Origin of the sequence: Cupriavidus sp. WKF15 (genome assembly GCF_029278605.1) — a bacterium.
Lineage (GTDB): Bacteria > Pseudomonadota > Gammaproteobacteria > Burkholderiales > Burkholderiaceae > Cupriavidus.
The window spans coordinates 3,212,015-3,269,685 of record NZ_CP119572.1 but is presented as its reverse complement, the minus strand read 5'-3'; the positions used below and the strand labels follow the sequence as shown (position 1 = coordinate 3,269,685).

41 protein-coding genes, 2 tRNA genes and 3 rRNA genes (2 of these 46 running past the window's edge) are annotated in these 57,671 nt (G+C 60.1%); 29 read left to right on the top strand and 17 right to left on the bottom strand.

All coding sequences use genetic code 11. The features are described from left to right. From CupriaWKF_RS15130 to CupriaWKF_RS15120, 3 genes are all read right to left on the bottom strand, one after another. Positions 1 to 987 carry the 5' portion of an LssY C-terminal domain-containing protein gene (locus CupriaWKF_RS15130; protein WP_276098652.1) on the bottom strand. It extends 321 nt beyond the left edge of the window, so 987 of the gene's 1,308 nt are visible here — the first part of the coding sequence; the start codon lies at positions 985 to 987; its stop codon lies beyond the left edge, outside the window. Positions 988 to 1,093: 106 nt separating this feature from the next. Then, on the bottom strand, positions 1,094 to 1,603 hold the full coding sequence (locus CupriaWKF_RS15125) for a hypothetical protein (protein ID WP_276098651.1): 510 nt from the start codon (positions 1,601 to 1,603) through the stop codon (positions 1,094 to 1,096). 12 nt (positions 1,604 to 1,615) lie between these two features. Further along, the gene (locus CupriaWKF_RS15120) at positions 1,616 to 2,392 is read right to left on the bottom strand and encodes a DUF2092 domain-containing protein (RefSeq protein ID WP_276098650.1); all 777 of its coding nucleotides are present in this window, start codon (positions 2,390 to 2,392) and stop codon (positions 1,616 to 1,618) included. Between the two features lie 254 nt (positions 2,393 to 2,646). Here CupriaWKF_RS15120 and CupriaWKF_RS15115 point away from each other — a divergent pair, with 254 nt between their 5' ends. Further along, entirely contained in the window at positions 2,647 to 3,207 is a 561-nt protein-coding gene (locus tag CupriaWKF_RS15115) for a YSC84-related protein (protein ID WP_276098649.1), read from the top strand. Positions 3,208 to 3,225: 18 nt separating this feature from the next. Here the strand turns inward: CupriaWKF_RS15115 and CupriaWKF_RS15110 are convergent, their stop codons facing one another. Next, positions 3,226 to 3,957, bottom strand: coding sequence for a DUF3047 domain-containing protein (locus tag CupriaWKF_RS15110; RefSeq protein WP_346348593.1), 732 nt, complete (start codon positions 3,955 to 3,957; stop codon positions 3,226 to 3,228). Between the two features lie 506 nt (positions 3,958 to 4,463). Between CupriaWKF_RS15110 and CupriaWKF_RS15105 the strand changes: the two genes are divergently transcribed. Further along, positions 4,464 to 5,612, top strand: coding sequence for an AI-2E family transporter (locus CupriaWKF_RS15105; protein ID WP_276098648.1), 1,149 nt, complete (start codon positions 4,464 to 4,466; stop codon positions 5,610 to 5,612). An 805-nt stretch (positions 5,613 to 6,417) separates the two neighbouring features. Here CupriaWKF_RS15105 and CupriaWKF_RS15100 read toward each other — a convergent pair. The 4 genes from CupriaWKF_RS15100 to CupriaWKF_RS15085 form a co-directional block, all read right to left on the bottom strand. Continuing rightward, positions 6,418 to 7,008: a hypothetical protein gene (locus CupriaWKF_RS15100; RefSeq protein ID WP_276098647.1), complete on the bottom strand. Its 591-nt coding sequence runs from the start codon at positions 7,006 to 7,008 to the stop codon at positions 6,418 to 6,420. 112 nt (positions 7,009 to 7,120) lie between these two features. Next, complete coding sequence (locus CupriaWKF_RS15095) at positions 7,121 to 7,480, bottom strand: hypothetical protein (RefSeq protein ID WP_276098646.1); 360 nt, start codon at positions 7,478 to 7,480, stop codon at positions 7,121 to 7,123. Positions 7,481 to 8,112: 632 nt separating this feature from the next. Next, positions 8,113 to 8,841 carry a hypothetical protein gene (locus tag CupriaWKF_RS15090; RefSeq protein ID WP_276098645.1) on the bottom strand — a complete coding sequence of 243 codons (729 nt, stop codon included), beginning with the start codon at positions 8,839 to 8,841 and terminating at the stop codon, positions 8,113 to 8,115. A 545-nt stretch (positions 8,842 to 9,386) separates the two neighbouring features. Continuing rightward, complete coding sequence (locus CupriaWKF_RS15085; RefSeq protein ID WP_276098644.1) at positions 9,387 to 9,731, bottom strand: hypothetical protein; 345 nt, start codon at positions 9,729 to 9,731, stop codon at positions 9,387 to 9,389. 345 nt (positions 9,732 to 10,076) lie between these two features. On the opposite strand from CupriaWKF_RS15085, the gene CupriaWKF_RS15080 reads away from it, so the two are divergent. From CupriaWKF_RS15080 to CupriaWKF_RS15045, 8 genes are all read left to right on the top strand, one after another. Further along, the gene (locus CupriaWKF_RS15080) at positions 10,077 to 10,595 is read left to right on the top strand and encodes a helix-turn-helix transcriptional regulator (RefSeq protein WP_276098643.1); all 519 of its coding nucleotides are present in this window, start codon (positions 10,077 to 10,079) and stop codon (positions 10,593 to 10,595) included. A gap of 196 nt (positions 10,596 to 10,791) precedes the next feature. Next, on the top strand, positions 10,792 to 11,682 hold the full coding sequence (locus tag CupriaWKF_RS15075; protein ID WP_276098642.1) for a TnsA endonuclease N-terminal domain-containing protein: 891 nt from the start codon (positions 10,792 to 10,794) through the stop codon (positions 11,680 to 11,682). A 108-nt stretch (positions 11,683 to 11,790) separates the two neighbouring features. Continuing rightward, positions 11,791 to 13,815 (top strand): hypothetical protein, encoded by a 2,025-nt coding sequence (locus CupriaWKF_RS15070; RefSeq protein WP_276098641.1) that lies wholly within the window; start codon positions 11,791 to 11,793, stop codon positions 13,813 to 13,815. Further along, on the top strand, positions 13,812 to 14,912 hold the full coding sequence (locus tag CupriaWKF_RS15065) for a TniB family NTP-binding protein (protein WP_276098640.1): 1,101 nt from the start codon (positions 13,812 to 13,814) through the stop codon (positions 14,910 to 14,912). The genes CupriaWKF_RS15070 and CupriaWKF_RS15065 overlap by 4 nt, the downstream gene beginning before the upstream one ends. Before the next feature lie 2,704 nt (positions 14,913 to 17,616). Continuing rightward, a complete protein-coding gene (locus CupriaWKF_RS15060; RefSeq protein ID WP_276098639.1) occupies positions 17,617 to 18,162 on the top strand; it encodes an HAD domain-containing protein in 546 nt (181 codons plus the stop codon). A gap of 18 nt (positions 18,163 to 18,180) precedes the next feature. Next, the gene (locus CupriaWKF_RS15055; RefSeq protein ID WP_276098638.1) at positions 18,181 to 18,684 is read left to right on the top strand and encodes a 3'-5' exoribonuclease; all 504 of its coding nucleotides are present in this window, start codon (positions 18,181 to 18,183) and stop codon (positions 18,682 to 18,684) included. Positions 18,685 to 18,787: 103 nt separating this feature from the next. Then, positions 18,788 to 19,291 carry a hypothetical protein gene (locus tag CupriaWKF_RS15050; protein ID WP_276098637.1) on the top strand — a complete coding sequence of 168 codons (504 nt, stop codon included), beginning with the start codon at positions 18,788 to 18,790 and terminating at the stop codon, positions 19,289 to 19,291. A 1,096-nt stretch (positions 19,292 to 20,387) separates the two neighbouring features. Then, positions 20,388 to 21,983: an anti-phage dCTP deaminase gene (locus CupriaWKF_RS15045; RefSeq protein WP_276098636.1), complete on the top strand. Its 1,596-nt coding sequence runs from the start codon at positions 20,388 to 20,390 to the stop codon at positions 21,981 to 21,983. A 161-nt stretch (positions 21,984 to 22,144) separates the two neighbouring features. Here CupriaWKF_RS15045 and CupriaWKF_RS15040 read toward each other — a convergent pair whose 3' ends face one another. Further along, positions 22,145 to 22,294, bottom strand: coding sequence for a hypothetical protein (locus CupriaWKF_RS15040; RefSeq protein ID WP_276100879.1), 150 nt, complete (start codon positions 22,292 to 22,294; stop codon positions 22,145 to 22,147). A gap of 168 nt (positions 22,295 to 22,462) precedes the next feature. Further along, positions 22,463 to 24,211, bottom strand: a complete 1,749-nt coding sequence (locus CupriaWKF_RS15035) for an AAA family ATPase (RefSeq protein WP_276098635.1) — start codon at positions 24,209 to 24,211, stop codon at positions 22,463 to 22,465. 1,120 nt (positions 24,212 to 25,331) lie between these two features. Between CupriaWKF_RS15035 and CupriaWKF_RS15030 the strand changes: the two genes are divergently transcribed. The 6 genes from CupriaWKF_RS15030 (at position 25,332) to CupriaWKF_RS15005 (ending at position 31,188) form a co-directional block, all read left to right on the top strand. Further along, positions 25,332 to 25,820, top strand: coding sequence for a hypothetical protein (locus tag CupriaWKF_RS15030; protein ID WP_276098634.1), 489 nt, complete (start codon positions 25,332 to 25,334; stop codon positions 25,818 to 25,820). A 723-nt stretch (positions 25,821 to 26,543) separates the two neighbouring features. Beyond that, entirely contained in the window at positions 26,544 to 27,341 is a 798-nt protein-coding gene (locus CupriaWKF_RS15025) for an amino acid ABC transporter substrate-binding protein (protein WP_276098633.1), read from the top strand. Positions 27,342 to 27,443: 102 nt separating this feature from the next. Then, complete coding sequence (locus tag CupriaWKF_RS15020; RefSeq protein ID WP_276098632.1) at positions 27,444 to 28,097, top strand: amino acid ABC transporter permease; 654 nt, start codon at positions 27,444 to 27,446, stop codon at positions 28,095 to 28,097. 37 nt (positions 28,098 to 28,134) lie between these two features. Further along, complete coding sequence (locus CupriaWKF_RS15015; RefSeq protein ID WP_276100823.1) at positions 28,135 to 28,887, top strand: amino acid ABC transporter ATP-binding protein; 753 nt, start codon at positions 28,135 to 28,137, stop codon at positions 28,885 to 28,887. A 412-nt stretch (positions 28,888 to 29,299) separates the two neighbouring features. Next, complete coding sequence (locus CupriaWKF_RS15010; RefSeq protein ID WP_276098631.1) at positions 29,300 to 30,469, top strand: glycosyltransferase family 9 protein; 1,170 nt, start codon at positions 29,300 to 29,302, stop codon at positions 30,467 to 30,469. Beyond that, the gene (locus CupriaWKF_RS15005; protein ID WP_276098630.1) at positions 30,412 to 31,188 is read left to right on the top strand and encodes an enoyl-CoA hydratase; all 777 of its coding nucleotides are present in this window, start codon (positions 30,412 to 30,414) and stop codon (positions 31,186 to 31,188) included. Before CupriaWKF_RS15010 ends, CupriaWKF_RS15005 begins: the two co-directional genes overlap by 58 nt. Before the next feature lie 40 nt (positions 31,189 to 31,228). Here CupriaWKF_RS15005 and CupriaWKF_RS15000 read toward each other — a convergent pair whose 3' ends face one another. Beyond that, on the bottom strand, positions 31,229 to 31,576 hold the full coding sequence (locus CupriaWKF_RS15000) for a hypothetical protein (protein ID WP_276098629.1): 348 nt from the start codon (positions 31,574 to 31,576) through the stop codon (positions 31,229 to 31,231). Between the two features lie 193 nt (positions 31,577 to 31,769). Between CupriaWKF_RS15000 and CupriaWKF_RS14995 the strand changes: the two genes are divergently transcribed. The 6 genes from CupriaWKF_RS14995 to CupriaWKF_RS14970 all read left to right on the top strand — a co-directional run bounded on the left by CupriaWKF_RS14995 (position 31,770) and on the right by CupriaWKF_RS14970 (position 38,142). Next, positions 31,770 to 33,301, top strand: a 16S ribosomal RNA gene (locus CupriaWKF_RS14995). A 64-nt stretch (positions 33,302 to 33,365) separates the two neighbouring features. Next, positions 33,366 to 33,442, top strand: a tRNA-Ile gene (locus CupriaWKF_RS14990). 10 nt (positions 33,443 to 33,452) lie between these two features. Then, positions 33,453 to 33,528 (top strand) — tRNA-Ala (locus tag CupriaWKF_RS14985). 291 nt (positions 33,529 to 33,819) lie between these two features. Then, positions 33,820 to 36,700: ribosomal RNA gene (locus CupriaWKF_RS14980) — 23S ribosomal RNA — on the top strand. Between the two features lie 129 nt (positions 36,701 to 36,829). Then, positions 36,830 to 36,943: ribosomal RNA gene (rrf, locus tag CupriaWKF_RS14975) — 5S ribosomal RNA — on the top strand. The 16S, 23S and 5S rRNA genes sit together here with 2 tRNA genes alongside, the layout of an rRNA operon. A 281-nt stretch (positions 36,944 to 37,224) precedes the next feature. Then, positions 37,225 to 38,142, top strand: a complete 918-nt coding sequence (locus CupriaWKF_RS14970) for a DUF3047 domain-containing protein (protein ID WP_276100822.1) — start codon at positions 37,225 to 37,227, stop codon at positions 38,140 to 38,142. 4 nt (positions 38,143 to 38,146) lie between these two features. Here the strand turns inward: CupriaWKF_RS14970 and CupriaWKF_RS14965 are convergent, their stop codons facing one another. Beyond that, positions 38,147 to 39,175, bottom strand: coding sequence for a DUF2891 domain-containing protein (locus CupriaWKF_RS14965; protein ID WP_276098628.1), 1,029 nt, complete (start codon positions 39,173 to 39,175; stop codon positions 38,147 to 38,149). A 15-nt stretch (positions 39,176 to 39,190) separates the two neighbouring features. Further along, positions 39,191 to 40,384 (bottom strand): M20 aminoacylase family protein, encoded by a 1,194-nt coding sequence (locus CupriaWKF_RS14960; protein ID WP_276098627.1) that lies wholly within the window; start codon positions 40,382 to 40,384, stop codon positions 39,191 to 39,193. Between the two features lie 319 nt (positions 40,385 to 40,703). Here CupriaWKF_RS14960 and CupriaWKF_RS14955 point away from each other — a divergent pair, with 319 nt between their 5' ends. From CupriaWKF_RS14955 to CupriaWKF_RS14935, 5 genes are all read left to right on the top strand, one after another. Further along, entirely contained in the window at positions 40,704 to 42,290 is a 1,587-nt protein-coding gene (locus CupriaWKF_RS14955) for an ABC transporter substrate-binding protein (protein WP_276098626.1), read from the top strand. A gap of 126 nt (positions 42,291 to 42,416) precedes the next feature. Then, positions 42,417 to 43,394, top strand: coding sequence for an ABC transporter permease (locus CupriaWKF_RS14950; RefSeq protein ID WP_276098625.1), 978 nt, complete (start codon positions 42,417 to 42,419; stop codon positions 43,392 to 43,394). Positions 43,395 to 43,397: 3 nt separating this feature from the next. Continuing rightward, positions 43,398 to 44,312, top strand: coding sequence for an ABC transporter permease (locus CupriaWKF_RS14945; RefSeq protein ID WP_276098624.1), 915 nt, complete (start codon positions 43,398 to 43,400; stop codon positions 44,310 to 44,312). 12 nt (positions 44,313 to 44,324) lie between these two features. Then, the gene (locus CupriaWKF_RS14940) at positions 44,325 to 45,323 is read left to right on the top strand and encodes an ABC transporter ATP-binding protein (protein ID WP_276098623.1); all 999 of its coding nucleotides are present in this window, start codon (positions 44,325 to 44,327) and stop codon (positions 45,321 to 45,323) included. Next, positions 45,320 to 46,378, top strand: coding sequence for an ABC transporter ATP-binding protein (locus CupriaWKF_RS14935; RefSeq protein ID WP_276098622.1), 1,059 nt, complete (start codon positions 45,320 to 45,322; stop codon positions 46,376 to 46,378). Before CupriaWKF_RS14940 ends, CupriaWKF_RS14935 begins: the two co-directional genes overlap by 4 nt. A 40-nt stretch (positions 46,379 to 46,418) precedes the next feature. Here the strand turns inward: CupriaWKF_RS14935 and CupriaWKF_RS14930 are convergent, their stop codons facing one another. Then, on the bottom strand, positions 46,419 to 47,597 hold the full coding sequence (locus CupriaWKF_RS14930; protein ID WP_276098621.1) for an ABC transporter substrate-binding protein: 1,179 nt from the start codon (positions 47,595 to 47,597) through the stop codon (positions 46,419 to 46,421). Positions 47,598 to 47,910: 313 nt separating this feature from the next. Here CupriaWKF_RS14930 and CupriaWKF_RS14925 point away from each other — a divergent pair, with 313 nt between their 5' ends. Further along, positions 47,911 to 50,019 (top strand): molybdopterin oxidoreductase family protein, encoded by a 2,109-nt coding sequence (locus CupriaWKF_RS14925; protein ID WP_276098620.1) that lies wholly within the window; start codon positions 47,911 to 47,913, stop codon positions 50,017 to 50,019. Positions 50,020 to 50,026: 7 nt separating this feature from the next. Further along, a complete protein-coding gene (locus tag CupriaWKF_RS14920; protein ID WP_276098619.1) occupies positions 50,027 to 51,166 on the top strand; it encodes an aminopeptidase in 1,140 nt (379 codons plus the stop codon). A gap of 16 nt (positions 51,167 to 51,182) precedes the next feature. Here the strand turns inward: CupriaWKF_RS14920 and CupriaWKF_RS14915 are convergent, their stop codons facing one another. The 3 genes from CupriaWKF_RS14915 to CupriaWKF_RS14905 form a co-directional block, all read right to left on the bottom strand. Further along, positions 51,183 to 52,481, bottom strand: a complete 1,299-nt coding sequence (locus tag CupriaWKF_RS14915; RefSeq protein ID WP_276098618.1) for a branched-chain amino acid ABC transporter substrate-binding protein — start codon at positions 52,479 to 52,481, stop codon at positions 51,183 to 51,185. Between the two features lie 67 nt (positions 52,482 to 52,548). After that, positions 52,549 to 55,848 (bottom strand): carboxyl transferase domain-containing protein, encoded by a 3,300-nt coding sequence (locus tag CupriaWKF_RS14910; protein WP_276098617.1) that lies wholly within the window; start codon positions 55,846 to 55,848, stop codon positions 52,549 to 52,551. A gap of 73 nt (positions 55,849 to 55,921) precedes the next feature. After that, positions 55,922 to 57,671, bottom strand: partial view of an AMP-binding protein gene (locus tag CupriaWKF_RS14905; RefSeq protein ID WP_276098616.1) — the 3' portion only. It continues 32 nt past the right edge of the window; only the last 1,750 of its 1,782 coding nucleotides appear in the window; its start codon lies off the right edge, out of view; it ends in the stop codon at positions 55,922 to 55,924.

Genomic DNA, 57,671 nt, shown 5'->3' with positions numbered 1-57,671 from the left:
ACGGCTGATCTGCCCCACCCATACGGGCCGTTCGTGATAGCGCATGGGGCTCAGCCAGAGCCGCAGGTGATTGCGCTGGTGAATCGAGTCGCGGGCCTTCTGCAGCGCCAAATCCTGTGGGCGCCCGAACAGGTAGAGGTCGCTCACCGGGGCATTGAGGTAACGCTCGCCCGAGAGCGCCGACGACACAACCCTGATGATTGCCCCTGACCATTTTGTCTCCGTCGGTCGCCAGCCGCGGCGGACGAGGGCGGGAAAGGCATCGTCAAGCCCTCCCACGATGATCAGGTTCAGGGGATCACCGTTCCTCGAGCCGTCGCTGTTCGTTGCGCAGCAGGGCAACGCCTCGAGCGCGGACCGAAACGCTTCGTCGTCCGCGAAGCTTTGAATCGCCTCGGGGGGATAGACCTCGCGCCAGAACACGGCGCTGGCGTGATAGTCGCCGCGAAAGCCTGGCACTACCGTGAAGATCGAGAAAACTCGCGTGCGACCGTCGGCTGCCAGGTCAAGTTGAATCAGCTTGACCCCTTCCTCCAGGTTGGTCAGTACCATGCCTGACACCGTCTGACCGGGCGGCACGGGGTTCCGGAAGGCGAGCTGCCCAAAGCGTTCACTGGTCTTGACTCGCTCATCACGCGACTCGCCTCCTGAGAATGCCTCGGCAGCTTCGGAACTCGGGAAGAAATTCGGATCAAGCCCTGGGTACAGCAGGAAATAGGGCCGATCCTCCCCATTCGTGACCTCGACCCAGACTGGCTGTAGCGCCTTCTTCGCAAGCTGCTGGCCGTATAGGGACGCGCTTTCGCTTGCTGACAGCACTGCCACTCTCACGGTCACGCTGCCTTCGGAGCGTGTCAGGGCGCGGCTCCGGAAATCGACTGTGGTGTCCGAGGTGGCAGGCGTGGAGCAAGCGGTCATGACCACCACCGTGCCCACGGCAGCCACGACCTTCACGGCAAGAGCGGCGCGGGCAAACTCGATCGGCATGGGAATGGTCTGTGAATGTCAGATTCGCCCTTGCGGGAAAAAGGCGCTTTCCTGCCTGCTTGACCCGCTCCTCAGTCTTTAATGTCCACAGCGGTTGGCCTCGCGATTAGTATGGAGGATTGACCACCATGTACTGGGATCCCTGAGGCTGATACCAAGTGCTGCCGCATTGCTGGTAGACGGCGCCGCCGTAGTTGACCGGCACGCAGCCTGTCGGAACGGTTCTCACCATCGAGCCGACGATGGCGGAGGTTACGGCAACGGTGGCGCCGACCGCCGCCGCTGTAGCGACTGGATGGTAGTCGTTATCCCAGCCGCCGTGCCCCTGGACATTCACGTTCGTGTTTCGCTGTACGTTAACGTTGTTGACACTGGTGTTGCGAACGTTGTTGGTGCGTGCGTCGGCCTTGGTGTTGTTGACCTGGGCCGTCTGCCGGGCGCCACCACCGCCCGCCGCCTGGGCACGCGCGCCGCCACCGGCGCCTGCGGCCTGAGCGCGACCGCCACCGCCGCCGCCCGCGCGGCCGCTTCCCTGGGCAACTGACGTCATGGTGAAGCTGGATAGAGTCAGCGCGACAAGAGCCACTTGAAGTAATCTGCTGGAGTTGCTGTTCATTTTCGGTCTCCTCTATTTCGCCTTCACGGGGACCATCTCAATCTTCGCGGATCCTGCTGGCGGAGTGAATGTGAACACCGAATCAGGAAAACTTTGGTTCAGGTTCCACTTGATCACAGAAACCGACTGTGGGCGAGCCTCGTCAGAGCGATTGGCAATGACGATCTTGCGCGGTAGTGGCTTGCTTCCTGCAGTGATCCAGATTTGCCAGTCAATGGTCCCTTCGCGGAACGCATAGTGATCGCAAAGATCATTGCCGACAAAGGCCTGCCCGGCATTCATTGCAGACTCGATCTTGTCGAGCGGGGCCGCTGGGGTCCCCCAGAGAAAAAGATCGGCCAGGGGAAGCTCCACGCCGAATTTCTCCTGAAGCCGCGTCGCCAGCCCACCAAGCGTGTCTGTGAACTCGGCGGACGAATAATATTTCTCAACAGGACGGAAGAGCGTGACCATCTTGCCGTCGTAAAAGAGCTCGCGCTCGGACTGCGGGGTCACCATCACGACGCGCAATTTGTTCGGGCGCGCCACTTCGATGTCAGCGGTCGCCGAATGCTGCAGCTTTTGACCATCCGCCAGTACGCGCTCCGCAGTTAATTCGTTCTGAACACGGAAGCGCTTCAGGGTCTGCAAATAGGCGCCCATGTCTTTGAGCGCCTGGATTGATGCCGGGTCGATTGGGTTCGCCGTGGACTTGTTCGTAGCCGCGGGTGCAGCCTGGGCCTGCGCGTGGGCAACCGGCGCCGCGAATGCCAGGACCAGCGAACAAAGCAGCAGAATCTTCCGTTCCATGATTGCCTCCAGGACTGGGCGCAGCAGCCTCTAGGTCAAACCGGTTGCCAGGGATCTGGAAAGAAATGCATTAACAGCCGGCGCGGCCAGGTTGCGAGCTCCACTCGCATTGTCTAGTCTGGGATACGGTGTCACGTTTCGCAAGGAACGAATAACCGGTCAGCTTGGCTTCAGAAAATCGGAGCCGCGAATGCTCGGAGGGCTATGGGCTGCGATAGCAAAGGTGCTTCGCGCCCCAAAGAAGAGGGGGCATCATGAATCGTCGCATTGCCATCTTGGCGCTTACTAATTTGATCGCTGCTCCATGCATTGCGTGGGGTGAAAGCAAGACCGAAAAGCAGGGGGAGGTGCGCAAAGCTGCACAGAAGGCCTTGAATGCGCTCTACAAGGCGCAACCATCGGCTCGCAAAGCAGTGGAATCGGCAGCCGGATATGCCGCGTTCAGCAATTTCGGTATGAAGATCCTTCTTGCAGGTAGCGGCACCGGTGAGGGCATTGCGGTCAACAACAAGACCAAAGCGATGACCTATATGAAGATGGTGGAAGTCCAGGCCGGCATTGGAATTGGGGTCAAGAAATTTCAACTGGTCTGGGTATTCGACGATGAGAAGTCACTAAACGACTTTATTGCTTCGGGATGGACGTTTGGCGGGCAAACAACTGCGGCGGCCAAGGCGGGCGACAAGGGCAGCTCTTATCAAGGCGCGTTGGCTGTCGGCCCCGGCGTCTGGCTTTATCAGATTACTGACAAAGGCTTGGCGCTGGAGCTTACCGCCAAAGGCACCAAGTACTACAGGGATGACGATCTGAATTGAGGTATGGCGAGAAGGACGCTAGCGAGCCGTCAGTCCGGCGCCGCGGTGGCGCCTGTCACGGTCCGGGCAGAAACTCGATGTCGCCATACCGGGCTCTTGTCGTAGAGCCGGTGTTGTATCGGTCAGCAGCCCGTAGCCAATGATCCGCCCCGGCGCCTCGTGAAAGACTTGTTCAAAGTTCTGCACAATATCGTGCCGTAGGTTCTGCCACTTGCCCGCATCGCCGGACTGGCCGGCAACCACTATCATCTGTACGCGCTCAGTATGTGGATTGGCGATGACACTGCCCGGTGCGGCGGTGGTGGACCAGATATACATCAGCGTGGCGTATGGCAACTCTTGACCAGCCAAGCGCTTGGCTAGGCCGATGCTGGCCCGGTCGACCAGTGACAACTTTTTCTTGTCCCCATCAAATAAGAACACAAGCCGTGCCGGCGCGTCTTCGTGCTTGGCGTGGCTGTTGTTAGCGCCACCGATTGGCGCATCGACCTTCCAGCGCCATGCCACGACCGGGGTGCGGTCCAGGTGGATATTGCCCGCATGCATTAGTGCCAAGGCCGAATGGCTGGCGTCGGCCAGCAGCACAGTGGTGCCACTCTCCTGCATGAGGGTGTACCGCGTCATCGACTTGCCTTTCACGACCGGAAGATTCTTCCAGCCCGCCGGGAGTGGTTCGCCGAGATTAAGCGCCGACAAAGTAATACCGGGCTTCTCGACCTTGGCAATTAGGGGCCAAGACAATAGTAACAAGGCAGCGCTTAAGATCCCGTGCGTTCACAATGTCCGTCTCCGGGTGTGACAGGCCGACGAAGATCGCATGGCAGGCTACCTGTCGTTCTTTAAGCTTGCATGCAAGCTAGTCTGACCAGACTTGGCCCAACAGCGCGATTCTGTCATTCCACCCCCTGCAGGCGTCAGGGAAATGCCGAAGCTGGGTGCTTTTAGCGACCGCAATCCGGCGGCTGCTCGTGAAACGTATTCACTTGATGGCGCCAAGTCTCTGCGTCCGACTTCGAGACCCGTTAATTGTCGGAAGCCGAAATCATGCACTTTAGGTAGCGGTGAGTCGCAATAACTGACCTGAATGCGTAGCGGTGGCCATGCAGGCTTTGTCGTTCCGTTCCCCCTTTTTACTTTGTTCCTATACTTAGCGGAAAATGCGCCGAACGGATTACGGTTGGTGGTGAGTTGGGGCCGGATTCCGCGAAAAATGCCGATTCGTGCCGTGCGCTATCGCACGGCGGGCCGCAACAGGCATGCAGTTTATCCGCCCAAGGAGGCTCACCATGCTGGACGAACGGAAGGTCTCCCGCACGCTGCTGGATGTGCTGATTCGGGCAGGACTGATCGCCGTGCTGGTGGTGTTCTGCTTCGGCATCTTCAGGCCCTTCCTGAACCTGATCCTGTGGTCGCTGATCCTCGCGGTTACCCTCTACCCGCTGCAGCTTGCCCTGCGGGGCAAGGTGTTCAACAGCGACGGGCGAACTGCAACACTGATCATTTTCATTGCCATCGCCATCATTCTGGTGCCGACCTACCTGTTGGGGGTGGCGCTGGTCGACTCAGTCGAGCATGCGATGGAGATGGCGCGCGGCAGCGGGTTCAGCATCCCGCCGCCGTCGGACGCGGTGGCGGGATGGCCGGTTGTCGGCAAGCCGCTGCATGACTTCTGGCTCCAGGCCTCCACCGACCTCACCGGGCTGGCGCAAAAGCTCGCGCCGCAGCTCAAGGACGCAAGCGTGGCCTTCCTCGGTACTTTGAGCGGCGTGGGCGTGGGACTGCTGCTGTTCGTCGGCGCGCTGATCATCGCAGGCATCTTTATGGCCTATGGCGAGGAAGGCAGCGTGACGGCGGTGCAGATCGCCACGCGCATTTCTGGCCCCGACCGCGGGCCACGCATCACGGCGCTGTGTGCTGCCACCATCCGCGCCGTGGCGCAGGGCGTGGTGGGCATCGCGTTCATCCAGATGCTGCTGATCGGCGTGGCGTTCGTCATCAAGGGTGTGCCGGCCGCCGGGCTGCTCGCGCTCGCGGTGCTGCTGCTGGGCATCATGCAGTTGCCGGCCACGTTGATTACCATCCCGGTCATCATCTTCGTCTTTGCGACCGAGGGCGCCTCCGGTAGCAACGTCATCTTCGCCGCCTACACTTTCATCGCCGGGCTGGCCGACAACGTGCTCAAGCCCATGATGCTTGGCCGTGGTGTGGACGTGCCCATGCCGGTCATCCTGATCGGCGCGCTGGGTGGTATGGTCACGGGCGGAGTGATCGGATTGTTTATTGGGCCGGTGGCGTTGGCGGTGGGCTACCAACTCTTCTGGCAGTGGGTGGGGAATGTGGAGCCCGAGCAAAGGGCGGCGGACCCGGACGGCTTAGGGCCTTCTGACGCTAGCGAGGTAAGGTAGAAGGACCGGCATGGTAACGGTGCCCCTGCCATGTCTGGCCTGCCAAACTTCGTGAATTGGCAGTTGGCGGACTGCTGATGGGGGCTACGCACCTGCAGCCGGATTTCCGGCGGCGGCCGCAATCGTGGACCGGGGTCAGCCGCGGGCGACGCTGGAACCGGCTTGCTCGATGCGCAATGCTGCGGCGGCAGTTCCACCATGCACTGGCCAGCGATCTGCACGCCGGCATTGGTTAGCGTCGGTCTCGGTAAGCGGCGTTCGCGGACGAAGTCTCCGATGACTTGACCGACATCACTGGCGCATGACCGATTGCGCCTACTGTTCAGTGACCTCCTTCATCTCCACGAGATTCCAGTCCCCGGCCCCCGGGAGCACATGCCGTCTATGTCCGGATTCACGCTGATTCGTCCATATTGTCTGGACTCGATGCAGATTTTTGGGCAACTCCAGACGAGGTCAAAAGATGTCTGACTGCAAATTGCGTACCAACAGGTTCGTCATTGCGATCCTGCTGACGGTTCTCTCTGGCATGGCTGGGGCCACGGAGCAGGCCCAGCAACGGCGCGACGCCCGTGACGTCCGACAGGACACGAGGCAGGACTCGCGCCAGACAAAGCAAGATTGCCGCGCTGCCAATCAGCAGAGCAATTCAGGGTGCCGGCAAGACAAGCGGCAGTCGAAGCAACAGGGACGCGAGACAGCCCGGGACATCAAGTATTGAGCGGCGAGCCCCCCAATCCTCTGGATCCACAGTGTCGCTTCAGCACCTTTCTGAGATGTTGCTGTTGAAGCTTGTCGTCGTCAGCTACTGCTTTCCGGCCGGCTCGACCGAGATAGCCAGAGCTTCCGTGTAGACGGCCTCAACCTGGTCTCCCTTTTTGATGTTCTTTAGCGTATCTGGACTCTCAACCATGAGGTCGACTGTATTGCCCTGAGGGCCTTTTACCGTCACCATTTTCGTCTGTGGATTGATTGCGACGACGTTCGCCAGAACTCTCACTTCACGTCCAAGAGTGCCGCCGGGCTTCGCGCCAGGCGCGGATCGGTTGGCAGTTTCGCTTTGCTTGACTGAAGCTTTACCGCCACCCTTGCGTAAACTCAGTGTTAGCGATTCCTTGTATTCGGCGTTGACGATATCCCCCACCTTGATCTGATCGAAATTCCGGGCCTCGGTACCGACTTCCAGTTCCACGACTTTTCCTTTGTTCGTCTTCAGCGTCACCGTTCTAGTGGCTACATCGATGCCAACCACGGTCGCCTTGACCTTGGCCGTTCCGCTGACGGTTGCCTGATCCGTCCCCTTTTTGACCTCTACTGCAGTATCCGGTTGTGCGGTCGCGAAAAGCGGCGTCATCGTGACAAAGACCGCCAGGACAAGTAAGGATCTGATTTCCACATTCCTCTCCCATAATTTGATCTAGCCTAGTTCACGCTTCACGCAGCCACCCTGCTGCAACGCTGCCGCAGGATGGGAAATTGCGTACGGGCGCAAATGCGTTTCCAGTGGCCTACTGGCACTGACCAATTGCACTGGCTGCGCCGCTGTCAGCACCACGAAGGCCAAGCCACGACCCGGTTCCGGTCGCCGACGTTCGCACGACGGCGGCCGCTCCGGTTGGTGACTGCTGTCCCGGAACGTAAACGTCGAATGCCTGGTCATTGGCGAGCATGTTCTGGATCATCACTTGCTGGCCGGAACTTTGCGCCCATTTCCCTCCGATACATTGGGCGGCTGCCTTGGGTGCAAGCTTGCTTTCACCAATTGCACGCGTATCTTGTGTTGGCGGAGGGGTGATCGGCGATGGGGAGGTGGTGGTACAACCCGCGATTGCGGCGGTGGTGAGAGCGATGATGAACGGATGTTTCATTTTATTATCTCCATATCAAATGCAGCAGCACCGGTAGCGCGCTTGCCTGGGGCGCCACTCGCTCGTGCGGTTCGATACCGGTTAAGGATTGTGGTCGCATCAGGTAACAACAGTCTAGGCAACATTGGCCGGATGCTCCAATGGAAACAGCCATCAAGTCCACACCCTCATCGACCTAATGTCATTACTCGAGAAGGCGCAGGCCGCCGGGGCAATTGATGCGGCGGCATGCAGTGTTGTCCTAGTAGGAAGCGCTAAACCGCATGAGGCACGGGATCCATGGGGTAACTAGTCAGCTTGCTGGTCGTCGACGAGATCGGTGGTCGGCCGATCACCGCGCCGGCGCCGTGCTCTTTTGAAGATGTGAATTTGATGGAGAAGCCTATAAAGAGGCTGTTCAGGCTCACGCGAACTAACGACAGTTCCCAGGTTGCGGATTCAACCGGTCGATGTAATGGGCGAGCCGGAAAGGTGGCGACGGCCTCCGTGTTCTCCATTCACCGACGGCTGCTGATGCTATTCGATTGCGACGACGTCTCATGCGCACTTCGCGCGGCATTGGCGATGGTGCTTTTCGGTCCCGCCATGCACTGCATCAGGACAACTATGTTTCCAAGGACATCGAGCAGGCATCAACGCAGTGCCAACGTCTGGCATAGAGCCAGGTTGTGTAGGATCGCATCGCCTATTGACTGATAGCTTTCCGTGTCGCTCGGCGGCGAAAGTACGTCGCGGCCCTTCCGCGCATGCACGGCGAAGGTATCGGAGAGTTCAGCCACACATTGTGCGCTATCGCCCCGGAGATAGGCAATCCTCGCGAGGTCATTCTTAGTCTTGTCGCGCTCGATCCAATCCATGAAGATGCCGCATTCGTTGAGAACTGCGGTCAGTGTCGCCAGGGCCGCATCGTAACTTTTCGCGGCATACTGCTTGTGCGATTGCTCGATGCGCGCAATGCGCTGACGATCCATGCATGCAATGGGTTGCCGCCGGTATTCGCCATCGAACCTGGTATGTACACCGCACAGGCTGCTGCAAGCTTCAGCAGTGCCAGAGGATTTGAGGTTGAGAGCATCCTTGCTCCTAGACACCGAGATGCGGCAATCCCCATCGCTAGCCGTCGCCCCTGCGTCGCTCCAATGGAGCGCACCACTGAGATGACAGATATGGCGACTTTCGCCAAACGTGTGAATGGTGAATCGATTGCCTATCATGGTTAGTTGGCCGTGCGCACTGCCGCCCTCGACATAGACATAGATGTAGCTGCGGGACTCAGCCGCAGGCCCGGCGGCCGTCGTCCAAGCAGCCGTCAACATCGTGATTACAACTAGAGCGATTAGTATCAACCTCAGAGGGTTCATTTGCATCGTCCTGTAGTGCGTGTAATCGTGCCGTGTATAGCTAGCGGTTCATGAGCAGTTCCCTTGTACAGATAATAGGAGAGACCCAACAGACTTGTTCCAACTCGCGTGCGGGCGGCACCAAGATTTGTATCTGGAGCAGGGACATCCTGTCGATTTTGACGCGCATGCGGTCTGTTACCGAGTGCGAAACGGCCGTTCGAATGTCCGCGTGAAGCCAAGGGCGAGCGTCCGTAGATGGCCGATGGCTGCCGTCGATTCGTCCGCGCACGGGTTTCACTTGCCCCGAGGTAACAACTGGGTCCGAAGCTGACCTAGCGGCTGTTGACGCTAGCATCCCCTGGCCAACGCCGGATTTGAGTGGGGCACTTGGAGGACACTAGAGTCAGACGCTTTCAGCTCTCAGGGCGCGCAAGCGGCGGGCACCCTGCGCCACCCGTCCAGTCTGCGGGTCGACTTCCTGTCCAAGGAAGTCGCGCCACTCCGCGCCCAAGAGGTTTGGTCCCACATCTAAACCGTCGCAAGCTATACGACGGTCCCAAGATTCACCGCTCTTGCTCTGCGCTGTCCAGGTAGCCAACGTCATTTTCAGTCGAGCGTTGGTCCGTGGCGTCTGCGCTTAAGCTCGCCAACCCATCCATCCAACCGCATTTAGGACACTTCGTCGCAAGCGCGACCTCTCGCGGCAGAATTTCAAGGATGAATCGTCGCGCCATTTCTGGCATCTCCCGGTTCTCGGGCGATGTGTTGGGCGTAAGCCAGTTGTCGAGCGCCCGCTTCCTTGTACCAATTCGATCGGCGAGCTGCTTGCGCGTGTAGCCAAGGACATTCATTGCGTAGCGCAGAAGATCCTGCTGCGTCGCCGATGGTAGATCGATGCCATCTTCCAATTCAGTTCCTCCTGATTCTGGATTTGAGCCGACGCCGACAGGGTAGCGCGATTCTTGGCGTACGTGGAATAGACGCTGCCAAGTCTAAAAAAAGTAGGAATTAATATTTATTTTCTTTGTTCTAATGAGATTAATGCTAAAAAAATAATGAAAATTAAACTGAAAAACATGCGAGTTAACCTTCGCGCGATTTTGTTGAAAATTGGAGGTAGAGATACATCTGTATCGTAAGTTGATATAAATGTATTTGGAAGATGAATAAATTTTCCAGGAGGCGAGGTATTCTCCTTGTCCTGTAGCCTGGTGTCGACTACGGTAAGAGAATTGGGTCAGAGGGATCGAGAAATGGACGACGTTGTCACACAAACTTCCTTTGCTGACATGCTCCACTTTGCCCGCCGACGTTCGGGAGTTACACAGAAAGACGCCGCTTCTGCGAGCGGCATTGATCGATCCTATCTCGCGGCGCTTGAGAGTGGCCGGAGGTCACCACCTGGACTCACCGCACTCCACCGAATTCTCGATGCCATTCGAGCAACTAAGACGGAGCGCGCGAGAATTATCTACGCGGCCTTCTGCACGCGCTGCAATGAGGACCTCAGTGGATTACTGCCGACAGAGGAAGTTGAATCGCTGAAGGAATTACTCTTCCAACTCGTACGGAAAGACGGAAAGGGAAGCCGCCTTCTGACGCACGTATATGACCTTCCAGACGACCGAGTGGCATTGCTCGCAGAAATTGCCGACTGGCCGGAAGATCAACTTCGCACGATCACCGGCTTTGCTCGCCTGCCCCGCGCCGACAAGCAGTTTGTTGGCACGATGGTAGTCGCCCTCTACAACAAAGAACCTCAGGAGATATAGATGTAAACAGAAACGGCGAGACACCCTTTCGAGTACCTCGCCGCGTGCCTTCCCAGAAAGACGGATCTTACTGAGCGGGACTTGAGGGAGTCTTCAGTATGGTCTTTCTGTGCGGCTCGCGTCAAGGGACTCCTTTTTTCTTCGGAGTTGTCGCAGGTGTCCGGAGTGGACACCTGCGCCCCAAAAGGTGCCACAAATGTCTACTCGACAATCCTCGTTCCCGGTGACGCTGGGCATTCCATACATCACTTATGAGTCGGATGACGGTTTGCTCCACCACACGGAGTTGCGGGATCCCGTCGCGCCCGTCCGGCCTATTTCAAAGCTCCACCCTGGAAGAACAGTCGGAGGCGTTAGCTTTGGCGATCGAACGCCCTATCACGCGATCGATGAGTCGCACCTCGAAATGCTTGCACTGCATGCGTTTGCCCTAGCGGCTGACGTTCAGTTGATAGCAGCCCAGCCGATCCGACTGAGCTATGAGTTCGAAGGAAGCAAGAGGCGGTACACGCCGGATATCTATCTTCGTACCAACAGTGAAGCTGTGCTGGTGGAAGTCAAGGAACTTCACACATTGCTGAGGCCGGAAGATATCGGGAAGCATGCAGCGCGGGCTGATGCCGTGCGTCAGCTCGGTGGCCGACTCTGTTTCATCACGGATGATGTACTAAAGGGCTGTGGTGGAGCTCTGGCGAGAAACCTTCTCCGACTCCAACGGCACCTTCGTTTGCCAGCAAACGACGTCTACGTTGATCTGACTCACAGGCTTCTCAAGAACGAGAGCTTGAACATCATGGATCTGATGTTGGCGCTGGATCAACCAATTGGCTGCATTCTCAATATGCTCGCGCACAAGCGACTCGCATTTGACTGGAGGAAAGATATCACGCCGGCGAGCAAGGTGTCGCTACCAGGCTATGAATTTAGATTGCTAACGACTTCGGAGCTGCTAAATGCGGGTGAATTCGGTGATCTTTTGGCAGAACTCACTCTGGGTCGTGTGCCGCAAAATAAACGACGACTATACCGTGCGACGGCTCCGCGATCGGTCCTTAAGATACGTGACCCCTTTGGAAATGTTTGCTGACGTAAGAAGCGGCGGCCCGAGCGTAGTGTCGGAATCGGAGGCACTACGTTTCGAGAGCATGCCAGCAGCCACGATCACTTCCATTGAAAAGGCACTGAGGGGGTTGCTATGCACAGATTCATCATCGGAAAGGGACTTCTAATCCAAAAGGACGGAGACCTGTTCGAATACATTTCAAGGTGCGACTCTACGCTCTATTTTCGAAGTCCCATCGACGACCGTGTGCTGGACATCTCCGAAGCTAACTTCTGGGAATCCGTCGCAACGGGCAGCATCGCTGTAAAGAAGTCCGTCTCAACGGAAAAGGAGCTGAGATTCGAAAGTGGGCCTGCGAAAGACGCGTCGCTTTCATTGGTTCATTTTAGCAAGAAGGTTCAGCGGGTTGTTCTAAAAAAGCTCGCCTACATTTTTGGACTAAGGGAGCTTGGAATCTCGCGCGGCAAGCTGACTCAAATAGCGGATGCTGCAAAGCAAATTGCCGCGACGATAGGAGATGTCAAGGTCCCTGGAACTTCGACGATTGCGGCTTGGATGAAGAAGTTCGAGGATGCCGGCGATGAACCTGTGTCTTTGGCACCGGCATCAGCTACACGGCCTCCGTATGCCACGGACGGCGTACACGAAGCGCTCGTGCAAGATGCAATTACGGAAGGTTACTGCAAACTACATCGTCCGACTATTAAGACGGCGTATGGACGCTACCGAAAGTCTCTGGAAGTACATAACTCAAATGAGCTAAGGAGAGGGGCTCTTGCCAGACGGCACATATCTAAGCGGACGTTCGAGCGAAGGATAAAAGACCGTCCGGCTTACGACGTTCACGAGGCTAGATACGGAACGGAATCTGCGCGCGCGAAGTTCAAACACGTCAAGTCTGCCGCGGACGCTTTGATGATTTTCGAATGGGCCGAGATAGATCACACTATTCTCAACTTGATGGTAATCGACGATCGGTTACTCGTTCCGCTGGGTCGACCATGGATAACGGTAGTTCGCGATGTGAGATCGGGGGCAGTGCTTGGCTTCTACATAACGTTCAACGCGCCAAGTCTTCGGAGTCTTTTCGGCGCGATCAAAAATTCTCTCCAGCCGCACCCGGACGTCAGCGGCTTCTTCCCCGGGATACGGAACCCTTGGTCGACGTGGGGAAGCTGCGTTTCGTATCGCGTTGACCGAGGTGGAGACCTTCTTGCGGAGAGCGCCCGGATAGCCATGGTTGAACTGGGTGCAAGGTATGTGTACGCGCCCGCGCGGCACCCCTGGGCTAAAGGTTCGATCGAACGTTTTTTCGGCACCATGGAGCTAACACTTCTGGATGACATTCCAGGACGCACCTTCGAAAATTTCTGGAAGCGCGGAGAGTATGACCCCAAGCAAACCGCTGTCGTGCGGTTTAGCACGCTCATCTATCTCATGCACAAGTGGATCGCAGACTATGTCCATGTTCAGCCGCATTCACGCAAGCTGCGCTCACCGCTTGACATTTGGAATGCAGAGATCGACTCGGTGGACCGCGTTGGGATCGCTGATATGCACAAGCTGGATGCCGTATTCGGGCACCACAAGACGGCACCACTGACCCGGCGGGGAATAGCCTTCGAATCATTGCAATACGCGTCAGCCGAGACCGAGACGTTGTTCAACGCTCACGGAAATGGCCTAAAGGTTGACTACATCGTGCCGCCCGAAGACATCGGACATGTTCACCTCATACATCCCGCAAAAAAGACATATGTGCGTATTCCGTGCACGCGGCTTGACTACGCAAACGGACTGAGTTTGTTCCAGCACAAACTCCTCAAGAAATACGCGCGTATGCGCTGCGCGGAAAGGTATGCGATTGCAGACCTGATCGAAGTGCATCATGAACTGCGCGAGGCGGTCTCGAAGGACATACAGCATTTGGATCGTATGGGCATACGTGACCTCACAACCCTCGCTCGTATGGCTGATATCAATAGCACAGCGGTCTACGGAGGAAAGGCAGCTACGATCCTCAACTGCACCAATGTGCCGCTCTTAGCCAGCAACGATGCTTTGCAAGATGCTCCGAGTCACATCGGATCGCCGCCGGACCTCCAGCAGGCTGAGGAAGCGGAGTCAGTACCGAACTATAGCTGGAGTAAGGAATGACGATAGCCATCCAAGATTCTGGACTGTCCTTGGGTGAGACTCCCTCTGATTTCGCCACGCAGAGTCTGTTTGGGGGCGAGTCGTCGCGGAAAAGTGAGATCAACGAACCGGACTGGCTAAACAATGCAGTAGCTCTTGCAAGTTTGAATGATCCATCGAAATCTGAGGTTGATGGCGTCATGAGGCTCTGGGTCGAAACACGGACCGCCGCGCGAGCAATGAAAGCTATTGAATGTTTGATTGATCGTGCGAAAACCACCAAGCTGCCTGGTGGTATTCGCCTGTCAGGAGAAGGCGGAACAGGCAAGACGTTCATCCTACACCGCATCCTCAAGAAGTATCGGGCCGTTGACAATGGATTTCGACTCCACTGTCCGGTCATCTACATACGGCTGGAGAAGTCCCCCTCCCCAGCCTGGATTATTAGCGCAATTCTGAAGGCTATCGGTGACACCATACCTTACAGAAGTAGCGACGGTCGCTCGCCCGAGGAGCGCGTTGCTGAGTCGCTAAAACATTGCGGCGTGTTGGTCATCCTGGTCGACGAGGCGCAGAACCTCTTCCCTGCTTCCGGACCTCGAAGAAACAGGGAGAGGCTCGCAGGTAACGTCGCCGAGACAGTCAAGATCTTGTATGACCTGAGTGGTGTAGCGATTGTGTGGACGGGCCTGCCAAGCATTGAGGCGGTGTTTCGGGACGATAGTCAATTGGGAACTCGCTGGCCGGGGTCCATTACCCTGCCGCAGTTCGATAATTCCAACGAATGGATGGGGGTTCTTAAGGGGCTAAGTCAGGCGGTTGATGGAGGACTAGGGTATCGCTTCGATTTCGACCTATATTCAGAATCGTCAGCTGAACACCTGCACAGAATGACAGGGGGGAACTTTCGCGTATTGAAGAATCTTCTCAGTGAAACGGTCCGATTGGCATCGGCAGCCTCTAGGAAATCAATAGGGAAATCCATACTAGAACAAGCGATAGAGCAGTTGGCGCTCATGCCATTATCCTATCCCGTAGAGGCTAAGATCGAGCCGGCTACCAAGACGAAAGGAGCGCACGCACGACCACTATCTGAGCTGATGAAGCGCACAAGGTGATCAAGAATGCAGCAACTGTTCTTTTCCGTCTCGCCACATCCCATGGAAAGCGTTCGAAGCTACATAATCCGTGGTTCGGCAGCAAACAGGGTGCCTCCTTCGATTGTCACAAGGGAGGTATTTGGGAGCACGACTAGGTTCCCAATTCGGGATGCAGCATCTCTGGCTGTGAAGTTTCGTAGTGCGACGTTGGAGGTGGCTTCCCTGGACGGGTATTGGCGTGCCGTGCGCAGCAGGCGCGGCGAACTTCGCTTCAACGGTATTTGGATTGATCAACACGTAGCCATGCCCCGTACGCGGTGCTCGGTGTGCCCAACTTGTCTTGCTGAGGCCGCGATTCTTCGGTACGAGTGGGAGCTCAGTTTAGTGTCGGCCTGTCGCCAGCATGGCGTTGCGTTGATGGATACCTGCCCAAACTGCCGCCGGCCCATCGGTGCGTCACGGCGTTCAATTGTGAGCTGTTTGTGTGGCACGGATTTCCGTAGGGTCTCCGCTTCTCAGGCATCTACCGCATCAAGGACGCTCGCGGCCCTAGTAGGATCCAGTGGTGATGTCGGTTCCTTCCTGGATCTGGATTGCCCGAGTGCCGCTACGTTGCGTCTGTTGCGTACGGATCGGGCTGCATCCATCCGAACTATCAAATTTCTTGCACTTGTTCCATTGGATCCCTTGGAAGATCTAAGACATCGGCAGGGACTCACCAACTTCGGGGTGCTTGAAAGCGCGAGGGTCGCCGAGAGGGTGGAACGGTTGCTGAACTCGTGGCCGGATGGGTTCTTGGCGCAACTGGAAGCCGCAGCCTCTAGTAGAGCAACGTCATCCAAGCTCGATGCGGCCAGATTGCTGAGGGTTGTTCGCGACGCAGTCTGCGTTGCTACTGAACGATCCGACCCACTCGGGTTGCTCGACCTGTTTCACTATTGCGCTCGGCGCATTACTCGTAATCTCCGGATTGACGGAGCTGTTCGAGGGTACTCGAAGCAGCTTGAACTGGATCTGGATTGAACTGCACATGTCCGGGGATCGATCAATGAAACCTTCGCATACGCTTTTCGAAAACGCTCCTTTGGGCTCTATATGGACGCGCCAAAGAAAGCTGGTGCGTCTTCGTCGCCGTCATGGATATGAGATAGAGCTGCGGAATATCCCACGCCTCCATGGCGGGCCGGTTCCGAATCTAGGTGAGTCGATCAGCAGTTGGTTGTATCGTGCGAGTGGGTGCTTCAGCGTATGTCCCTCGGACCTTGTGCGGGCCATAGGCTACGATGGACCTAGCGCAGCATTGGATTTCGGATGGGACAGAGACGTGGTGTCCGCTCGGTTGGCGGTTCTCCTGCAGACGGAGCCAGCACGTGTCTTACCACTCAGCCACCCAGAGCACTCGCATCTAAACAACCAGCTCTATGCCTTCCTCACATTCCAGTTTCATCGTGGCCACCCGGTTTACAGGTGGTGCCCCCACTGCTTACTGGAGGACCAGGTGCCGTACTTCCGATATGGATGGCGCTTCGAGTTCAATCTCTACTGTGGGAAACACGCTGTTTGGCTCAAAGACCGATGCGCCCATTGCGGAGCGCTGGCCGATTTATCGCTATCAGGTGCGAAGAACCATCGAAAATCTGTACCAAAGCCAATCACGACGTGCATGATTTGCGACGCAGATCTTCGCGAACAGCGAGGCAGAGAGATCGACTCCCGAGATTTGGAGGCAGCACGTGCGCTACATTCTGCTATTTCAAAGCGCATTGTCAGTTCGAATTTTCACCTAGAGCAATTACGCAAAAGAAACTCCTTGCCAGTGTTGCATGGCTACCTGTACCCCATGGCAAAATTCACAGGGTCGACACGGTCACGCATGTTGGGGCTCCGTTACGACATGATATTCGGCAGCAGATGGGAAGAGATTCGAGACGTCGAGCTGTTCGATGGCCAGCGAGAGTCCCGAGCCTGAAGACCTCAACTGGTCTCGTCCGATGAAGATAGAAATCGAACTACGCCAAACGACACCGGTCGTCGGTCAACCGGAGATCATATTGTTCGATTGGGCGCTTTGGGAGATCCCCGGCGGGGAGAGATACTTCGTGGGACGTCAACGCGGTGGCGCCGGAAGGGTTAGCTCGGCGGTCCTGCGTCTCGACGCTGAAGCGATGGCTGGCTATACAGTTTCCGGGAGACGGTATTGTGTTGTAGGTCCGTCGCGCCTTGACGGAAATGGAGCCTATGTCTGTCACGATGGTGTGCGTTGCGTGGGATCGGAGAGACTCGTGACGTGGGCTACCTGCTCACCACGCCTTAGCGAGCAGGCTATGTGCTTGAACTGGATGGTGTCGAGATGTTGAAGGTGACAATAGAGCTAGTGCCGAACGGCGATGAAGAGCGAACACTGGTACTCGGTGAGTTGACTATATCAAACACCGGTCATCCCACAGTGGATGCCGGTAACTACGAAGCGGTACTTACCGAGTTTCACAGGGGCAGGACTGCCCAGGAAAGCGGCAGATTTCGCACGGTGGCGTCGATACATGGCCTGGAACGGGATGTCCTTCGGCCGGTGCAGCTTGTTGGAGCGGCGCTTAATCTATTGGCGCCATTAAAACGGACGATGCACAGTTCCTCCGATCCGTATGGAGTGGTTCATAGCTGTGAGGAGCTATAACGTCGATGGAACCACCGAGGGAAGCGCGGGAGCGCTATTCGCACTGAGATGATCCTGTTCCTTGACTATGATGGTGTGCTTCATCCGGATGCTGCTTACTATGTGCAGTCCAGGAAGGGATCCTATATTGAACTTCGCGCCGAGGGCGCGCTGTTCATGTGGATGCCGATTCTGGAGGAAATCCTGAGCCCATACAGCGAAGTGAGGATTGTTCTATCGACTTCGTGGGTCCGAGAGCTTGGTTTTTCGAAGGCAAGAGGTTTTCTATCGCCATGGTTACAAAGTCGTGTTATCGGGGGTACTTGGCACTCGAAGATGTCGCAGCACAGGGAAGGGTCCCACCGGATTTCTGATAGGTGGAGCGAGCTGACGCGGTATCAGCAAATTGCAAGATACATCAGCACGAAGAAGCCAGGGGACTCCTGGATCGCAATCGATGACGACATTGTGGGTTGGGATCGAAGCGTTGAGCATCGGCTTGTTCCGACCGACCCAAGTGCAGGTCTTTCTGATCCGGCTACTCAAGAGTTGTTAATCGAACGGTTGGATGCTTGCGCGCACTGCGGTGATCCTGGCGCGAGCAGTTCCAATTGACTTGTTGGGGGGGCGACCGTGAAGCTCTTTGTCGATTGCGAGTTCACAGACTTCATCTGTTGCGAGTTGATTAGTATTGCGTTGGTCAGCGAAACCGGTGATGAGTTCTACGGCGAACGGTCCGATTTCGACCTGTCGGTATGTAGCGAGTTTGTTCGTGAGGCAGTACTACCACAGCTGGGGAAGCCGACCGTTCCCGTCTACACGGCTTGTGAGCTACGCGAGGCATTGCTCAACTGGTGGCGGGAGATTCCCGGTGCAATTGGCGAGTGTCTAGTTTGCGTCGACAACGTTATTGATTGGGATCTGCTCATCGATCTGCTAGGAGAGGTCCCCAGCGGGTGGCGAGGGGTTCTTGTCGGGCACTTAGTCAATCCTAGTCACCAGGAGGCTTACTTTGCCGCATATGGTGGGAGGCATCATGCCCTCCACGATGCCCGCGCGCTGCGAGCCTCTCTAGTAGGGGAGCTAAGCAATGTTGTCGCTGTAGCCGATGTGAAGCCTTCACGCTTCAATTTTTGACATATACCTTACCACCGTCAGATCATGGCATGCTAGACGGACTCGCGTACTTGAAGTTGTAATGGTCTCCACGTAACAGCGTAGTTACTGGACCTGATGTCGCATGCTGATATTCCTCGACACTGAATTCACCAATCTCGCCGACCGAGAGCCTATCAGCATAGGGATGGTGTCGGAGGATGGGCAGCATGTTTTCTACCGGGAAGTGGCGAACTTCGACTTCGACACGTGCAGCGCGTTCGTACGGGCGAATGTTGTACCCCTTCTCGGACGCTATAAGGATGTGACCGTCCAGGCGGTAATGCTGCAGGCTGACGTTCGGGGTTGGATTGGTACTCTTCCTCGAAGCCTAACCATTTCATGTGATAGTGAGTGGGACTGGGAAATCTTCGTCAAGCTCGCAGGCTGTCCCCTACCGACGAACGTCTCCGGCCGATTTGACTTGCGCCCGCTCATTGACACAACGGTGTTTCACAAAGCGGTTTGTCGATTTCACAAACATCCTGATCGCCCGTGGCACCACGCGCTACATGACGCACTTGCGCATCGCGTTGGCTGGATGGCTTGGAATGATGCGCGCAGGCAGGCGATGTTGTCAGCCAAGTAGGTGAAACAACGTTCCGCATGATGGACTACTTAATGGCGCATTCTGGCGCCGGACCGACTGGACCACGGTAGCGGCACGCCACCGGCGAGGCAATGCGAACCTGCTGCGGTGATCTCAATCGCCTGCAGCGTCAAGGCCAACCGGCCCTTTGCTGCCGTACCAATTGCCAGCTACCCATGCATCCCAGTCCCATGCATAGGCTAGATCCCCCTCACCGGGAAACGACGGTACGGCAGAGCCTCGAATGTCGTGCCAAAATTGATCTCGCCAAGGCGGCGGGACTTCGGCCAGGCGCACGAAAAAACGACGTCCCTTGTAGTTGTGGGCGGGCACTATCTGCACCAGATCGTCTCGAGTCATTCTTCTCGCTCTTTTATTGATGCTGCTGGATCTTGCATACGCGACGCAACGCCGAACTACCTAGCATGCGGTGCGTTTAAGGAATCATTCCGCAAGCCTTTTGCCGTTTGTAATGCATAAGGCGCGTTGGATTTCCGCTCCCATGGTATGCCCGTTCGCCGCCGCTTCCTCCCGTAGCCTTGAAAGAGTGATGCGCGTACAAGCAATCGGCCAGGACTGGTCCTCACCCAGTGTGGAGTTAGCAAATCGCCCCGGGTCGAAATAACGCAAAAAAACTGAACGTTCTTGCCGTTTTCTTCCTTGGTGAAGTCGGGGTGCGCTCTGTGCATCATGCGAACACAGAGATCCACCTCGCCTTGAGACGGTCAAAATCCGATGTGCCCTGGGTCAGATCGTACCGACATGGTGAATAAGGCATATTAAAAGGTTGTACGCAGCATTTTGTCGTCATTGGGATCCCACAGCCAAGCCGTGGCGGTAGTGCGATGGGCGAAGCCTGAGGGTCTTCGTTCGTACCTTGGGTTGCGTATGGAGCACATGACAGGGCGTTGCCGAATGCTGATCGAGTTGAGTGATGAGCAAATTGAGCGCGGCGGTTGAAAAGAGCAAACGCACCCTACCTTTGAGGGGTATCCTAAGCATTCCTTGAGCGGGATAGTGACTTTGTAACTTTGGTCGGCAACCGAGAGACCACAAAAAGAGGTTGTCGAGATGAGTTTCATCACTAGTAAAAGAGATGGCTACTGCAATTAGAAAAAGATCAGTGCAGGTACCGGTCAAGGGCGATGCAGAAAAATCGCTAACAGGTCGAGAGAAAATCGCGAAGTTCAAGACGCCTGAACTTGTCATCGCCTTATGTGGCCCGATCGGCTCGCCTCTTCATCGGGTAGGCGAGGAAATCGGTCAAGTGCTCGAGGAGACTTTCGGCTATGAGAAACCTCAAATATTGAGGCTCAGTGATTTCATAAGGGAACATGCCGCAAGCGTAGGTATGGCTATTCCTGAGGGATCGAGATTTGATACGGTCGAAGCTCTAATTGATGCTGGAAATCGGCTGCGTGCGAAACATGGCGCTGGAATTCTTGCTGAAGTTGCCATTAGCCGAATTCGCCTGGCGCGAGAGCAAGCAAAGGATGAAGAAACCGGTCAATACCATCCACGACGAGTTTGCCATATTATTGATTCCATCAAGAATCAAGAAGAACTAGATGTGCTGCGCGATGTCTATCGCGACATGGTGTACATGATCGGTGTGTTTTCTCCTGTGTCAGTTCGGGAGAAAGCACTCCGCAAGGAGCTCGAGCTCAGCGAGATATATCGCCTCATTGACAAAGACTCGGGCGAGGAGTCTGAAAATGGACAGACGGTGAGGGACACGTTTCCTCAGTCCGATTTCTTCTTAAGGGTGGACAGCAACAAGGATTCACAGTTGAAGAAACGTGTTGAGCGATTTCTTCACTTGGTGCTGGGCACAAAGTTAATTACGCCCACTCCGAATGAATCGGCAATGTATGCGGCAGCAATGGCTGCCACAAATTCCGCATGTTTGTCTCGGCAAGTCGGAGCTGCTGTCACCAATAGCGACTTCCAGGTCATTGGGACAGGATGGAATGATGTCCCGAAGTTCGGTGGAGGACTGTATCAAGCGTCTTCCCCATCTCTATTGGGCGATGCTGACGAAGATGGGAGATGCTGGAATACGGACGGCGGTAAATGCTTCAATGACGCGGAAAAGAAGCTTTTCGCCAAAGAAATGGTGGCGACCCTGAAGGGCATAATTCCGGCCGAAAAAGAGGCAGAAGCACAAAAGGCGCTAGAGAAGGCTGGGAAACTCAAAGGACTCATTGAATTTTCCCGGGCGATACATGCCGAAATGCATGCGATTATCAATGCGACACGTACGAGTGGGGACGCTATTGTTGGTGGAAAGCTTTTTGTGACGACTTATCCATGTCACTCCTGCGCGCGCCACATTGTTGCTGCCGGTATCTCGGAGGTCTATTTCATCGAACCGTACAGGAAGAGTCTCGCGATGAAACTTCACAACGATGCAGTGACGGAGCATGAATCCGAGGTCGAAAAAGTGCGGATTCTGGCGTACGATGGAGTTGCACCGTCGCGATATCTGTCGCTCTTCAAGATCCCCAGCGGGGGCCGTAAGAGGGATGGCAAGATCATCAAGATCAATGCGAAGTCAGCGACACCTAAGCTTGAGAAGAACATGGAAGCGCTTGCCGTTCTCGAAGCTTTTGTCGTATCATCGCTGGCTCACAAAAAGTTAGTGGACGCCAACGGAGGGGCTGAAGATGGACCGGATCCCGCTGCAGCTTAGTCTTAATTTCGATTCAGACGGTGAAATTACCCTGGTACAGGCGGCACCGGAGAAGCGGCCCACTACTGCGACCGTGGTATGTTTGAAACAATTTCGCACTGGGCGTACGGAAGGCGCAGATGCGACTGATACCACACTTCTCTACAGAAGCATTTTGGATTCTATAAGGCACTTTGCCTGACCGCCACGGTGTGATGCAGGCTGATAATGCGTTTGTCACGAGACCCGCCCGTTGGCGGGTCTTTCGCTTTTTGGCGACTGACATTTTGCTTGCTGGTCTGGATCGAGCGCAGCAGATAGGACTTCAGCATGAAATCCTCCAGCCTTGGCCTGGTGAACAAGCTTTTCGTGAAGGTGTCTGCGCCGCGCATAAATGGAGGATGAGTTCCTCAAATCAACGCTTCGACAGTCTTCGTGCTGACTTCTGTTGGAGGTATTTCGGCGGCCTGCTAGTCCTGGCTGCATCGACTAAATGCCGATTACAGCTTATCCAACACTTGCTCCAAGTTTTTCCGAAGCGGCTCAAAATCCCACTTGCTGTCAGTACTTCTGATTTGCTTAACAACCAATTTTGCCAAAGCTTCCTTGTGCTCTCTAACGATGCACTTGGAGGCCATTAAGCGCTCCGTGGGATTATCAAGTTTCTCTTCCAGATAATCGTCAAACGCTGTGTCCGTCTTGGTGAAGTTATAAAGGGATAGCATGTTCGAGCGCGTTACTAGCCAACCACTGCTCTCGGCATGATTCCATGCCTCGGCAGGATATAGCTCTTCCAGTGCCACGGGCACTTTAAACTTCTTTTTTCTCAGACTTAGTGCAAAACCTTCAGCGGAGAGCTTCACGGCACGGGCTCGTGTGCTCCCGCTAACCATGCTATTGAATTCTTGTATAGAGGGCTTAACCGCCTCCTCGTTGTCAAATAGACCAATAGCTACAGCAGTCGAACGGCGGTAATGCCAGGCAACCAGCGAATCTTTGACCCAGCCATGACCCCCTCCATTTTCAGTGCTACAACAAATTTGCAGTTGGGATGATTCAGGGAAGAAACGTTCTTTGATCGCATCTAGCACTATCTTATCTGTTGGTCCTTCAACGAAAATGGTCGGTATATTGGTGTCGATAGCTGAGCGTAACTTTGTTCTTAGTGCCTCTACCTGTTTTTGCCAATCCCTAAGGTAAGGGCGTAGGAGGTCGAGCAAGCCTGTGGCGGAATCCAATGTCTCCGTGTTCTCCGCTCCGCTCCTTTCCTGTGCGATCGTTCCCAAATCAGGCGAGAACGAGATTTCCTGAATAGTAACCGCCGCAGGATCTGCATCTTTGAACGCAGAATAAAAAACTGGTGAATGCGTGGTGAGCAATGTGGGAATTGACGCGCTGGTGTCAAGGAACTCCTTGGCTAGCTCGAAAGCTCTCCTAATCTCAAGATTGTTTTCGGGCTCTTCATAACCCCATATTGATACAACACGTGGGCGGCCTTTCGTTGATAGATGATTCGCTTGCTCTGCTAACCATCGCAGAATAATTGGAATGTGACGAACTTTTATGCCGTCACCCCGCTGAGCTAGCGTAACTGCATATCCTTGGCGTTCGGAGTGAAACTCTAATTCGGAGAACAAACGGCGTAGATCGGTCGGGAGCTGTATCTGTGATTTGAGTTTAAGGCGACTATCGAGTTCTGCCAGAATCTGTCCAGTGTGCTGCCGTATTTCACCGGTGAAGCCTGTGGCTGCGCCGCGTATAGACTCACGAACGGTCGAATCGAGCATGTCATAGACTGCCGTCAGGAGGCGTTGGAAATATTCCTCCCCCTTTACTGCGGGCACATAGTCATATCGGATGGACCGGAGAAAGGCAACCGCTCTCGATCGGCCTGGTAGCGGCGATTTTGACTCAGTTTGAATCTCGTCTAAAACAATGCCTTCTTGCCGCCAACGCTTGATCCAAACCAGTCGTTCGGAGAGCGAATAGTTTTCGGGAAGTCGGAAGGTAAGTGATATTTCTATTTCCGAAGCTTTCCGAACCCTCTTCGTGGCAAATGCACAATAATCGCGCCCCCAGGAAAGCTGATGATCTCCGTCGCGATCATGATTGAAAAAGAGGTCAAGAGCTCGCAGGACGTTGGACTTTCCTTCGTCATTGCTTCCCACCAGTACGGTCAGGGCCTTTGTGTCAATAGTGAAGTCTCTCAACGACCTGAAGTTCTTAATGCGAATTTTTTCAAGCAGCACTCTTTACCTCTTCCGGCTCATCGTTATTGTGTGATGGCCGGAATTGTACCGCTGGCTGAACAGTTTGCGGGGCGATCCAATCGGCCTCGACTCAGTCACGCCCACGATGGACAGCACGGTGCCGAGGATGGAGCATATTTTCTCGAGATGTGGTTCCGGATTCCCGAGTACCAGCGACCGTACATATGGTCACGGGCCGAAGTGAATGATTTGCGGTGGCGAAACCAAGTACGGCATCAGCAAACGTGCTTATCCTCACTTCGACGTCCCTTCGCTTACCCTGGACGACGTCCGCGCGATCTACCTGGCCGATCAATGGCGCGTGTGCTCTTGCTACCGGATGCCGTGACCGCTGTCGCTGTTCGTCTTCGACTACGCCGTCAATCAGAGCCAACCGACAGCAAATGCTTCAGCGCGCGCTCGGCGTGGCAGTCGACGGCGTCATGGCCCGAAGACTGTCGGCGCCGCCGTAATAGCGAGCAAGGAAGCCCGCGCGCGTTTCATGATGATGCGCGCCTTCCCATGCATGTCGCGCCAACTTCCCCCGTAACGGGCGCGGCTGGTTCACGCGCATGTTCGTTGTCACCGTGTCTGCGTGAGGCAAGCCAATCCATTGCGAGCAAAACCATCTGGGGCGCCGCCATCGTGTTCGTCTCCACCGGCTTGCAGTTGACCGGCATCACGGACGCCAGCGGATACGCCAATGACGCCGCACCACCTTCACCAGGACCTTCTCGCTCTTGAACTCGTGGTCGTTTGCCATGGCTTATTGATGTATTTTGGCGTGTGTGTTAGCGGTGGTCGTTCCGTCTTGGGCAGCATTCAAGTCGTCTCAACAATGCATTGGTGGCCGACAACTCCGCCATTTCAATCGCCTACCCCTTTGGATGGGTGCAGTTCTAGCGTTAATTCCTTCTCTTGGTTGCCGATAAAGCTGGATCGGCCGCCAACCTCTAGAAGGTTATGGATGGCCCAATTCCCAGATCAATGATTGGAGGAGGCGCTTGCACTGTGCTAACAAGCAAGGCATATTCAGATACTTTATAGTCAACGCGAATTCTAAGTTATTGGTGCCGCGAAGTTTCACGGAAGCGCCATAAAACCTCACTCACAACTACATATGAATCAGAAGATTGAAAAGTTACTAAAATTGGCCGCACTGGAGTTTGGAGTATTTTTGGCTCAAATGGCAGTCTTCTTTCTTGTCGCCGTCTTCTTATCGCACTTCCTCGAAAGCCGCGAGTTGCTTAACGCTTATACTGAAGCGAAACTGGGCAATCATCTACTTGCCGAGTTTTGGTTCACGCTTCTAGGCGTCGTTGTAATGCTCGGATTACTTTCCCTCATCGCTGGTATTGCTCATACGAATGCTTTGGGACGTTTGTCGTCGGAAGTATTGCAGGAGGTGCCCCGAACGATCTATTTTTTCGGCAGCACTGCGGCGGGTACGGCTTCCGCATGGGCGGTTCACGAGTGGGCATATGGAACTTCGTCAGCAGCGATCGAGGCTCTCCGCGCAGCAGCAATCTTTGCAAGCGGCGCGTTCGTAGCGGGTTTCATTCTGAAGGCACTACTGAGCAGTACGAAATCTGGGGATCGCCACGCATAGCTTGGCGAAGCGGCAAGTTTTGGCGCACGCCGCCTGACGCTATGACAGTGCAACGACTATTAAGTCGCCGCTATGTTCCAGAAGCCCACATTGGGACACTGCCGACCAATCATGAGGGGGCTTGGCGTGGAACCGCGCTCGTGGGCCGTCCGCATGGCGGTGCTAAAGCAGATGCCCGAATAGTTGGGCTTTGTCCGCGGTGGGGTAGGAATTCTCGACTCGCGGGGCAAAGGTCATGTTCCGCAACCCGGGCCCGATCAGCGAACAGCCATGGTACTCCTGCGGGTAATGAGGAGATAAAGTGCCTTTTTGTGCGCTCTCGAGCTAAGTGGCACAATCTGCGCCGAATCTAGGGTTGAATGGCAGAATCGCCTTCGATACAACTGGCGAGAGCGTCTGCAACCCCTTGATTTTTCATCAGTTACATTCTGGGTCAGATTGGCGCGCGACAGGTGGTCCACCCGCGACAAAGGCATCGTTGCCGCTGCAGCCGGCCCTTTCAGTTCCCGCTTGCGCCGGAATCGTCGGTCCTGCTCTCGGGAAAGCGGCGGGTCCCCAGTGCCTTACCGGTGGTCGGCCGTGATGGTTTGCGCGATTGTCGGCGCCCTTCGCAATGCCGGCGCCGGGCGACGCTCTATAATCGCGCTGCTCACAATAACCTGAAGCCCGTCGATCTCCCTATCCGGACACCGGCGTGCCTGTCTATTTGCAATGGATACCTCCATGAAGAAGTTCGCCGCACTCCTCCTGATTTCGACCGTCGCGCTGCTTGGGGCATGCGGCAAGAAGGAACCGGCCCCCGCCGCCGGCACGGAACCGGCGCCCGCGGCCGCCAGCAAGATCATCGTCGGCCTCGACGACAACTTCCCGCCGATGGGTTTTCGCGACAGCAGCAACGAGCTCGTCGGCTTTGATATCGACATGGCCAAGGAAGCGAGCCAGCGCCTCGGCATGACGGTGGAATTCAAGCCGATCGACTGGAGCGCCAAGGAAGCCGAGCTCAACGGCAAGCGCGTGGATGTCCTGTGGAACGGCCTGACCATCACGGAAGAGCGCAAGCAGAACATCAGCTTCACCGCCCCTTATATGACGAACCACCAGATCGTCATCGTCGGCGCCAAGTCCCCGGTGAAGACCAAGGCCGAGCTGGCCGGCCGCATCGTCGGCGCGCAGGATGGCAGCAGCGCGGTGGACGCCATCAAGAAGGAAGCGCAAGTCGCCGCCAGCCTGAAGGAACTCAAGACCTTTGGCGATAACGTGACGGCCTTGATGGACCTGTCGGCCGGCCGCCTCGATGCGATCGTGGTGGATGAAGTGGTGGGCCGCTACCTCATCAGCAAGCGCGCCGGCGAATACCGCGTGCTGGACGAGAACTTCGGCACCGAAGACTATGGCGTTGGCGTGCGCAAGGACGACGCCGAATTGCTCGGCAAGCTCGACAAGACCCTGGGTTCGATGAAGGAAGACGGCACGGCCGCGCGCATCGCCACGAAGTGGTTCGGCGCCGATATCACCAAGTAAGCCCGGCCTTTCGCGACGTCCGGCCCTGCATGGGCGCGGCGTCGCGCCTTCTCGGGGTCCGGGCTGTGGCCCCGACCCCGAATCCATTCCATCCGCGCAAGCATGGATTACGTCTTATCCCTTCTGCCGCCATTGGCGCAGGGTGCCAAAGTCACCCTCACACTGTTCGTCATTACGCTCGCTCTCTCGGTACCGCTGGGGCTGGGGCTGGCGCTGGCGCGCATCTCGAAATGGCCGCTGCTGAGCGGCCTTGTCAACGGCTACATCTGGCTGATGCGCGGTACGCCGCTGATGCTGCAGATGCTGTTCATCTATTTCGCGCTGCCGTTCGTGCCGGTCGTCGGCGTGCGCCTGCCGGACTTTCCCGCGGCGGTGGTCGCGTTCGCGCTGAACTACGCGGCTTATTTCGCGGAAATCTTCCGCGCCGGGATCAAGTCGGTCGATCGCGGCCAGTACGAAGCCAGCAAGGCGCTGGGCATGAACTACTTCCAGACCATGCGGCGCGTCGTGCTGCCGCAGATGGTCAGCCGCGTCCTGCCGCCGGTCAGCAACGAGACCATCACGCTGATCAAGGACACGTCCCTGATCTACGTGCTGGCGCTCAACGATATTCTTCGCACCGCGCGCGGCATCGTCCAGCGCGATTTCACCACCACGCCTTTCCTGGTCGCCGCGCTCTTCTATCTGGTGATGACGCTGATCCTGACCTGGTTCTTCCAGCACCTCGAGAAACGCCATGCCAAACATGATGACTGACCCGGTCGCAGCCAGATCCGATCGCGCGCCCGGCGTCATGGTCGCTGCGCGGGACATCGTCAAGGCATTCGGGCCGCTGCAGGTCCTGCACGGCGTCTCCCTGACCTTGCGCAAGGGCGATGTCACGGCGGTGATCGGGCCTTCGGGCTCGGGCAAGAGTACCTTGCTGCGCTGCCTCAATCACCTCGAGGTGATTGACCGCGGCACCATCGAAATCGACGGCGAGGCGTTGGCAAGCACGGGGCCCGACGGCGCCGCCAGGTACGTGCCGGACGCGGAAGTACGCCGAATCTGCCGCAAGATGGGCATGGTGTTCCAGTCGTTCAACCTGTTCCCGCACATGACGGTGCTGCAGAACATCATCGAAGCGCCGATGACCGTCAAGGGCTTGTCGCGCGATGCCGCGGTGCCCAGGGCGGAGGAGTTGCTGCGCAAGGTTGGGCTGCTGGCCAAGCGGGACAACTATCCCGCGCGGCTGTCCGGCGGGCAGAAGCAACGGGTGGCGATCGCGCGCGCCCTGGCGATGGAACCCGACATCATGCTGTTCGATGAGCCGACTTCCGCGCTAGATCCGGAACTGACCGGTGAAGTCTTGCGGACCATGCGGCAGTTGGCTGAGGAGCACATGACCATGCTGGTCGTCACGCATGAGATGGGCTTTGCTCGTGAGGTCGCCAATCATGTCGTGTTCATGGATGAGGGCAGGATTCTCGAGGAAGGGTCGCCCGAGCGGGTGTTTGGGGCACCGGCCCATGCGCGTACCCGGGAATTCCTGGCGCACATGCTCTGATCCTGTGGTCGGCCACCGCAGGAGATCGAACATCTTGCGATGGCGCGTATCAGGGGAAGGAGCCCCTCTGCGCTATGTATTCAATAAGGGCGCCACTGGCGCCCTTATTGTTGCGCGGCTGACTTGGCGGCTCCGGCCCCGGCTCCGCCGAAGCCGCCACCGGGGTGCGAACGTTTTCCCATCCCTTCTCGTCGCCTATGTTTGAAGGCGGGCTGCGCTGCCCGTGGAGTTGAATATGACTTATGGCTATCATTTTTCCCGCTGAGGATGACCCAAGTCATTTGAAGGCAACAAAGATAGCTTTTTATTTGTCTTTATATCCGAACAAGGATCAGGCAGGCTCGACGCCTCTTTTCGCGGCGATGGGCTAGCCAATACCTCGTCCTACAGGATCGCGGCAGCTGGAGAGTCAATGTTGCAAAAAACGAAATTGGCTGAAGGGAAATCAAGGCAGCGGGCACTGGTTGTTTGCATTGGCGGCCTGGGCGATGTCGTGTGGGCGAGCGCATCCATCGATGCCTTGCGCGAAACCTATCGGAACGATATTGAGATCGACCTGCTGCTGAAGCACCGGTCTGGCGACTTGTTCAGGGACGACCCGCGCATCTCTCGCGTCCTCATCTTGCGCGGCGGCCCCAGGCTTCCGTTGCTGGTGAACCCGTACAAGTGGCTGATACTCTCCCGGGCGCTGCTTCGCTATCCGTATCACCTGATACTGGACCTGACCATCAACCGGACGGACTTTTTTCCAAGCCTGAGCTGGTTCTTCCCGACTGCCCACAAGGTCAAGGTCTATAAGGTGCGCCAGGAAGTGGATCCGCCGGACACCCACAGAACGACAGTAATTCAACGGCTGCTGGCCTATTGCATCCCGGACCATATCGCCCGTCGCGCGATGCCCTCCCTGAGAAGACCGGATATCGATATCCGCATGCGCTTTGGCCTTGAAGCGCCTTTTATCTGCCTGCATACGGGAAACAGTTCGTTCTATCACAACCGGGCGAATGCGCGTCTCTGGCCGGTGGAGCGATGGGTCGGGTTACTGGAGGGTTGGTCGAGGTTCTTTCCCCATCATCAACCCCTGCTGATCGGAACGCCCGCGGAAGCCAAGCATGTCGCGCAGATTGCGGGGAGGTTTCCTGGCGTCGTCAATCTCTGCGGGAAAACCTCCTTGCCCGAAATGATGGCGCTTATCGCCGACTCGGATCTATTGATTGGTACGGATACCGGGCCTACACACGTTGCGGCGGCATTCCGCACCCCAGTCATTGCGATCTTCGGGCCGACGCTGTCGCATGTGACCGGCCCGGCGGGCGATAGCGGAGACATGCGTATCGTCAAGCCATTGGCAGGCACGCGGATAGAGGACGTGCAGGTGGGCCAGGTCGTCAGCGCTTCGTACGAACTGATTGCGAGCCGGGAGGCTCTCCGTCGGGCAGCGCAATCCGCCCCAACACAAGCGGCTAACGTGGCAGACTTGCGACCAGACCAGCATTTGATTCGTTTGCAGATAAAGGAGAAGACATGTCATACGAAAACATCCTGGTGGAAACGCGTGGCCGCGTCGGCCTGGTCACGCTGAACCGCCCGAAGGCACTGAACGCGCTCAATGACGCGCTGATGGATGAACTGGGCGCCGCGCTGACGGCTTTCGACAAGGATGAAGGCATCGGTGCCATCGTTATCACCGGAAGCGAGAAGGCTTTCGCCGCCGGCGCGGACATCGGCATGATGGCCCAGTACTCGTTCATGGATGTGTACAAGGGCGACTACATCACCCGCAACTGGGAAACCATCCGCACCATCCGCAAGCCGATCATTGCGGCCGTGGCGGGCTACGCGCTCGGTGGCGGCTCCGAACTCGCCATGATGTGCGACGTCATCATTGCGGCCGAAAATGCGCGATTTGGCCAGCCGGAAGTCAAGCTCGGCACCATGCCCGGTGCTGGTGGCACGCAGCGCATGCCGCGCGCGGTGTCCAAGGCAAAGGCCATGGACCTGTGCCTGACCGCGCGCATGATGGATGCCGCTGAAGCCGAACGTGCCGGTCTGGTGTCGCGCGTGGTGCCGGCGGACAAGCTCATGGACGAGGCGCTGTCGGCGGCGGAAGCGATTGCCGGCTTCTCGTTGCCGGTGGTCATGATGATCAAGGAGTCGATCAATGCGGCGTACGAAACTACGCTCGCGGAAGGTGTTCGCTTCGAACGCCGGTTATTCCATTCGACCTTTGCCAGCGAAGACCAGAAGGAAGGGATGGCCGCCTTCGTCGAGAAGCGCAGCCCGAATTTCAAGCATCGCTGATAACTTGATAGGGGAATACCCGAGGAATTCAGAAGGATATTCATTCCTCCGTTACTGGGGAAAACCCGGTATTCCCTTGTTGATCAATGGGTTGCACGCGTAGGGCGATAAAGGTTGCAATGCGGATATGACAAAGGTGTTGCAACCTCCGGAAAATCAGCCTACTATTCGCCCCCTCGCAACACAACGCGGCGCTGCAAGGCAGGCGCAGCAAGGGTTGCGGGTCGATCGGGTGGTTTGGCAGCGCGCAGTTGGCGCAGCGAACCGAAGCAAAAAAGATTGCTGACCCGGGTTGACGAAGCGAAGAAAGTTCTGCATAATCTTCCTTCTCTGCTGCTGACAACGCAGCGCGCTGAACGGCAAAGCCGGCAGCGAAGTTCTTTAACAATCAAACAACCGATAAGTGTGGGCGCTGGGTAGCGGACGCACGAGGTCTTCGGACTTCGGAGCTTCAAAAGTTATCAGTGCTCGCACAGCAAAACGTGACTGGATTTTCGGATCTGGTCAGTCAGTTTTCTGAGAGTGAGCGACCGCTCGAAAGAGCGAGGACCGTAGGGAAACCGAAGGTCCACACAGAGATTGAACTGAAGAGTTTGATCCTGGCTCAGATTGAACGCTGGCGGCATGCCTTACACATGCAAGTCGAACGGCAGCGCGGGCTTCGGCCTGGCGGCGAGTGGCGAACGGGTGAGTAATACATCGGAACGTGCCCTGTCGTGGGGGATAACTAGTCGAAAGATTAGCTAATACCGCATACGACCTGAGGGTGAAAGCGGGGGACCGTAAGGCCTCGCGCGATAGGAGCGGCCGATGTCTGATTAGCTAGTTGGTGGGGTAAAGGCCCACCAAGGCGACGATCAGTAGCTGGTCTGAGAGGACGATCAGCCACACTGGGACTGAGACACGGCCCAGACTCCTACGGGAGGCAGCAGTGGGGAATTTTGGACAATGGGGGCAACCCTGATCCAGCAATGCCGCGTGTGTGAAGAAGGCCTTCGGGTTGTAAAGCACTTTTGTCCGGAAAGAAATCCTCTGGGTTAATACCTCGGGGGGATGACGGTACCGGAAGAATAAGCACCGGCTAACTACGTGCCAGCAGCCGCGGTAATACGTAGGGTGCGAGCGTTAATCGGAATTACTGGGCGTAAAGCGTGCGCAGGCGGTTTGATAAGACAGGCGTGAAATCCCCGGGCTTAACCTGGGAATGGCGCTTGTGACTGTCAGGCTAGAGTGCGTCAGAGGGGGGTAGAATTCCACGTGTAGCAGTGAAATGCGTAGAGATGTGGAGGAATACCGATGGCGAAGGCAGCCCCCTGGGACGTGACTGACGCTCATGCACGAAAGCGTGGGGAGCAAACAGGATTAGATACCCTGGTAGTCCACGCCCTAAACGATGTCAACTAGTTGTTGGGGATTCATTTCTTCAGTAACGTAGCTAACGCGTGAAGTTGACCGCCTGGGGAGTACGGTCGCAAGATTAAAACTCAAAGGAATTGACGGGGACCCGCACAAGCGGTGGATGATGTGGATTAATTCGATGCAACGCGAAAAACCTTACCTACCCTTGACATGCCACTAACGAAGCAGAGATGCATTAGGTGCCCGAAAGGGAAAGTGGACACAGGTGCTGCATGGCTGTCGTCAGCTCGTGTCGTGAGATGTTGGGTTAAGTCCCGCAACGAGCGCAACCCTTGTCTCTAGTTGCTACGCAAGAGCACTCTAGAGAGACTGCCGGTGACAAACCGGAGGAAGGTGGGGATGACGTCAAGTCCTCATGGCCCTTATGGGTAGGGCTTCACACGTCATACAATGGTGCGTACAGAGGGTTGCCAACCCGCGAGGGGGAGCTAATCCCAGAAAACGCATCGTAGTCCGGATCGTAGTCTGCAACTCGACTACGTGAAGCTGGAATCGCTAGTAATCGCGGATCAGCATGCCGCGGTGAATACGTTCCCGGGTCTTGTACACACCGCCCGTCACACCATGGGAGTGGGTTTTGCCAGAAGTAGTTAGCCTAACCGCAAGGAGGGCGATTACCACGGCAGGGTTCATGACTGGGGTGAAGTCGTAACAAGGTAGCCGTATCGGAAGGTGCGGCTGGATCACCTCCTTTCCAGAGGCGCGCGTTCTGCGTGTCCAGTGTCCACACTTATCGGTTTGTTTGCTGTTACAGCCAAGGGTCTGTAGCTCAGGTGGTTAGAGCACCGTCTTGATAAGGCGGGGGTCGTAGGTTCAAGTCCTACCAGACCCACCAAGTTATCCGAGGGGGATTAGCTCAGCTGGGAGAGCACCTGCTTTGCAAGCAGGGGGTCGTCGGTTCGATCCCGTCATCCTCCACCATCACTCTGCCGAGTGAGCACGGATACCCTGGATTTGGTGGTCAAAGGAAAGCATTCACTGAGTGCTTCCCTTTGGCATTGCCAAGCGATCGCAAGATCGGCTGTTCTTTAACAATATGGGATGTAGTAAAGGTGTCGCGCGAGCGTTGATGAGACGCTGCAGTACCAACGCGATACCGGGTTGTGATTGTATCAACCAAAGTATTTAAGTGATCGAAAGATGACTTGGAATACGGCACAAATGCGAGAACTCACCTGTAGCGAAGGTCTCACTGAGACACACTCGTTATAGGGTCAAGCGAACAAGTGCATGTGGTGGATGCCTTGGCGATCACAGGCGATGAAGGACGCGGTAGCCTGCGAAAAGCTTCGGGGAGCTGGCAAACGAGCTTTGATCCGGAGATGTCCGAATGGGGAAACCCGGCCCGTATGGGTCATCGCTGGCTGAATACATAGGTCAGCGAAGCGAACGCGGCGAACTGAAACATCTAAGTAGCTGCAGGAACAGAAATCAACCGAGATTCCCAAAGTAGTGGCGAACGAAATGGGAAGAGCCTTGTACTCTTTAGCAGTGTTGTTAGCAGAACGGGATGGAAAGCCCGGCCATAGCAGGTGATAGCCCTGTATGCGAAAACAGCGTTGTGGAACTAGGTGTGCGACAAGTAGGGCGGGACACGTGAAATCCTGTCTGAAGATGGGGGGACCATCCTCCAAGGCTAAATACTCGTGATCGACCGATAGTGAACCAGTACCGTGAGGGAAAGGCGAAAAGAACCCCGGGAGGGGAGTGAAATAGATCCTGAAACCGCATGCATACAAACAGTCGGAGCCTGGAAACGGGTGACGGCGTACCTTTTGTATAATGGGTCAGCGACTTACATTCAGTGGCGAGCTTAACCGATTAGGGCAGGCGTAGCGAAAGCGAGTCCGAACAGGGCGTCCAGTCGCTGGGTGTAGACCCGAAACCAGATGATCTATCCATGGCCAGGTTGAAGGTGCGGTAACACGTACTGGAGGACCGAACCCACTAACGTTGAAAAGTTAGGGGATGAGCTGTGGATAGGGGTGAAAGGCTAAACAAATCTGGAAATAGCTGGTTCTCTCCGAAAACTATTTAGGTAGTGCCTCGTGTGTCACCTTCGGGGGTAGAGCACTGTCATGGTTGGGGGGTCTATTGCTGATTACCCCGCCATAGCAAACTCCGAATACCGAAGAGTGCAATCACGGGAGACAGACATCGGGTGCTAACGTCCGGTGTCAAGAGGGAAACAACCCAGACCGCCAGCTAAGGTCCCCAAGATTGGCTAAGTGGGAAACGAAGTGGGAAGGCTAAAACAGTCAGGAGGTTGGCTTAGAAGCAGCCACCCTTTAAAGAAAGCGTAATAGCTCACTGATCGAGTCGTCCTGCGCGGAAGATGTAACGGGGCTAAGCCAGTCACCGAAGCTGCGGACGCACAGCAATGTGCGTGGTAGGAGAGCGTTCCGTAAGCCTGTGAAGGTGTCTTGTAAAGGATGCTGGAGGTATCGGAAGTGCGAATGCTGACATGAGTAGCGATAAAGGGGGTGAAAGGCCCCCTCGCCGTAAGCCCAAGGTTTCCTACGCAACGTTCATCGGCGTAGGGTGAGTCGGCCCCTAAGGCGAGGCAGAGATGCGTAGCTGATGGGAAGCAGGTTAATATTCCTGCACCGTCGTATGATGCGATGGGGGGACGGATCGCGGAAGGTTGTCCGGGTGTTGGAAGTCCCGGTCCCTGTAGTGGAGAAGGCGCTTAGGCAAATCCGGGCGCGCAATTCAAGGCTATGGGGCGAGCGGCTTTATGCTGCGAAGCAATTGGAAGTGGTTCCAAGAAAAGCCTCTAAGCTTCAGTCATACGAGACCGTACCGCAAACCGACACAGGTGGGCGAGATGAGTATTCTAAGGCGCTTGAGAGAACTCGGGAGAAGGAACTCGGCAAATTGGTACCGTAACTTCGGGATAAGGTACGCCCTGGTAGCTTGACTGGCCTGCGCCAGAAGGGTGAAGGGGTTGCAATAAAATGGTGGCTGCGACTGTTTAATAAAAACACAGCACTCTGCAAACACGAAAGTGGACGTATAGGGTGTGACGCCTGCCCGGTGCCGGAAGATTAAATGATGGGGTGCAAGCTCTTGATTGAAGTCCCGGTAAACGGCGGCCGTAACTATAACGGTCCTAAGGTAGCGAAATTCCTTGTCGGGTAAGTTCCGACCTGCACGAATGGCGTAACGATGGCCACACTGTCTCCTCCCGAGACTCAGCGAAGTTGAAGTGTTTGTGATGATGCAATCTCCCCGCGGCTAGACGGAAAGACCCCATGAACCTTTACTGTAGCTTTGCATTGGACTTTGAACCGATCTGTGTAGGATAGGTGGGAGGCTTTGAAGCGTGGACGCTAGTTCACGTGGAGCCGTCCTTGAAATACCACCCTGGTTTGTTTGAGGTTCTAACCTTGGCCCGTGAATCCGGGTCGGGGACAGTGCATGGTAGGCAGTTTGACTGGGGCGGTCTCCTCCCAAAGTGTAACGGAGGAGTTCGAAGGTACGCTTGGTACGGTCGGACATCGTACCTAAAGTGCAATGGCAAAAGCGTGCTTAACTGCGAGACCGACAAGTCGAGCAGGTGCGAAAGCAGGACATAGTGATCCGGTGGTTCTGAATGGAAGGGCCATCGCTCAACGGATAAAAGGTACTCTGGGGATAACAGGCTGATACCGCCCAAGAGTTCATATCGACGGCGGTGTTTGGCACCTCGATGTCGGCTCATCTCATCCTGGGGCTGTAGCCGGTCCCAAGGGTATGGCTGTTCGCCATTTAAAGAGGTACGTGAGCTGGGTTTAAAACGTCGTGAGACAGTTTGGTCCCTATCTGCCGTGGGCGTTGGAATCTTGACGGGGGCTGCTCCTAGTACGAGAGGACCGGAGTGGACGTACCGCTGGTGTACCTGTTGTCTCGCCAGAGGCATCGCAGGGTAGCTATGTACGGAAGAGATAACCGCTGAAAGCATCTAAGCGGGAAACTCGCCTGAAGATGAGGATTCCCTGGCGGCTTGACCGCCTTGAAGGGTCGTTCGAGACCAGGACGTTGATAGGCTGGGTGTGGAAGCGCAGTAATGCGTTAAGCTAACCAGTACTAATTGCCCGTAAGGCTTGATCCTATAACCAGTGTGTTTTAGCCTGGTGAGTGGAAAATCGCCTTGTGCCGATACAGCACAACCCGAAGACTACAAAGACTACATCCCGAATTGGTGACGCTGACCCACCTGTCAGCGCCACAACCCCTTATGCCTGGTGACCATAGCGAGTTGGAACCACCCCTTCCCATCCCGAACAGGTCCGTGAAACGACTCCGCGCCGATGATAGTGCGGATTACCCGTGTGAAAGTAGGTCATCGCCAGGCTCTTACAATGCAAAACCCCTCGACAGCGTGTGCTGCGAGGGGTTTTGTCTTTCTGGAGACCGCAGCGCGGACCCATGCATAGATCCCTGCGGGCTGTTGTTTGCCGGTGATTCGGGTACCGGAGTATTCCGCGCGTGCACCGCTTCTGATAATTTCCATCCAAGTCCCGGACTGACCGGGATGAAGCAGTCTGCCGCGCGCAATACGCGGCAAGCAGTATGCAATACCAAAGCCCGCTGCGAAGCAGCCGGACGGGCGGATTTACGGAAGCAGGGGGGCAGATGGCGGCCAGGACGTATCGGCTTGTATTGACTGGCGTGGCGGTCGCGCTGACGTTGGCGGGATGCGCATCGACGCAAGTCAGTCCGCCCGCGGATCCCGCATCGATGGCGGCCGTGTCGGCCATCGACTGCAAGGTCTTCGCGGCGCGCGTCGCGCCGGATGCGAACAGCGCCGCCGATGCACCGATGTCCGATCCGATGGCCGCTGCCAACCAGCAAGCCGTCGAGGCCGAAGCCGGCGACGATGGCGATGCCGTACCGCCGCCGCCCCTGGCAAACCTTCCACGTTTTTCCTCTGCGTCCCTGCGCAGTCCGCTGCCGGTAGGCTGGCAGCCATGGACAATCAACCGGAACAAGACCCCGACTCGTTATACGCTGGCCGAAGTGGAGCAGCGCGTCGTTGTCCACGCCCAGGCTGACAGTTCAGCCTCCGGTCTCTACGTGCCTTTGCGCGATCGCGATGCGGGCATGCTGCGCTGGACGTGGAAGACCAATGGCGTCATCCGCAATGCGGACAACGGCCAAGGCCAGCGCGAAGACTCACCGCTGCGCCTCTTTGTCGCATTCGATGGTGACAAGGGCAGCCTGTCGTTGAAGGACCAGCTCATGTACGAAATGGCGCGGCTGACGACGGGGCGCGAGATGCCCTACGCGACGCTGATGTACATCTGGGGTGGCAAGCGTCCGGAAGGCACGGTCCTATCGAATCCGCATACGGATCGTGTCCGCATGATCGTGGTGGATAGCGGCGCGAAGCACGCCAATGAATGGCGTTGCCACGAACGCGACCTGCGCGCCGATTATCGCAAGGCCTTCGGCACGGATCCCGGCCGGGTCATCGCCGTCGGCATCATGACCGATACTGACAACACCCGCAGCAAGGCGGAGTCCTGGTACGGCGACATCGCGCTGGACTAGTTCGTCACGGGCCGCCGACCGGCTCACTGAGCGCCAGCACCGCGAAGGACGCAAGCCAGTGCGTCGCGACATAGCTGCCATGCATGGCCTGCGGCAGCGAGGCTTCGATATGGTCTGACCAGGCCTGGATTGCCAGCGGGCGCAAGTCCTCGGGCAATGCCGGCTCCAGCAGGCGCCAGCACCACGCACGTGACAGATTGAGGCCATCGAGGTGGGTCATCTTGGGGTCGCTGCGGTCCGCGACAGCCACAGGCGTCAGCCAGTTCGCCAGTTCCGTGCGCGAGGGGGCGAATAGCTCCCACCATTCCGCAAAAGCACATCCGTCCATGACGGCATGCATCAGGACGGCCTCCGTCAGTCCTCCTGACAGGAATTCGTCGCCGCCCGGCTCATAGCGGGCCGGGTAGTGCTGGTCATGGCCAAACCAGCGATGCGCGCGCCGGACAATGGCTCGGCGCAGTGCGTGATGCTGGTCTGCGCGCGCGTAGGAAAGCGCCATGATCAGCGCGAACGCGCTGTTGAAGTGCGTGCCGGTGCGGACCGGGAAATCGGCCACATCGAGATAGTCGACGAGTTGCCGGGCCAGGTGCCGTGCCAGCGGCGCGCAGGCCTCGGCCCATTGCGCGGCCTGTGCATCGTTCGCGCCAGCGGACTGGAGTTCGGCCTGCAGGCGCAGCAGCCACGCCCAGCCGTACGGCCGCTCAAACGTGCGCGAGCCCGGCTGAAGGAAGTACGCCAGCTCCGCTTCGATGGCCTCGGGACGGAACTGCCCATCAAGCGTGGCCCTGATCCGCGATCCATCCTCAAGGTCGGGCCAGAGGGACAGCAGGCGGACCAGCAGCCAGTGCATGTGCACGCTGGAGTGCCAGTCATAGCTGCCGCAGAACACCGGGTGCAGGACCGCTGGATCGAGCCGGTCGTCCGGCCCGGTCAACATGTGCTCCAGCTTGTACGGATAGCGGCGCCCGATGTTGTCGAGCGCGACCCGGGCAAAGCCATTTGCGTGAGTTCGATCCAGTGCGATGCGCCCCATGGCCATTTTGCTCGCTCAGGCCGGGGCCAGCCACGCTTCCACGAGCCTGACAAGGAACGTCGACCCGACTGGCAGCAGTTCATCGTTGAAGTCATAGCTCGGGTTGTGCAGCATGCATGGCCCCATGCCGTGCCCGGACTCGCGGTGCGCGCCGTCGCCGTTGCCGATAAACAGGTAGCAGCCCGGCTTCTCCTGCAGCATGAACGAGAAATCTTCCGCGCCCATCGTCGGCTCGACATCGGCATCGACCATGTCCGCGCCCACCAGCGCCGTCGCAATGCCGGCGGCAAACTCCGCCTCCGCCACGCTGTTTATCGTCGGCGGGTAATTGCGATGGAATTCGAAATCGACCGTGCAGTCGAAGGCAGCAGCCACCGCGCGCGCCACTTCCTCCATGCGCCGTTCGATAAGGTCCAGCACCGGCAGCGTAAAAGTGCGCACGGTACCGCCGATCCAGGCCTGGTCCGGCACGATATTGGTCGCATCGCCGGCATGGAACTGGGTGACCGAGATCACGGCCGTATCGATGGGCCGCTTGTTGCGCGTGATGATCCCCTGCAGGGCCGATACGATCTGCGCAGCGGTGAACACCGGGTCGTTGCCGTTGTTCGGCATGGCCGCATGCGCGCCCTTGCCGCGCACGACAATGCGGAACTCGTTGCTCGACGCCATTAGCGGACCCGCGCGCGTGCCGAACGCGCCGACCGGCATGCCTGGCCAGTTGTGCATGCCGAAGACGGCATCACACGGAAAGCGCTCGAACAGGCCGTCCTTGATCATCTCGCGCGCGCCGCCGCCGCCTTCCTCGGCCGGCTGGAAGATCAGGTTGACGGTGCCATCGAAGTTGCGGTGCTCGGCCAGATAGCGCGCCGCGCCGAGCAGCATGGCCGTGTGGCCGTCGTGGCCGCAGGCATGCATGCGGCCGTCATGCTGCGACCGATGGCCGAAGGTGTTGGCTTCCTGCAGGGGCAGCGCATCCATGTCGGCGCGCAGGCCGATGCTGCGCTTGCCATTGCCCTGGCGGATCACGCCGACGAGGCCGGTCGTTCCCAGTCTCCGGTGGACCTCGATGCCCCAGGATTCCAGGGTGCGCGCCACCACGTCGGACGTGCGTTGTTCCTGGAAGCACAACTCGGGATGCGCATGGATGTCGCGTCGGATCGTACGGATTTCGGCTTGCGCCTGCAGGATTTCGGGAATGAGCTTCATGATGCAGCAGAGGGTGCGGCCGGCGGTTGGAACCCCGATCATACGATGCCCGCCCGGAAAGCGCCAAAACGGGCCGCTTTGCGCCCGATTGGGGCGACATGGAACATGGTGCGATGGCGCACTGCAATACATGTGGGTGGGTTTCCCCCAATGCCCGGTTTGATCGGTTGCTGGAACAGTTCGTGCTTGAAGTGCCCGGCCGGCAATACCGTCGCCACAGCGTGCAAGACCGCACCAGGATGCAGCGCCGCCTTCGGGTCCGTTGCGCGCGCATTGCCGATCCTAACGTTGCTCCACCTGTCCCTGGGAGAAATGCGCGATGTCCCTTCGCACATTCAAGAAGGCATTTGATGCTGTCGCGGTAGCCGGGGCCATGAGCCTTGCGCTGGCCGGTGCAGCACAGGCCGCCGACCTCAAGCTGGCCATGAGTTCGCCGCCGACCTCGATGGATCCGCACTTCTACAACCTGTTCTCCAACATCAACGTGTCGGAGCACATGTTCGATTCGCTGATCAAGATGGATCCCGACAGCCGCATCATTCCCGGCCTGGCGGAGTCGTGGAAGATGGTCAACAACCTGACCTGGGAGTTCAAGATCCGCAAGGGCGTGAAGTTCCATGACGGTTCCGAGCTGACCACAGAAGACGTAGCCTGGTCGCTCGACCGTCCGGCCACGATCCAGAACAGCCCCGGCAAGTTCGACGTTTACACCAAGGCGATCATCAACAAGAAGATCATCGACAAGTACACGATCCAGCTGACCACCAACCAGCCATATCCGCTGATGCTGAACGACCTTACGTCGATTTTCATCGTGCAGAAGAAGGCGACCCAGGGGCTCGGTTCCGATGACTTTGCCCAGGGCAAGGGCATGGTCGGTACCGGCCCGTTCAAGTTCGTCAGCTACGCGCGCGATGACCGGGTCGAACTGGTGCGCAACAATGACTACTGGGGGCCGAAGCCCGCATGGGACAAGGTGACGCTGCGCTTCATCCCCAACCCGGCCACGCGCCTGGCCGCGCTGCTGTCGGGCGACGTACAGGCGATCGAGAATGTGCCGACACCTGACCTGCCGAAGGTGCGCAGCGATCCCAAGCTGTCGTTCTTCTCCAAGATTTCGCATCGCGTGATCTACCTGTACTTCGATACCAAGCGTGACAAGTCGCCATACGTCACGACGAAGGAGGGCCAGCCGATGGACAAGAACCCGCTGAAGGATGCGCGCGTGCGCAATGCCATCAGCATGGCCATCAACCGGCAGGGCATCAAGGACCGGTTGATGGAGGGTCTCTCGGAGCCGACCAACAACCTCGTGCCGCCCACGCTGTTCGGCTACAACCCGAACCTCAAGACGGTCAAGTACGACCCGGAGGGCGCCAGGAAGCTGCTTGCGGAGGCCGGCTATCCGAATGGCTTCGGCGTGACGCTGCACACGCCCAACAATCGCTACGTCAACGACGAGAAGATCGCCCAGACTATCGCGCAGAACCTCACTCGCGTCGGCATCGTGACCAAGGTGGAAGGCATGCCGATGGCCACATATTCGTCCAAGGGCATCAAGCATGAATGGTCGTTCGGCCTGCTGGGCTGGGGCGCGCAGACCGGCGAAGTGAGCTCTCCGCTGCGCGCGCTGCTCGCTTGCGAAGACAGCAAGAAGGGCTTCGGCACGACCAACTGGGGCGAATATTGCAACCCAAAGATGGATGTCGTGCTGGAAAAGGCCCTGTCGACCGTGGATGACGGCGAGCGCTCCAAGCTGCTGCAGGAGGCCACTGCCATCGCGATCCACGACGGCGGTATCATCCCGATCCACCAGCAGGTGACCACCTGGGCAACGCAGAAGGGTATCGTCTATGTACCGCGCACCGACGAACGCACCTATGCGCACAACTTCAAGCCGCAATAAGTGGCGCCAGCCGGTCGCCCGCGGGTAGTCATCGCGGCAACGTACACCATGCGGGCAGCGCCAGGGACGGACGCGGGGCTGGCCCGGCGCGGCCCGCAGCGGTGTGCGAAAGGATAGTGGTCTGACATGCTGGTCTTTATCATCCGGCGACTGATGCAGAGCGTGGTCGTGCTCTTCATCATGTCGCTGCTCGTTTTTCTCGGCGTCTTTGCCATCGGCAATCCCGTCGACATCCTGATCAATCCGCAGGCGGACCAGGAGGACATCCGGCGCACCATCGCCGCGCTCGGGCTCGACAAGCCGCTCTGGGAGCAATACCTCGTCTTCCTGCAGAATGCGTTGCACGGCAACCTGGGCACTTCGTTCGCCCACGGCACGCCTGCGCTCAAGCTGATCTTCGAGCGCATGCCCGCCACGCTGGAGCTGGCGGTGTTCGCGATCCTGCTGGCCATCGTGCTGGGCATACCGCTGGGCCTGTGGGCCGGCTTGCGTCCCAACGGCGTCGCCGGCAAGTCGATCATGACGGTGTCGATCCTCGGCTTCTCGCTGCCCACCTTCTGGGTCGGGCTGATGCTGATCATGGTGTTCGCCGTGCAGCTCGGCTGGTTGCCGTCGAACGGACGCGGCGAGACCGTGCGCGTGCTGGGTGTGCCGCTGAGCTTTCTGACTGTCGATGGCATCCGCCACCTGATCCTGCCAGCCGTGACGCTCTCGCTGCTCAATGTCGCCATGGTGATCCGCCTGACGCGCGCCGGCACGCAGGAGGCCATGCTGCAGGACTACGTGAAATTCGCGCGCGCGAAAGGCTTGTCCAATGCCCGCATCGTCGGCGTGCACGTGCTCAAGAACATCCTGATCCCGATCGTCACGGTGATCGCACTGCAGTTCGGCTCGATCATCGCGTTCGCGATCGTGACCGAATCGATCTTCGCCTGGCCCGGCATGGGCAAGCTGATCATCGATTCGATCCAGTTGCTCGACCGGCCCGTGATCGTCGCCTACCTGATGGTGATCGTGACCCTGTTCATCCTGATCAATCTGGCGGTGGACATCGTCTACAGCGTGCTCGATCCGCGCGTGCGCATTGCCGACAACAAGGGCTGAGCCATGACTGCCGCCACCGCAGACAAGCCGAAGACCGCGCGCGAGCAGACGCCGTTGCGCCGCTTCGCCGCCGAATTCCTGTCCAGCAAGATCGCCATAGCGGGGCTGATCACGCTGGTCGCCATCATCCTGGTTGCCATCTTCGCGCCGTGGCTGGCGCCGCAGAATCCGTATGACCTGGCCGCGCTCGACGTGCTCGATGCACGCCTTGCCCCTGGCGAGCAGGCCGGCAACGGCATGACGTTCCTGCTGGGCTCCGACGAGCAGGGCCGCGACATCCTGTCCGCGGTCATGTACGGGCTGCGCATCAGTATTGGCGTGGGCGTGGTCAGCACGGTCATCGCGCTGCTACTCGGCGCGACGCTAGGCCTGCTCGCGGGCTTCCTGGGCGGGCGCGCCGAGGCCTTCATCATGCGCGTGGCCGACCTGCAGCTGTCGTTCCCGCCGATCCTGCTGGCGCTGATCCTGCTGGCGTTCCTGCGCCCGGGCATCGGCAATATCGTGATCGCGCTGGTGGCGGTGCAGTGGGCCTACTATGCGCGGACCACGCGCAGCGCGGCGCTCGTCGAGCGCCGCAAGGAATACATCGATGCCGCCACCTGCCTGGGCCTGCCGCCGGGGCGCATCATGTTCCGCCACCTGCTGCCCAACTGCCTGCCGCCGCTGATCGTGATCGCGGCGCTGCAGGTGGCATCGGCCATCACGCTCGAGGCAACGCTGTCGTTCCTGGGGCTGGGCGTGCCGATCACTGAACCGTCGCTGGGCTCCCTGATCTCGAACGGCCAGCAGTACATGCTGTCGGGCAAGTACTGGATCAGCTTCTTCCCGGGCATTGCGCTCGTGGTCACCATCGTCGCCATGAATCTCGTGGCGGACCAGTTGCGCGACGTGCTGAACCCGCGCCTGCAGACGCAATAGGGAAGGGGCAACATGGCACAACCAACTTTGGTGGTCGAACACCTCAAGACGCAGTTCTTCACGCGCGGCGGCATTGCCAAGGCGGTGGACGACGTATCCTTCACGGTCGGCCGCGGCGAGATCATGGGCCTGGTCGGAGAATCCGGCTCGGGCAAGTCGATGACGGGCTATTCGATCATGGGCCTGATCGACCCGCCCGGCAAAGTCGTCGACGGCCGCATCGCGCTGACCAGCCGCGACGGCGTCACGCGCGACCTGCGCGCGCTCACGCCGGCCCAGCAGCGCGACGTGCGCGGCAACCGCATCGCCATGATCTTCCAAGACCCGATGATGACGCTGAACCCGGTCCTGCGCATCGACACGCAGATGATCGAGGCGGTGACGGCGCACGACAAGGTCACCAAGGCCGCAGCGCGCGAGCGGGCACGCAACGCGCTTGCGCGCGTGGGCATTCCGTCGCCGGATGAGCGCCTGCTGGCCTATCCGCACCAGTTCTCGGGCGGCATGCGCCAGCGCGTGGCGATCGCGATCGCGCTGCTGAACAAGCCCGACCTGATCATTGCCGACGAGCCCACCACGGCGCTGGACGTGACCATCCAGGGCCAGATCCTTTATGAGATGCAGACGCTGTGCCGTGAGTCGGGCACGGCGCTGATCTGGATCACGCACGATCTGTCGGTGGTGGCGGGCCTCGCCGATTCGGTTTGCGTGATGTACGCGGGCAGGATCGTCGAGTCCGGTGACGTGCGCCAGGTGCTTGAGCGCCCCGGGCATCCCTATACGCACGGGCTGATCGGCTCGGCACCCTCGCGCAACCCGCGCGGTGCGCCGCTGAAGCAGATCCCGGGCATGACGCCGTCGCTGCTGAACCTGCCTGGCGGCTGCGCTTTCCGCGAACGCTGCCCCTATGCCACCGAGGTGTGCAAGACCGAGCCACCGCTGGAGACGGCGTCCGACGGACGGCGGCTGCGGTGCTTCCATCCGGTGATGGCCCGGCAGGAGGCGGCATGAGCGAAACGGAACTGGATACCCCTGCCATGACGGACGGACCTTCGCAGACGGTGACGCCGTCCGCGCCGCTGCTGGAGCTGCGTGGCGTCTCCAAGCGCTTCGTCAAATCGCTGGATACCGCGGCGCGCATCGCCAACCTGTTCGGCGCTCACGCGCGCGAAGAGGTGGTGCACGCGGTCGATGGCGTTGACCTGAGCATCCGCCAGGGCGAGGTGGTGGGGCTCGTGGGCGAGTCCGGATGCGGCAAGTCCACGCTCGGCCGCATGGCGGTGGGCCTGCACTCCCTGACCGAAGGCGAGCGCCTGTGGCATGGCACCGACCTCGATCATTTGCCTCCGGCGAAGCGTCGCGAGAAGCAGCTCGCGATCCAGATGATTTTCCAGGATCCGTATGCGTCGCTCAATCCGCGGTTGCGCGTGATCGATATCGTGGGCGAGGCACCGGTCGTGCACGGCATGGTCGCGCGCGGCGAGCAGAAGGCCTATGTGGAAGACATGCTCGTGCGGGTGGGGATGGACCCGACTGTGCTGCGCCGCTTTCCGCACCAGTTCTCGGGCGGCCAGCGCGCGCGCATCGGCATTGCGCGCGCGCTGGCGGTGAAGCCGGAATTCCTGGTGTGCGATGAGTCGGTGGCGGCGCTCGATGTCTCGATCCAGGCCCAGGTGCTGAACCTGTTCATGCGCCTGCGCCAGGACCTGAACCTGACCTACCTCTTCATCAGCCACGACCTTGGGGTGGTGAAGCACATCAGCGACCGCGTGGTGATCATGTACCTGGGCCGGGTGGTGGAGTCGGCGCCGACCGAGGAGGTCTTCGCCGCGCCCAACCATCCGTACACGCAGGCGCTGCTGGCCGAGGCGCCCAAGCTCGAAGTCGGCAAGAAGACCTATGTGGCGATCCGCGGCGAAATTCCGTCGCCGCTGAATCCGCCCACGGGTTGCCATTTCCATCCGCGCTGCCCGCATGCGATGCCGCGTTGCAAGGCGGAGCAGCCGCTGCTGAAGGAGATCGCGCCGGGCAGGCTTTCGGCGTGTCACCTGAACGATATGGGGTAGACGACACGAGGGTAGAGCGCGCGATCCCTCCATTGTCCGTTCAGCGAATCACCTGTCCCTTCGAGTTGATGATCGTCATCTCGACAAACTTCGATCCCACGTGGTTTTCGGGGGTGAAGTTGACGATGAAGCCGCCCAGATCGACATTGCGCATGCCTTCCAGCGCCGCCACCAGCCGTTCGCGCGTCAGGTCCTTGCCCGCGCGGCGCAGGCCTTCCGTAAAGGCCTTGGCGGCGACGAAGCCCTCGATGCCGACGTAATCGAAGTCGTCCGGCTTGCCGGCGGCCTGCAGCAGCCGCAGGTATTCGCGCACCACCGGCAGCGTGGCGTTGCCCGGGTGCGGCATGACCTGCGAGATGATCACGCCGCTGCCCAGCGGGCCCAGTTCGCGCGCCAGCGCCTGCGTGCCGACATAGGACACGTTGTAGAACTGGCCGCTGTAGCCACGGCGCAGCGCTTCCTTCACGAAGGCGCCGGCGGTGCGGTAGGCGCTGACCAGCACCACGGCGTCGGGCTTCGCCTTCATGGTGCCCTGCATGGCGTCGCCGATCTCGACGGTATTGCGCACCACGTTCTCGCGCGCCACGATCTGCACGCTCGGGTCCGGCGATGCCTGCAGCGCGCGCGCCAGCCCCTCCAGGCCGGCCTTGCCATAGGCGTCGTCGTTGTAGACCACGGCCACGCGCTTGAGCCCGGTGGTGCGGATCTGGCGCACGATGGCGGCCGTTTCCTCATTGAAGCCGGCACGCACATGGAAGATATTGCGGGCGCGCGGATCGCGCAGGGACTGTGCCCCGGTGTAGGGCGCGAAGAACGGCACGCCGGCCTGCGCCGCGACCGGCAGCGAGGCCTCGGCATTGTCCGTGCCGACATAGCCGAACAGCGCGAATACGCGGCCTTCGCCGACGAACTTGCGTGTATTGGCCGCCGCGGTCTCCGGCTCGTTGTAGTCCTCCAGCGTCTGCAGTTCGATGCGTCGGCCGTAAATGCCACCCTGCCGGTTGACGGACTCGAAGTACAGGCGCGCGCCGGCACCCATCTGCTTGCCAAGTGCCGCCGTCTGCCCGCTGAGGGCAGCCGACTGGCCGAGCACGATGGTGTCGGCCGTCACACCGGTTTCCGCTGCGATGGCGGCGCCCGCTGCGCCGCAAAAGCCGATGGCGCCAGCCACCAGCAGGCCGGCGAAGCGCCTGGCCTTGACCCCGTTAAGATTGGACATGAATCCCCGCAAAAATGTCAGGTTGGATACCCATGCGCCCCCGGGCCGGTCTGCGCCGGCGTCGGGGCCCCCGCCAGCTGTCAGCATGCCTGCCGCAAGCCGTTCATGGCTGCGGGGCACGGGTGGCCGGCGGGTCATTTTCCGGCCAGGACCGGAACGCGCCGCTGCATCATAATCGAATACAATCCGAGCAGAAACTGCCGCGTCCGCTGTGGTTTTCACGGTTGTGACGGGCATTCGGGCCATCCCCCTGGCCAATCGTCAATCGCCCCGACCCATATTCCAGCCGCCTTCCTGCCTGCCCGGAGATTCCATGGCTTCCCGTATTGTCCGCGCCGCCTGTCCGCATGACTGTCCCGACACCTGTGCCCTGCTTGTCACCGTCGAGGACGGCCGCGCGATCAAGGTCAATGGCGATCCGGACCATCCGGGCACCCAGGGCGTGCTGTGCACGAAGGTATCGCGCTACACCGAGCGCACTTACCATCCCGACCGGCTGCTGACGCCGATGCGCCGGGTCGGGCGCAAGGGCGAGGGCAAGTTCGAGCCGATCTCCTGGGACGAGGCGCTGGACGAAGTCGCCACGCGGCTCAAGGCCATTGCCGCGCGCGACCCGCAGGCGATCGCGCCGTACAGCTACGCCGGCACCATGGGACTGGTGCAGGGCGAGAGCATGGCCGCGCGCTTTTTCCACAAGCTCGGCGCCTCGCTGCTGGACCGCACCATCTGCGCGAGCGCCGGCGCCACGGCGCTGCGCTACACCTATGGCGCCAGCGTCGGCATGGACATGGAAAACGTCGTCGACGCGAAGCTCGTGATCATCTGGGGCGGCAACCCGATCGCGTCGAACCTGCATTTCTGGACGCGCGCGCAGGAAGCCAAGCGCCGCGGCGCGACGCTGGTGGCGATCGATCCGTATCGCTCGCTGACCGCCGAGAAGTGCCACCGCCACATCGCACCGATGCCGGGCACCGACGGCGCGCTGGCGCTGGCCATCATGCATGTGCTGATCCGTGACGACCTGCTCGACCACGACTACATCGCCCGGCACACGCTGGGCTTCGACGCGCTGCGCGAGCGCGCACAGGCGTACTCGCCGGCCCGTGCCGCGGAGATCTGCGGCATTGCGGTCGAAGACATCGAATGGCTGGCCGGCCTCTACGGCACGCTGGCGGTGCGTGAGCGCCAGCCGGTGGCCATCCGCCTGAACTATGGCATGCAGCGCGTGCACGGCGGCGGACAGGCGGTGCGCGCGGTGGCGTGCCTGCCGTCGCTGGTGGGTGCGTGGCGGCATCCGGCGGGTGGGCTGCAGCTGTCGGCGTCGGGATTTTTCCCGGTCAACGACAGGGCCCTGCAGCGGCCCGACTTGCTGCCCCCCGGCCGGTTGCCGCGCACCGTCAACATGAGCACGATCGGCGATGCGCTGCTGGATCCGGGCAGTCCGGGCAATCCGCGCCTTGAGGCGTTGGTCGTCTACAACAGCAACCCGGTGGCGGTGGCGCCGGAATCGGGCAAGGTGGCCGAAGGCTTTGCGCGCGAGGACCTGTTCACGGTCGTGCTCGAGCAGTTCCGCACCGATACGGCCGACTACGCCGACATCCTGCTGCCCGCGACCACGCAGCTCGAGCACGTGGATGTGCACAAGGCCTACGGGCACACGTACTTCCTCGCAAACAACGCCGCCATCGAGCCGATGGGCCAGGCCCTGCCCAACACCGAGATCTTCCGCCGCCTGGCGCAGCGCATGGGCTTCAGCGAGCCGTGTTTTAGCGACAGCGACGAGCAGATCGCGGCGCAGGCCATCGTTCCCGGCGACGCGCGTGCGCAGGGCATTACGTGGGAATCGCTCAAGGCGCGGGGCTGGCAGAAACTGTCGCTGCCGGCCGCGCCGTTCGCGCACGGCGGCTTTCCCACCGACTCGGGCAAGTGCGAGTTCTATTCCGAGGCCATGCGCAGCGCCGGGCTCGATCCGCTGCCCGACTACGTGGCGCCGTACGAAGCGCCGTCTTCGGCGCCCGAGCTGGCCGACAGGTACCCGCTGGCGATGATCTCGCCGCCCGCGCGCAATTTCCTGAACAGCAGCTTCGTCAATATCGACAGCCTGCGCGCGACCGAGGGCGAGCCGCACCTGGACATCCATCCAGACGATGCCGCCGCGCGCGGCATCGTCAACGGTGCCCGCGTGCGCGCGTTCAACGACCGCGGCAGCATGCTCGCGCGGGCGCGCGTGACCGACCGCGCACGGCGCGGGCTGGTGGTGGGGTTGTCGATCTGGTGGAAGAAGCTCGCGCCGGACGGCAAGAACGCCAATGAACTGACCAGCCAGCGGCTTACCGACCTGGGCCGTGCGCCTGTGTTCTATGACTGCCTGGTCGAGGTGGAGGCTTGGCACGAGGCGGAAGTGGTGGCCGTCGCGCCATGAGCCGGTGATGGACTGGAAGAAGGGCCGCCGACGCGCGGCGGGCATCCTGGTAGCGGCGGGGCTGGCGCTGGCGATGGCCGGCTGCGATACGGTCGGCTACTACTACCAGTCCATCGGTGGCCACCTGGGGGTGATGGCGCAGGCACAGTCGCTCGATGACGCGATTGCCAGCGCACAGGCGTCCAACGATGCGCGCCTGGCCCAGCGCCTGACACTGGCGCGCCACATCCGCGACTATGCTTCGCGCGAGCTGAAGCTGCCCGACAACGGCAGCTACCGCCGCTATGCCAACCTGCACCGGCCTTACGTGGTCTGGAGCGTGTTTGCCACGCCCGAACTGTCGATGGCGCTGCACCAGTGGTGCTTCCCGATCGTGGGCTGCATCAGCTATCGCGGCTACTACGCCCAGGGCGATGCCGAGCACTATGCCGCGGGCCTGCGCCGCGAAGGCCTGGAGACCTATGTGGCGGGCATTCCGGCCTATTCCACGCTGGGCTACTTCGATGACCCGCTGCTGAACACCTTCGTCTACCTGCCCGAAGGCGAACTGGCGCGCATGATCTTCCACGAGCTCGCGCACCAGGTGGTCTATGTACGCAATGACACGGCCTTCAACGAGTCGTTCGCGACTGCGGTGGAGATCGCCGGCGTGGAGCGCTGGCTCCGTGACGATGCGTCGGACGATGCGCGCGCGAGCTACCGGCAGTACGACAGCCGGCGAAGGCAGTTCCGGGCGCTGCTCCTGGACACGCGCGACCGGCTCGATGCCTTGTACCGCGCGGGCGCGGACGATGACACCAAGCGCCGCGGCAAGGCCGAGATCTTCGACAGCCTGCGCAGCCAGTATGCAAAGCTGCGCGTGGAGTGGGGCGGCTACAGCGGCTACGACCGCTGGTTCGACCAACCGTTGACCAACGCCCACCTGGCCGCCGTAGCCACGTACCAGCAATGGGTGCCGGCATTCACGGCGCTGCTCGACAGCGTTGGCGGCGACTGGACGCGCTTCTATGCCGAGGCGCGCCACATTGGCGATTTGCCTGCGGACGCGCGCCATGCCGCCTTGAGCAAGCTGGCGCCGCCCGCCGTGAACACCGGCACGCTGAACGCCGAGCAGCGGGCGCCCGGCACCGTCCGGTCCGACCACTGACCGGACACCGCCCCGGTCAGACGCCGGTAGGCCGCTTCATGTGACAGGCCGATGGCAGGTCGAGTGCCTGCGCCGGCGTCACGCTGTTCAGGCGAAAGCCGTACTGCGTGCCTTCGGCGCCGACCTTGACGGTCTTGCCGTCAACGGGCGCCACGGTCGACACCACCTGTGGCAGCAAGAGCTGGTGATCGCTCTTGCGCATCGTCACCTCGCCCAGCGCGGTCTTCATCTTCATGCCTTCGAGCGCCAGGGCGACCTTGGTCGGATCGTCGCTGCCGGCGCGCCGCATGGCCTCGGACACGAGCTGCACCGACACCAGCACGCGCGGCGTGAAGTACTCGCCGGCGGAGGTCTGCCTCACGCGCGCCGCGAGCGCGGACAGCGCCGGATCCTCGGTTTTGGGCAGCCATTCCGAGACCCAGGTGAGCTTGCCGGTCTTCGCCTGCGATACCGCCAGCACGGTGCCGGGCGCGCCGCCGCCGCTATGGTTCAGGTAGCGCGGGTCATAGCCGATATCGCCCGCAGCCTTGATCAGCAGGCTCAGGTCCTGGCCCCAGTTGCCGGTGACGATGGTGTCGGCGCCGCTTGCCTTGATCTTGCTGACATAAGGCGCGAAGTCCTTGACCTTGCCGAGCGGGTGCAGCGTGGCGCCGACGAACTGCGTGTCCGGGCGTGCGGTGGCGATCATCTGCTGGCCCAGCGCGGCCCAGACCCGGCCGTGCGCATAGTCCTGGTTCAACAGGTAGATCTTGTGGATGTCCTGCTGCTCGCGCGTGAAGTCGGCCAGCGCGCGCATCTTCATGGAGGTGTTGGCCTCGGTCGCGAAATGCCAGAAGCTGCAGCGCGCGCCGGTCAGGTCCGGGTCGATCGACGCGTAGTTGACGATCAGGATGCGGCGATCCGGGTTGCGCTCGTTGTGGCGCGTGGCGGCTTCCACCAGTGCGGTCACGACCGAAGAGCCGGAGCCGCCGGTGAATACCACCTTGACCCCGGCGTCGATCGCGCTTTGCAGTGCCGACAGGCTGTCCTGCGCGGACAGCTTGTTGTCGTAGCTCACCAGTTCGTACTGGCGGCCGAGCACGCCACCCTGCGCATTGGCGTCGTCGATCGCGAACTTCAGGTTGGCCTGGAAGATCTCGCCCACATTGGCGAGCGGCCCGGACAGCTGGTCGATGAACGCAACCTTGATCGGCGCGCCCTGCGCTGCCGCAAGCGCGGGCGCCAGGGCAGCCGCCAGGGCCGCGGTGGCCAGCAGGCGGGCCAGGGGACGCTTGCGGGCGCGGGGTGCTCCGCGCGTTGGCGTGGTGGTCTGCATCAGGTGTCTCCTCCTGTTGTCGATGAAGCATCCGGGCGGCGTGGCGGGTTTGAGGTGCCGCTACCCGCTACCAGGTGTCGATAAAGCGGCGGTCCTCGCCCGTGCGCCGGCCAAGGCTGGCCGGCGGCACCGAGGCCAGCCCGCGCAGCAGCCAGCGGCGCGTGTCGGCCGGGTCGATCACGGCGTCGATTTCCAGGTGGCTGGCCATGTTCAGTGCGCGGCCGCGCTGGTAGGCGGTATCGACCATGCGCGCGAACAGCGCCTCGCGCTCGTCGGGATCGGCCACGGCTTCGAGTTCCTTGCGGAACCCGAGCCGGATCGAGCCTTCCAGGCCCATGGCGCCGAATTCGCCGCTCGGCCAGGCTGCGGTGAAGAACGGCGCCGCGAAGCTGCCGCCGGCCATGGCCTGCGCGCCAAGCCCGTAGCCCTTGCGCAGCACGACCGTGAAGAACGGCACGCGCAGCGCGCCGGCCACCACGAACAGGCGCGAGACGTGGCGCACGGTGGCGCTCTTCTCTGCCTGCGGGCCGACCATGAAGCCCGGCGTGTCGCATAGCGACAGGATCGGCAAGCCATGCGCGTCGCACAGCTGCATGAAGCGCGCGGCCTTGTCCGCGGCGGCGCTGTCGATGGCGCCGCCGAGGTGGCGCGGATTGTTGGCGATGCAGCCGAACGCGCGGCCCTCGATGCGGATCAGCGCGGTTAGGATGCCGGTGCCGAAGGCGGCGCGCAGTTCGAGCGCCGAGCCAGTGTCCGCGAGCGCATGGATCACCGCGCGCATGTCGTAGCTGCGCAGGCGGTTCTCGGGAATCGCGTGGCGCAGGTGGCGCGGGTCTTCGGCCTGCCAGCCGGGGGCATCACCCTGGAAATAGGAGAGGTATCGGCGCGCGGCATCGACGGCGGCGGCTTCGTCGTCCACCAGCACATCGATCACGCCATTGGGCGCCTGCACGCCGACGGGCCCGACTTCCTCGGGGGCATACACGCCCAGGCCGCCACCCTCGATCATGGCCGGACCGCCCATGCCGATGGTGGCGCTGCGCGTGGCGATGATCACATCGGCGCAGCCCAGCAGCGCCGCATTGCCGGCGAAGCAGCGCCCATGCACGATGCCCACCAGCGGCACCTGCCCGGACAGCCGCGCGAACTGGATGAACGAGGTGCAGTCGAGTCCGGCCACCACCGGCATGTCGGTGTCGCCGGGGCGGCCGCCGCCGCCCTCGGCGAACAGCACCACGGGCAGCTTCCACTGCTGCGCCAGCGCCAGCATGCGGTCCAGCTTCTTGTGGCCGTAGTAGCCCTGGGTGCCGGCCAGCACGGTGTAGTCGTAGGCGAGCACCATGCAGCGCGCATCGGCGCCGGGGATCTGCGCCGCGTTCACGGTGCCGATGCCCGTTACGATGCCGTCGGCCGGCGTCGAGCGGATCAGATCGTCTTCGGTGCGGCGCTGACGCTGCGCGGCGATCGCCAGTGCGCCGTATTCGATGAAGGAGTCCGCGTCGCACAATCGCGCAATGTTCTCGCGCGCGGTGCGGCCGCCCTGTGCATGGCGTTTTGCCACGGCTGTCTCGCGGGCGGCGTCCTGGCCGAGCGCGTGGCGCTGGAGCGCATCGCGCAGATCGGCGCGGATATGATCGGGGTCGCTGGCGGTGCGGACCTGCTCGGTGTGGCCGGCGTCGCCGCTGGTTTCAATCAGCACGAGCGCGGCACCTGCCCGCACGGTCGCGCCGGCCTGCGCACGCACGGCCAGCACCGTGCCCGCGGCAGGCGCCTCGATCGGGTGCTCCATCTTCATGGCCTCGATGATCGCGAGCGCCTGGCCGCGGCGTACGGAGTCGCCGGGCCGCACATGGAGAGCGGCCAGTGCGCCGTCCATTGGCGCCAGCACGGCTACGGCATCGGCGGGCAGGTCGTCCTCGGCCTCGGTGTCCTGTTCCACGGCTGCGGCGCCGGTTGCATGCAGCGCGGGGTGGTCACCGCCGACTGCGGCGAGCGCGGGCAGGGCCTGGTCGAGGTACTGCGTATGCACGGCATTGCGCTGCACGGCGTCTTGCTGCAGCAGGTCCTGCAGCAGGCGGCGGTTGGTGTCGATGCCCTCGATCCGGAACTCGCACAAGGCACGGTACGCAAGCGCGAGCGCGCGGGGGTAATTGCCGCCGGACTCGTGCACGATCAGCTTGGCCAGCAGCGAATCGAAACGCGGATTGGCCGCCATGCCCGCGAAACCCGCGCTGTCGACTCGCACGCCCGGCCCGCTCGGGGCCTCGAACGCGGTGAGCGTGCCGGCAGCGGGACGCAATTGTCCTTGCCCGTCGAGATGCTCGGCATTGATGCGAAGCTGCACGGCCACGCCGCGTGGTGCCGGTACGCGTTCCAGACCCAGTTGCGCAAGGTCCGCGCCTCTGGCGATGGCAAGCTGGGCTTGCACCAGGTCCACGCCGGTGACCATCTCCGTCACGGTGTGTTCGACCTGCAGGCGCGGATTGGCCTCCATGAACCAGAACGCCGGCGCCTGGCCGTCGCGCTCCTGCACCAGGAATTCGAACGTGCCGATGCCGCGGTAGGCGGCCGCGCGCGCAAGCGTGCTGGCGGCCTCTGCCAGGCGTGCACGGGTTGCATCGTCGAGCGCGGGGCTGGGCGCCACTTCCACGAGCTTCTGGTGCCGGCGCTGCAGGCTGCATTCGCGCTCGCCGAGCGTGACCACTTGCCCGCCGGCGTCCGCGACCACCTGGGTTTCGATATGGCGCGGCGCGGTCACGATCTGCTCGACATAAACCGCGCCGTTGCCGAATGCCGCCGTCGCCTCCGACGCGCAGCGCGACCACGCTTCGTCGATCTGCGCCGCGTCGTGGACGGCGCGCATGCCGCGCCCGCCGCCGCCGGCCAGCGCCTTGATCATCATGCCGGTGCCGCGCGGCAGGCCGGCAAAGAACGCATGGGCCGCGGCCAGCGTGGTCGGGCCGGTCGTGCCCGGCACCACGGGCACGCCATGCTCGCGGGCCAGCGCACGGGCACGCGCCTTGTCGCCGAACAGGCGCAGCACATCCGGGGCGGGACCGACGAAGGTCAGGCCGGCGTCAAGGCACGCCTGCGCGAAGTCGGCGTTCTCGGACAAGAAGCCATAGCCGGGATGGACGAGCTGGCAACCCGCACGGCGCGCGGCGGCGACGACCTGCCCGATATCGAGGTAAGCGCGCGGGCCGCTGCCGGGCAGTGCCACGGCTTCATCGGCCTTGCGCACGTGCAGCGCGTCGCGGTCGTCGTCGCCATGGATGGCCACGCTCGGCATGCCCAGGGCCGCGGCCGCGCGGGCGATGCGGATGGCGATTTCGCCGCGGTTGGCGATCAGGAGCTTGGGCGGATTCATGTCGGTAGAAAAGGGGGGCGGGCAGACGCCCGCTGCGGCATCGCGGTGCCGCAGCGGGAAGAGCAATGCGGTGTCAGCGCAGCGCTTCGGCCAGCGGTATCAGGTCTTGCTTGCGCACCTTGCCGGTCGCGGTCAGCGGCAGCGTATCGACAATGCGAAGCTGGGGTACCTTGTAGACCGCCATGCTGCCGCGGCACCACGCGGTCAGCGCAGCTTCGTCGACCGTGCCGGCGGCCTCGGGCTTGAGCATCACGAAGGCCACCGGCACCTGGCCGCGATCCTCGTCGGGGCGGCCGACCACGGCCGAGCCCAGGATGGCCGGATGCTGGCCGAGCATGGTTTCGATCTCGGCCGGGAACACGCTCATGCCGTTGACCTTGAGCATCTCCTTGCGCCGGCCCAGGTAGTGCAGGTAGCCGTCGGTGTCGATCACGCCGATGTCGCCGGTATGGAACCAGCCGTCGCGCAGCGATTCGCGCGTGGCGTCGGGCTTGTTCCAGTAGCCCTTGAGCAGCGTGGGCGTACGCACGCACAGTTCGCCCTCGGTGCCCAGCGGCAGCAGTTCGCCGGTGGCGAAATCGCACACCTTGAACTCGGTGCCGGGCACCGGCAGGCCGACGAACACGGGCTGCGCGCGCAGGTCCATGTCGTGGTCCTGCATGCCGTACGTGAAGGTGTTGCAGGTCTGCGTCTCGGTCATGCCCCACGCGGTTTCCGCGATGGTGGAACCCGTCAGCGCCTGCCAGCGGCCGCGATAGTCGAGGTTCAGCTTCTTGACGAAGGACGACACGCCGACATGGCGCAGCGAGCGCAGGTCATAGTCGCCGACGCGCGGGTGGTCCATCACTTCGACCGCGCTGTCGACGAGCATCGAGGCATTGGTGACGCGGTAGTGCTGCACGGCGGCCATGAAGGTCTGGGCGTCCCAGCGCGCCAGCAGGACCAGCGGCACGCCGAAGAAGACGGGGAAGATCAGGCACAGGTTCTCGCCGGCGATCCAGAACTCGGGGAAGAAGCCGAGCATGACGGCGTCGTCGGCCATGAGCAGCGCCACGGCGCCGAACGCGGCGGCCATGTCGATCATGTCGCCCTGCGTGTGGATGCAGCCCTTGGGCAGGCCCGTGGTGCCGCCCGTGTAGTTGAGCGCGGCTGGAGCGTTGATGTCGGGGATCGCCCGCGGCGCTGGAGCGGTGCAGGCGGACATCGCCGCGAGCAGGTCGATCGCGCGGTCCGCGGGCTCAGGGTCGAGCCGCGGAGCCTGCGCCATGGGCGGCAGGGGCAGCGTGGGCTTGTCCGGCACCACATCGGCGTAGCTGGCCACGAAGAGTGTGCGCAGGGGATCGGCCGCGCCGAGTTCGGCGCGTGCGTCGGCCACCAACGGCAGCAGCTGGTCCAGCGACACCAATGCGCACGGCGTGCTGTCGCGCAGCGCGTGCAGCAACTCGGCGCGCTGGGACAGCGGGCTTACGGGCACGTAGATCGCGCCCAGCTTCAGGATGCCGAAGAACACTACATGGAACTGCGGGCAGTTGGGCAGAAGCACCGCGACGCGGTCGCCCGCGCCGATGCCTTGCGCGGCGAGCAGCGCGGCGCAGCGGTCGCTCTGCGCGTCCAGCTCGGCATAGGTGGTGACGTGGCCGTAGAAATGGACGGCGGGTTGCCGCGGGCGCTCGCGGGCCCAGTGGCGCAGCATCTCCGACAGCGGCACCCGCCCCAGCGGATACTGCGGCTCGCGCGGCGCGCCGGCCGGCCACGCGGCTTGCCAGCGTCGGCGCAGGTCATCGAGATACTCGGCTTCGTGCCGTGGCGCGCCGGTTGCGGCG

Bases quoted from the DNA above. Each gene is read 5' to 3' on its own strand.
- CupriaWKF_RS15125 (WP_276098651.1), bottom strand. From the start codon at position 1,603: ATGAACAGCAACTCCAGCAGATTACTTCAAGTGGCTCTTGTCGCGCTG.
- CupriaWKF_RS15120 (WP_276098650.1), bottom strand. From the start codon at position 2,392: ATGGAACGGAAGATTCTGCTGCTTTGTTCGCTGGTCCTGGCATTCGCG.
- CupriaWKF_RS15115 (WP_276098649.1), top strand. From the start codon at position 2,647: ATGAATCGTCGCATTGCCATCTTGGCGCTTACTAATTTGATCGCTGCT.
- CupriaWKF_RS15105 (WP_276098648.1), top strand. From the start codon at position 4,464: ATGCAGTTTATCCGCCCAAGGAGGCTCACCATGCTGGACGAACGGAAG.
- CupriaWKF_RS15095 (WP_276098646.1), bottom strand. From the start codon at position 7,480: ATGAAACATCCGTTCATCATCGCTCTCACCACCGCCGCAATCGCGGGT.
- CupriaWKF_RS15090 (WP_276098645.1), bottom strand. From the start codon at position 8,841: ATGAACCCTCTGAGGTTGATACTAATCGCTCTAGTTGTAATCACGATG.
- CupriaWKF_RS15080 (WP_276098643.1), top strand. From the start codon at position 10,077: ATGGACGACGTTGTCACACAAACTTCCTTTGCTGACATGCTCCACTTT.
- CupriaWKF_RS15075 (WP_276098642.1), top strand. From the start codon at position 10,792: ATGTCTACTCGACAATCCTCGTTCCCGGTGACGCTGGGCATTCCATAC.
- CupriaWKF_RS15070 (WP_276098641.1), top strand. From the start codon at position 11,791: ATGCACAGATTCATCATCGGAAAGGGACTTCTAATCCAAAAGGACGGA.
- CupriaWKF_RS15065 (WP_276098640.1), top strand. From the start codon at position 13,812: ATGACGATAGCCATCCAAGATTCTGGACTGTCCTTGGGTGAGACTCCC.
- CupriaWKF_RS15060 (WP_276098639.1), top strand. From the start codon at position 17,617: ATGATCCTGTTCCTTGACTATGATGGTGTGCTTCATCCGGATGCTGCT.
- CupriaWKF_RS15050 (WP_276098637.1), top strand. From the start codon at position 18,788: ATGCTGATATTCCTCGACACTGAATTCACCAATCTCGCCGACCGAGAG.
- CupriaWKF_RS15045 (WP_276098636.1), top strand. From the start codon at position 20,388: ATGGCTACTGCAATTAGAAAAAGATCAGTGCAGGTACCGGTCAAGGGC.
- CupriaWKF_RS15040 (WP_276100879.1), bottom strand. From the start codon at position 22,294: ATGCTGAAGTCCTATCTGCTGCGCTCGATCCAGACCAGCAAGCAAAAT.
- CupriaWKF_RS15030 (WP_276098634.1), top strand. From the start codon at position 25,332: ATGAATCAGAAGATTGAAAAGTTACTAAAATTGGCCGCACTGGAGTTT.
- CupriaWKF_RS15025 (WP_276098633.1), top strand. From the start codon at position 26,544: ATGAAGAAGTTCGCCGCACTCCTCCTGATTTCGACCGTCGCGCTGCTT.
- CupriaWKF_RS15020 (WP_276098632.1), top strand. From the start codon at position 27,444: ATGGATTACGTCTTATCCCTTCTGCCGCCATTGGCGCAGGGTGCCAAA.
- CupriaWKF_RS15015 (WP_276100823.1), top strand. From the start codon at position 28,135: ATGGTCGCTGCGCGGGACATCGTCAAGGCATTCGGGCCGCTGCAGGTC.
- CupriaWKF_RS15010 (WP_276098631.1), top strand. From the start codon at position 29,300: ATGTTGCAAAAAACGAAATTGGCTGAAGGGAAATCAAGGCAGCGGGCA.
- CupriaWKF_RS15005 (WP_276098630.1), top strand. From the start codon at position 30,412: ATGTCATACGAAAACATCCTGGTGGAAACGCGTGGCCGCGTCGGCCTG.
- CupriaWKF_RS14970 (WP_276100822.1), top strand. From the start codon at position 37,225: ATGGCGGCCAGGACGTATCGGCTTGTATTGACTGGCGTGGCGGTCGCG.
- CupriaWKF_RS14965 (WP_276098628.1), bottom strand. From the start codon at position 39,175: ATGGGGCGCATCGCACTGGATCGAACTCACGCAAATGGCTTTGCCCGG.
- CupriaWKF_RS14960 (WP_276098627.1), bottom strand. From the start codon at position 40,384: ATGAAGCTCATTCCCGAAATCCTGCAGGCGCAAGCCGAAATCCGTACG.
- CupriaWKF_RS14955 (WP_276098626.1), top strand. From the start codon at position 40,704: ATGTCCCTTCGCACATTCAAGAAGGCATTTGATGCTGTCGCGGTAGCC.
- CupriaWKF_RS14950 (WP_276098625.1), top strand. From the start codon at position 42,417: ATGCTGGTCTTTATCATCCGGCGACTGATGCAGAGCGTGGTCGTGCTC.
- CupriaWKF_RS14945 (WP_276098624.1), top strand. From the start codon at position 43,398: ATGACTGCCGCCACCGCAGACAAGCCGAAGACCGCGCGCGAGCAGACG.
- CupriaWKF_RS14940 (WP_276098623.1), top strand. From the start codon at position 44,325: ATGGCACAACCAACTTTGGTGGTCGAACACCTCAAGACGCAGTTCTTC.
- CupriaWKF_RS14935 (WP_276098622.1), top strand. From the start codon at position 45,320: ATGAGCGAAACGGAACTGGATACCCCTGCCATGACGGACGGACCTTCG.
- CupriaWKF_RS14930 (WP_276098621.1), bottom strand. From the start codon at position 47,597: ATGTCCAATCTTAACGGGGTCAAGGCCAGGCGCTTCGCCGGCCTGCTG.
- CupriaWKF_RS14925 (WP_276098620.1), top strand. From the start codon at position 47,911: ATGGCTTCCCGTATTGTCCGCGCCGCCTGTCCGCATGACTGTCCCGAC.
- CupriaWKF_RS14920 (WP_276098619.1), top strand. From the start codon at position 50,027: ATGGACTGGAAGAAGGGCCGCCGACGCGCGGCGGGCATCCTGGTAGCG.
- CupriaWKF_RS14915 (WP_276098618.1), bottom strand. From the start codon at position 52,481: ATGCAGACCACCACGCCAACGCGCGGAGCACCCCGCGCCCGCAAGCGT.
- CupriaWKF_RS14910 (WP_276098617.1), bottom strand. From the start codon at position 55,848: ATGAATCCGCCCAAGCTCCTGATCGCCAACCGCGGCGAAATCGCCATC.